This is a genomic window from Pseudomonas sp. P4_C1, assembly GCF_056402155.1.
The window spans coordinates 1-57,671 of record NZ_JBFUHY010000007.1 but is presented as its reverse complement, the minus strand read 5'-3'; the positions used below and the strand labels follow the sequence as shown (position 1 = coordinate 57,671).

Below are 57,671 nucleotides of genomic sequence, written 5' to 3'. Positions count from 1 at the left end.
AAATTAATGCTATAAATCAATAGTTTAGTTAGTGGATTCAAATTACCCCGGCCCACCACTTCATCATCTAAAGACGTCCACGGACGTCTTTTTTTGTGCCTGAAATCCAGTGAAATCAAGGGTTTCCAGCGCTTCTGAGGTGCACAATGGTTTTTTGAGTTCCAGGCGCTTTGGTATTCCAGGTGGTATCCCGGCTACCTGGAGCTATTTTCAGGGTACCAAAACGGTGCCAGAGGTAGCTCACATGCCTACTCAAGCAACCCGCCTCTCCGATCGCCAGCTCAAGGCGGTCAAGGCAACCGGCAAGGATTTCGTCCTCAGCGATGGCGGTGGCCTTCAGCTCCGAGTCAGGGCCAGCGGCTCGATGATGTGGAACTTCAATTACCGCGAGCCGGTGACCAAAAACCGCATCAGTATGGCCTTGGGCCCGTATCCTGAACTCTCTCTGGCAAACGCCAGAAAGAAAGCGGTTGAAGCCCGCGAGCTGCTTGCACAAGGCACAGCAAATTTGAGGCATGGCCAAGTGATGAACGCCTGACCCTGCTGTCATCCGAGCACCACCCACCTGGTTTTGCGATGCCGGATAACTGATGACGTGAACGGCTAACCGGCCTGACGACACCCCTGGGCTCCTACACGGCCGAAAGGCCGTTTTAATAATCAGGATCGTCGGGCATCGATTCTCATCGAGGCGCGGGATCACAACCCCACTCAGACGCCGGATAGATGAAAGCAAGCCAAACACGCATCAAAAACAGTATTGCAGAAAAGGGGGTAACCATAGATGTTGGGAGCGAGAAGGATCGCAGCCCGCGGCGACTCAGTAGTAACGTCGCGGGTCAGAATCGATCAGGCTGGTCAGCTTGGTCAGGGCGAAGCGCAATTCGTCCTGGCTGGTGGGCGACATCAGTACCAGCCGCACGCAGCGGGTAATCCCGGAGCGTTCGGCCTGGAACTGGGTGCCACTGAGCACCAGCACGCCATTGGCACGGGCCAGCATGGTGAATTCGTCGCTGGTCCAGGGCTCGGGCAGGGTCAGCCAGATGTGGTAGGAATACGGTTGGGTCTTGAGCTCGAAATTGGCAAAGATTTCCCGGGCAATCGCCTGCCGCCCGGCGGCTTCGTTGCGCTGAATGCGGATCAGCTTTTTATCCAGCCCCTCAGTGATCACATTGCTGGCCAGTTGCGCCGTCAACGGCGACGGCATCCAGACACTGCTGCGCACCATCGAGGTCAGGCGCGACAATAGTTTTGGCGGACTGTAGAGATAGCCGATTCGCAACGCCGGCATGACCGCTTTCGACAGACTGGTCAGGTACACCGAGCGATCCGGGGCGAAGGCCGACAGCGGTTTGATCGACGGGTCGGTGGCGAGAAAGCCATAGATGTCGTCGTCCAGAATGATGAAGTCGAACTCCTCGGCCAATGCGGCGATTTGCGCCCGGCGTTTTTGCGACATGATCGCAGCCGTCGGATTCTGGCAGGTTGCCACGCAAACCAGCATTGCTGGTTTCTCCCGCAGGCACAGCTCGCGCAGCGCCTCGGGAATGATCCCTTCATCGTCCATGGCTACGCCCCGCAGGCGTCGCTCAAGACCGTGGGCCAGGGAAATGATGCCGGGGTAGCAAAGCTCTTCACACAGCACGAGGTCGCCAGCGTTGGTCAGCGCACTCATCGCCACCATCAAGCCATGCTGCGCACCCGCGGTGATCACCACCTGCTGCCATTGGGCATCGGGCAACGAATGACGCAACCACTGCGCCCCTGCCTCGCGGTGCGCCGGATGGCCGCCGTCCGGCGCGTAATCCAGGGCGCGAGCGAAATCGGTGCTCTTGGCCATGCCTACCAGCGCCCCGCGCAACCAGTATTCCAGGGTTTCGCTGTAAGGCTTGATGATCGAAAGATCCAATAATTCGGACTGCCCCAGATTCAGCGGGGCGGCACTGTTGCTGGCCGGCAGTTCAAGCTGTTTCTGGTTGAGCACATAAGTGCCCCGCCCTACCTCTCCCTGCACCAGACGCCGCCGATGGGCTTCGCTATAGGCCCGGCTGATAGTGCCCGGTGTGACATTCAACGTGGTCGCCAGCTCCCGCAGGGTCGGCAGGCGATCACCTTCGTTCAACACGCCGTTGCTGATATCGCGCGCCAACGCGTCGGCAATCGACAAATACATCGGCTGGCTGAACTCGCTTAGCTGAGGAACCCACATGAATGATCACTACCCATCGTAGAAATGATGAATATCCGAGCATATCACATGGAGGTTAGGCAACTAATAAATCAACTCAATCGATGAATTGATTCGATTGAAGCGGTGATTGAATCGGTAAGCATCTTTACTGGACGATATTTTTAAACAATATTATTTATTTTGAAATCAATAAGTTACCTAAAAAACCGGCGAAAAATAAGCAGTAATAGCAAAAAAACATCTCGCAACAACCTCTCGACCTATTGAATCAACTCAATTCATTCAAATACACTCATCACGAATCGAAGCAATCGACTCAATCTCAATCCGAATCACCGCGTGCCTGCCGCGCCCAGTCGAGACATCATGGACACACTCAGAAAGGATCTATCCCTGTCAGCGGTCATCGCAGGCTTCATCGCGGTGATCATTTCCTATGCCGGCCCGCTGATCATCGTGTTTCAGGCGGCCCGGGAAGCGCACCTGCCCAACGACGAGGTGTCTTCCTGGATCTGGGCCATTTCCATCGGCAGCGGCATTACCGGCCTGTTGCTGAGCTGGTGCTTGCGGGTTCCGGTGATTACGGCCTGGTCCACGCCGGGCGCGGCGCTGCTGGTGTCGATGCTGCCCACGGTCTCCCTGCCCCAGGCCATCGGCGCGTATGTGGTGGCGTCGGTGATTATCGCGGTGGTCGGTTTGTCCGGCGCGTTCGACAAATTGATGAGTCGCCTGCCCAAAGCCATCGCCGCTGCCATGCTCGCCGGCATCCTGTTTCGTTTCGGCGCCGAACTCTTCACCTCGATCAAGCTGCAGCCGGTCCTGGTGCTGTCGATGATCGCGGCGTACCTGATCTTCAAGCGCTTTTCACCGCGCTACGCGATTCTGTCGGTATTGATTGTCGGTTGCGCCGTGGCCGCTTCGTTCGGCGAACTCAACAGCGGATCGATCACCATCGACGTCGCCCACCCGATCTTCATCGCCCCGGAGTGGAGCTGGCACGCGATCATCAATATCGGCCTGCCGCTGGCCCTGGTGACCCTGACCGGGCAATACGTGCCGGGCATGGCAGTGTTGCGTACCTCGGGCTACAACACCCCGGCGCGCTCGATCATTTCGGTCACGGCAATCGGTTCGATCCTGATGGCGCCCTTCGGCTCCCACGGTTTCAACCTCGCGGCCATTACCGCCGCCATCTGCACCGGTCGCGAAGCCCATGAAGATCGCGACAAGCGCTATATCGCCGGGATCGCCTGCGGGGTGTTCTACATCCTGATGGGTACCTTCGGCGCGACCCTGGCCTCGGTGTTTTCCGCCTTGCCCAAAGAGTTGATTGCCTCCCTCGCCGGCCTGGCCCTGTTCGGGGCGATCAGCGCCGGGCTGACCGGCGCCATGGCTGACGAGAAACAACGTGAAGCGGCGCTGATCACCTTCCTGGTCACGGCATCGGGCATGAGTTTCCTCGGGCTGGCCGCTGCATTCTGGGGGCTGATCTTCGGGCTTGTAGCGCATTTCGTACTGACCTATACCCGGGAACGCAAAGCCACCTCCGTCACCGAGGGCAGCCGACCATGATCGCTCGTTACGACTCCATTGTGGTCGGCGGCGGACTGTTACACGCATCACCGCATCTCGCGCCAGCCTCCGTGGCCGAAGCACTTATCCAAGGAATGATTCCATGAGCCTGCAGAATTTCGACCCCGTCATCGCCCGCCTGATCGGCCGTGAACGCAACCGCCAGGAAACTCATCTGGAGCTGATCGCTTCGGAAAACTACGTCAGCGAAGAAGTGCTGGAAGCCCAGGGTTCGGTGCTGACCAACAAGTACGCCGAAGGTTACCCGGGCAAGCGGTATTACGGCGGTTGCAAGGTGGTCGACGAAATTGAAACCCTCGCCATCGAACGCGCCTGCAAACTGTTTGGTTGCGACTATGCCAACGTCCAGCCGCACTCCGGCTCGCAAGCCAATCAGGCGGTATTTCTCGCGGTGCTCAACCCCGGCGATACCATACTGGGCATGTCCCTGGCCCATGGCGGGCACCTGACCCATGGCGCCTCGGTGAACTTCTCCGGCAAGCTCTACACCGCGTTCTCCTACGGCCTGGAGCCATACAGCGAAACCCTCGACTATGCCGAGATGGAAGCCCTGGCCCGGGAACACCGGCCGAAAATGATCATTGCCGGCGCCTCGGCATACTCCAGAACCATCGACTTCCAGCGTTTTCGCAACATCTGCGATGAGATCGGGGCTTACCTGATGGTCGATATGGCGCACTACGCCGGGCTGATTGCGGCCGGCCTCTACCCCTCGCCGGTCGGCATTGCCGACTTCGTCACCTCCACCACCCACAAAACCTTGCGCGGCCCACGGGGCGGCTTGATCCTGGCCAAGCGCGAGTACGCCGCGCTGCTCGACAAGACGATTTTCCCGGTTTACCAGGGTGGGCCGCTGATGCACGTCATCGCGGCCAAAGCCGTGGCATTCAACGAAGCCCTCGGGGATGAGTTCAAGCACTATCAGCAACGGGTGATCAACAATGCCAGGACCATGGCGAACGTCCTCACCCGGCGCGGCCTGCGGGTGGTGTCGGGCGGCACCGACTGCCACATGTTCCTGCTCGATCTGCGCTCGATGAACATCACCGGCAAAGACGCCGAGGCACTGCTGGAAAGCGCCCACATCACACTAAACAAAAACGCGATTCCCGAGGACCCGCAGAAACCGGCGATCACCAGCGGCATCCGCATTGGCACGCCAGCACTGACGACCCGTGGCTTTGGCGAAGCGGAGTGCGCTGAAGTGGCGAACCTGATCGCCGACCTGCTGGAACAACCGAATAACGCGGCGCTGCTGGATAACACCCGGCGTCGGGTGATGCACTTGTGTGAATGTTTTCCGGTGTATCTGCTGAGTTGATTGCTGGAGGAACATACCGGATAACGATCAAGCACCTGGCTGACGTACTGACTGAGCGTGGCTTGCTGGCGACTGGCTTCGTAACGACGGTCATCCGCCTTGCGCTTGTACCTCTTGCTGCTGATCAGCTGACGAATCCGAGCAACCAGTACGCTCATGGAATGATGGAAATCCAGATAGGCCGTCCCTTGCTCGTTCAGGCAGTTCACACCTGCGGGACAGTTCCCGCAACCAAACCAATCTATACACTACTGCTTGGGTGATCCTTCGAAAAACGGTATTCCAAATGGTATTCAACAATAAAGTTACAACCGATAATATTGTTTAAAATCAATATTTTATCGTACAAATTCAGATTACCAAGGCCACACTTCATCATCTAAAGACGTCCACCGACGTCTTTTTTTTGTGCCTGAAATCCACCCGCCTCTCAGACAGCCAACTCAAGGTTGTCAAACCAAAAGACAAGGATTAAATCCTCATCGATGGTGAGCCGCTCCAGACCGCGTACTGGCGGCGGCCGAGGATGAGGTGCCGGCGTTGCTCATGGTTAATCAACCGTTTTCGCCAGGCCCCGACACCGATGCATCCAACGTGGCGACTACTTGCAGTAACCGAGGGTCGCTACGCTGCGCAGGATCAACCGCACCAGCATGGTCTGGCGGGTCACCCCGGTCTTGGAGAAAGTCGAGCGCAGGTGTGCCCGTGAGGTGTTGCGGCTAATGCCCAGTTCTTCGGAGGCTTCATCCAGGGTCAGGCCGTTGGCCAGCAGCATGGCCAGCTGGGTTTCGGCCGGGGTAAAGTCGAACAGGGCGCGGACAATCTCTTGCGGTGCACAGGATTGCTGTTCCGGGTCGCTGATGAAGATCACCACCGCTGGGCACTGTTTGCCTTCGCTCCAGTCTGACAACGGTACCGAGCGCACGATGATGCCCAGGTCCGCGCGGCCCGAAGGCCGTTGCACGCGCAGGGCTTCGACCACCGAGGGGTTGCTGCTTTTTTGCGAGAGCAGCGACTGTTTCACCAGGCGGCGGAACTCCTGGGTGTCCCGCGCGGTGCCGATCTGCAGGCCATCGTTGACCAGCTTGATACCGTCTTTTTCCTGGATCAGGCGGTCGGCCACCTGGTTGGTCCGCAGCACTTTGCCGGCTTCGTCGAGAATGATCGTGCCAACCGCCATCTGATCTACCGCGCCGGCATAGAGGTTGCGCTCGGTTTCGATGCGGTTCAAGCGCATATGGATCTCGATCGAGCGTTCCAGGTGCGGAATGAACTGTGCCAACAGGGCCTTTTCATCATTGTTGAAGGCCCTGTCGTCTCGACCRCGGCTGATGCGGATGCGGCACTGAGCGCCGTCGGCAGTGTTGATGTCGGCGCCGAGGACATGGAACACGTCCTGTGGTTCGAGGAAATTCTTGCAGAACTCGGAGTTTTGCCAATCATCGTCGGAGACGAATTCGGCCAGGGTGACGACTTGGCGGTTGGGCAGGTCGACAAAAGGGTCGAGGGTGAAAAAGTGCTGGTTATAGGAGGCCGTGGTTTCGGCTGAGGAACCCGTGGTGTGGATCATCAGGCCAGTGTCGTGTTGACTCGGTGGGCGCAGGATGAAGGTGACGAACTTGCTTTGCAGATACACATTGAGCCGGTTGAGGAAGGTCGTCCAGGGGATGTTCTCCAGCGGTCCTTGATAGAGGTTGCCGACGAACTCGCTGAACGTCTCGAGGCTGAGGCTCTGCATGGACAATCCTTTTATATTTATTAGTGTTGGAGATGGTCGAGAATAGGTGCCGCCGTCGATTGAGCGCAACACCCGGATCTATAGTCTGAAAGGAGGTGGGCCTACCTGCCAGATCGTGTAACTTTGCGTCCTGCGAAGCGCGCCGGCCGGCCGGTGAGTTTACTTGTACGATCCACCCTATGGCCGATGTTAAACTGCGACTCGTTTCGTACCATTGGTCGACTCAAAAGATTGGTGTGATGACCCAGCAAGTCAGGAAAATAGAACGCTTGACGCTTAAAAGCGTCGTCACGCGAGCAAAGCTCGTGTCAATTGCCGAACGCCTGTTCGCCGAGCGCGGTATCGAAGGGGTGTCGTTAAGCGACATCAACAAAGCCGCCGGGCAACGGAACAAGAACGCCACGAATTACCACTTCGGCAGCAAGGATGGCTTGCTGCAGGCCATCCTCGACAAGCATGAACCTGGTATTGCCGCTCGGCGCAACGGGTTGCTCGATGAACTTGAGCGGCGAGGTAATCCTTCGGTGAGAGACGTGGTCCGCGCGCTGATGTATCCGGTGGCCGACAAGATGTTCGATCCCAACGGTGGGAAGGACTTTATCCGTCTGGATGCCCAACTGGTGGTGGTGCATACGCTCTCCGTACAGAACCTGCGCGCTTCCACGCTCAATCTGGGTCAGGTGGATCGGTTGAGGCGGGCGCTGCTCGGGGTCCTCCAGGACCTGCCCGAGTCCGTGGCCCAGCAGCGCCTGCACTTGGCGGCAGTATTGCTCCTCCATGGACTCGCCGATCACTCTCGCATGCTTGATGCGAGCGATAAGAAGACCTTGGTGATGGACACCGAGTTGTTCATCAAGAACATCGAAGACTGCCTGGTGGCACTGCTGGCGAGCCCCATGTCGCCCGAAACTGCCTCCCTTCTTTCCCGCCTTGACGTACCCGAACAGGTTCCAACCCACGTTTACAGCTTGCCCTCATGAGGCAGCTGTAAACATTGCATAGGTAATGGCTGCTACCTGGAGAGGCTCCTTTCGAACTCGCGCGTAAAGCGGTCGACTTCCGATTCGGGCAGATGATTGATACCTCCCGCCAGTTTCCTGCCACCGCCGCTGTCAAAGGTGCGGCAGAAGTCAGCCGCAGCCACCGGACTATGTCCGGGAGTGCGCACGCTTACCGTGAATCCACCTTGCCTTTTAGGCGACAGGATACCGAGCGCGCGATCTGGCTGTGCCTGCATGAGCTCGTTGGCCAGGGTTCCGATGGCCCGCCGTGCCCATGGCGCGTCAGGCAACATCAGCAGCATCGCGCCGGGTATCTGGCGTGTCGGCGTAAGCCGGCGAGCCAGATCCATGTCCTCCTCATAGCCTGCCGCCAGCCGTGCGTAGGCATCCGAGCCTGTGACGAACTCCAGCGGATCGGCGAACGGCTGCATCAGGGTCGACAGCTCGGCCGGATCGAAATGCAGATCGGCAACGGTCTCGCCATAAGCGTTGTAGTTGAGATAGAGGCCGAGCCGCTCCAGGGTCCTGACCGCTCCAGCATCTATGCCTTGCGCCTTGGCCATGGCGCAGCCCACCTCAGGCAGGCTGTCGCCGTATGCCGCGGCAATCGCCCATGCACGATGGCGACCGCCAAGATAGCGGTCGACCAGGATGCTGGTACAGACATCGGCAGCCTCGTCGATATAGGGCTCGAAGCGCCCATGCCGAGGCATCTCCCCCGCGTGATGATGATCGAAGTAACGCACCGAAGCGCCCGCCTCAAGCAGGCGAAGCAGATCGGTACGATTCTGATCGAGGGAGATGTCGAGTGCGGTGATGGCATCCCCCTCGCACGCTTCGATACGCCGCAGTAACTGAATGTCGCGTTTGACACCAGTCAGCAGCCTCGCGTTGGCGAACTCGCCAGGCGCGGCAAGCCGCAGTTGTTGCAACGCACACAACCCATCGGCATCCCCATTGAATGCAACGTAGAGATTCATAGGGCCTCACGAGCGACAAGATGGCTGACGATCAGTTCGGCTGCTTCCTCGGGAGAGCAAGCGGTGGTGTCGATGCGAATTTCCGGGTTTTCCGGCGGCTCGTAGGGGGAATCAATACCGGTGAAATTCGTCAGTTCGCCACGGCGAGCCTTCTTGTAGAGGCCTTTGGGATCCCTCTGTTCAGCCACGCTGATCGGCGTGTCGACAAACACCTCGAAGAACTCGCCCTGCTCCACCAGCTCGCGCGACATTCTGCGTTCAGAACGGAATGGAGAGATGAAGGACACCAGAACGATTTGCCCCGCATCGACCATCAGCTTGGCGACTTCGCCTACGCGCCTGATGTTCTCGACCCGGTCGGCTTCGGAGAAACCGAGATCCTTGTTGAGACCGTGGCGCACGTTGTCACCATCAAGCAGATAGGTATGTTTGCCCAATGCATGCAGTTTCTTCTCGACGAGGTTCGCGATCGTGGACTTGCCGGCACCCGACAGCCCTGTGAACCAGAGTACGCAAGGCTTCTGCCCCTTGAGGGTGGCGTGCGCCTGCTTGTTAACGTCAATCGCCTGCCAGTGGATGTTCTGCGAGCGACGCAAGGCAAAGTGCAGGAGTCCGGCGCCGACCGTATTGTTGGTCAGACGGTCAATCATGATGAAACCGCCGGTATCGCGATTTTCCTTGTAGGGATCAAATGCGATTGGCTGGTCAAAGCTCAGGTTACAGACGCCGATTTCATTCAGGTCCAGTGTCTTGGCGGCGAGATGCTCGAGCGTATTGACGTTGACCTTGTATTTCGGTGTCGCGCTGGTGGCCGTCACGGTCTTGGTGCCGATCTTCAACAGATAAGGGCGGCCCGGCAGCATCGGTTCATCGCTCATCCAGACGATCGTTGCCTCGAACTGGTCTGCCACCCTGGCCGGTGCATCGATCGTCGCGAGAATATCGCCCCGGCTGATATCGATCTCGTCCTCGAGCGTAATCGTGATCGACTGGCCAGAGACGGCTTCCTCCAGGTCACCCTCGCGCGTCACGATTCGCGCGACCCGGCTTTCCTTCCCCGACGGCAGGACACGGAGGCGATTGCCGCGCTTGACGCTGCCGCCGACAACGATCCCGGCATAGCCGCGAAAGTCGAGGTTCGGTCGGTTGACCCACTGCACCGGCATGCGAAACGGCCCGGACTGATCCGCAGCATCCTCGACCTGCACCGTCTCAAGGTACCCCATCAGTGTCGGCCCCTGGTACCAGGGGGTGTTCGCGCTCGGCTCGGTGATATTGTCGCCCTTCAGGGCTGACATCGGGATGGTGACGATATTCTGCAGGCCAATCTGGCTGGCGAAAGCGCGATAGTCCGCGTCTATCTTGTCGTAGACATCTTTCGAGTAACCCACCATATCCAGTTTGTTGATCGCCAGCACGACATGGCGAATGCCGATCAGCGACACCAGATAGCTGTGTCGCCGCGTCTGGGTCAGCACCCCTTTGCGCCCGTCGATCAGAATGATGGCGACATCTGCTGTCGAGGCTCCGGTGACCATGTTGCGCGTATATTGCTCGTGGCCCGGTGTATCGGCCACGATGAACTTGCGCTTGTCGGTTGAGAAGAAGCGATAGGCAACATCGATGGTGATGCCTTGTTCACGCTCGGCGGAAAGTCCGTCGACCAGTAGTGCGAAATCCAGGTCGCCACCTTGCGTTCCCACCCTCTTTGAATCCGCTTCCAGCTGGCTCAACTGGTCTTCGAAGAGCATCTTCGATTCGTAGAGCAGGCGCCCGATGAGCGTGCTTTTTCCATCGTCGACGCTGCCGCAGGTGATGAAACGCAGCAGGCTCTTGTTCTCGTGGGATTTCAAATATTGCTCGATGTCTTCGGCAATCAAATCGGATACGTGTGCCATTAGAAATACCCCTCCTGTTTCTTTTTCTCCATCGAGCCCGCGGAGTCGTGATCAATCAGGCGACCCTGGCGCTCGGACGTCCTGGCCAGAAGCATTTCCTGAATTATGGCCGTCAAGGAGTCGGCCTCGCTCTCGATTGCGCCGGTCAGCGGGTAGCAACCCAGCGTGCGGAAACGCACTTTCCTGATCTCGGGAACCTCGCCGTCGTTCAGTGGCATGCGCTCGTCATCGACCATGATGAGCGTGCCGTCGCGCTCCACCACCGGTCGCTCTTTCGCCAGGTAGAGCGGCACGATCGGAATGTCGTTCAGATAGATGTATTGCCAGATGTCGAGCTCGGTCCAGTTGGACAGGGGAAACACCCGGATGCTTTCGCCCTTGTGCTTGCGGGCGTTATACATCCGCCACAGTTCGGGACGTTGTAGCTTGGGGTCCCAGCGGTGCTGCTCGGAGCGGATCGAGAATATCCGCTCCTTGGCCCGCGACTTCTCTTCGTCCCGCCGTGCGCCGCCAAAGGCCGCATCGAAGCCGTGCTTGTCCAGCGCTTGCTTCAATCCCTCGGTTTTCCAGATGTCGGTGTGTATGGCCGAACCATGGGAAAAGGGGCTGATGCCCTTTTCCAGCCCCTCGGGATTGATATGGACGAGCAGGTCGAAGTCGTGCTTTTTCGCCATGGCGTCGCGGAACTGAATCATCTCGCGGAACTTCCAGGTCGTGTCGACGTGGAGCAATGGGAACGGCAGTTTTCCTGGATGGAACGCCTTCAGGGCCAGGTGCAGCATCACTGCACTGTCCTTACCGACGGAGTAGAGCATTACCGGATTCTCACACTCAGCGACCACTTCTCGCATGATGTGAATGCTCTCGGCCTCAAGACGCTGCAAGTGCGTCAGCATGTGTTTCCTCCTTCCTCTGCACTGGATCGTGATGCCACCGAGAATCCGATGCCCGGCCCAGTCACTCGAGGTGCGATTGCGTGTGGACGTTTATCGCCCACCTCTTTTTTAAGCCTTGTTACTTAAACTGGCTTTAAAGGTAGATCTCGCAATTGCATGGATCATCGTCCGTTTAGACTATTCGCAGTTCGAATGCTTTTAATACTATCGCCTTATCTTGAACCGCCAGTTGGCTGGGGCGATAGCGGTAGCTCCTGATCGACTGGCCCATTGCGCCGCAGCAATCAGGTGTACCTATTGGAGGCAACGCCCCATGAACACTCAACAGGCCGACTGGCCGAACCTTCAGTTTGACTACGACAATTGCCATGTCCTGGTGACCGGTGGCACCAGCGGCATCGGGGCCGGCATCGCCGCAGCGTACCGAGCAGCAGGTGCGCAAGTGACGATCACCGGCACCCGGCCCTGCGCCGCCGATTACGACATTGACCTCGACGGCTACCGCTACTTGCAGCTCGACATCGAGAACGCAGACAACATCTCTGCCGTCGCGGCAGCGCTGCCGCGCCTGGACATCCTCGTCAACAACGCCGGCTTTGCACTGCCAAGCTGTGGCCTGGACGAGTACGAACCGGACGTTTTCGAACGCGCGGTGCGCATGCACCTGGTCGGTGGCTATCGCATGGCGCATGGCTGCGCAGACAAACTCCTGAAAAGCACGCTGCCAGGCGGACCTTCGATCATCGGCATTGCATCAATGAGCTCGTTCTTCGGGATCGATGTGGTGCCCGGCTATGGCGCGGCAAAGACTGGCGTCGTCGGGCTGACCCGGGCACTGGCGGTCCATTGGGGCGGGCGCATTCGCGTCAACGCAGTCGCGGCGGGGCTTACCGCAAGCCGCATGACGGCGACGACTGTCGCCAATCCGCAGTGGTCCGCGCCCACGCTTGCGCGTACGCCGGCAGCACGGCTTGGGGTGCCGCAGGACATCGCCGGTCCAGTCCTTTTCCTGACGAGCGCGGCCGCCGGCTGGATCACGGGACAGACACTGCCTGTCGATGGCGGCTTCACTGTCGCCGGCTGAGTCCGGCGTCGGCCCTTCCAGTACTGCCTGTCGCCAACACCTCTCCTCACACTTATGGAGCAGCGCATGAAACCTGACATCATCCGTATCACAGACCTGGGCGCCCCCGAGCTGACCGAGCGACAGCGTCGAGCGATCGCGGGCGTCCCCCCCGTGGAAATGCGCGAGGAGGCCGTCCTGGCAGCCGCATGCCAGCGCACGGGGCTTTCCGACTTCGGTTCGGAGGACTTCCGCGAACGGCTGCGAATCTGGCTGAAGAGTTTTGACGAGGATACGGAGCTCAGCCCCCTGGGGCGCGCGGGGATGTTCGGCGATGCCGTGCGCTACGCATCTTCGCGCCTGCGCTTCGAAGATCTGGTGAAGCGACACCCGGAAATCAACGACGTCGCGATTGATCGGCCGATCATCGTCGCCGGGCTTCCCCGCTCAGGCACGACTCACCTGGTCAACATCCTGGCAGCCGATCCGCGACTGCGTTCGATGCCGCTATGGGAAGCGATGGAGCCGATTCCTGCGCCGCAAGACCAAACATCAGACGGGGAAGATCCGCGTATCGTTCGCACCCGCCAGGCCTGGGGCGAATTCGAAGCCATATTGCCGTTCATGCCGGCGATGCACGAAATGTCCCCCACCCACGTGCATGAAGACATCGAACTGCAAGGCCTGGACTTCTCGTCCTATCTGCCGGAATGGCAGTCTCGCCCGTGTCGCTGGCGCGATTACTACTACAGCCACGATCAGACGCCGCACTACCGTTATGGTCGCCGAGTCCTGCAGGCGCTCACCTGGCTCCAGGGCCCGAACCGATGGGTGATGAAATCGCCGCCGCACATGGAGAACCTGCGGCCGCTGATGACGACCTATCCCGACGCCACGCTCGTCATCACCCACCGCGACCCCGTTGCCGTGCTCCAGTCCGCCATCACCATGATCGCCTATGGCGACCGCATCCGCCGCCATACCGTCGACGTAAAGGCGTTGGCGCGCTATTGGACAGATCGAGTGGAACATCTGCTGCGCGCCTGCGTTCGGGACCGGGACAGTGTTCCCGCCGGCCAATCGCTCGATGTGCTCTTCGACGACTACATGGCCGACCAACAGACGGTGATCGAACGCATCTATGCCATGGCCGGCCTGCCACTGACCGCCGATGCCAAGACGCGGATCCAGGCCTATCTGAACGCCAATCCACGGGGCAAGCATGGTCGCGTCGTCTATGACCTGAAAGGCGATTTCGGGGTTGATATTGCCGCTTTGCGCGAACGATTCGGCTTTTACTATGAGCGCTTCTCGGTCAGGCCAGAGCGCATCGAAGGAGAGCGGCCATGACCGATCAAGCTACGGAACGCCTGTTGTCCGGCCGCGCGTGGGACGACTTCTGCGAAACCGTTCGCCAGGCCGGCCACAGGGTCGATGCTTTCGGCGCCGAGGCCGATATCCTCGACCGCGCCGAATGGTATCGATTCATGACCCGGCTCATGCGCAACGGTTTCGAACGCTACCTGGAGAACTGCGAGCCAGAACGGCCGCGCCTGCGCGATGCGCCCTGGCGCCAGTCCATCAATTTCCAGTCTCCCGATCAGGATCATCTGCTTGCCGAGTTCGTCGACGGTAGTCATGACTATGTCATTCGTGGCCATCGTGGCGGGCTGCCGTACTTCGTCATTGCCTCATGGCGCGCGCCACAACCGCGCCATCCCGGCGCTCAGGACTGGGCAACGCGAGGTGTATCCGGTCTTGACGAATTCGATCCCGCTGCGCTGCAGACCACCGGTTTCATCTCCTCACGCCAGGTGAAGTTCGATGCGCAGGGCAACTTCGAGATCGTGGTCAGCCAGAACAAACCCGCAGACGGGCGCGACTGGCTGTCGATCTCACCGGACTGCGTCGGTCTCCTGGTGCGCACGCTCTACCATGATCGCGCGAATACCGCGCCGCCTCACTTCACCATCGAACGGATCGATGGCCCGCAACCGCGCCCCGTCACCGCCGCCGAAATAAGCGATGCGCTCGCCAAGGCGGGCCAGATGGTACTTGGCTATTGCGAGCTGGTGCGCAGCTGGTGGCAGGACAATCTCAGCCAGCGGCCAAACCGCATCCGCTTCGACCGCGCGGTGTACCTGTCCAATGGCGGCGTGCCGGACCGACACCACGGCTTCGGTACCTGGGAGTGTGCTGGCGACGAGGCGCTGGTTATCGATTTCCTGCCTTCAGCTTGTGATTACTGGATATTCCAGCTCTGTTCGATTTGGCAAGAGAACCTCGACAACTACGAGGACGGCGGCGGTTGCGTGCAGAAGTACAAGGCCAGCTATCGCCACGACGGCTCGGTGCGCGTCATCGTTGCGCAAGGCCAGCCCGGCATCGCCGGCAATTGGGTCCAGTCCTTCGGCCATGTCCATGGCGGCATGAGTTTGCGCCTGATTGGCACACAGGGCGAGCCGCCGCAGGTAACGCTGCGCCGTATTGCGCTGGCCGTGCTGCAAGAACGTGGTGAAGAGGCACTTGAAGACATCGTGCCGATCATCAGTGGCGAGGTGGCGCGATGAGTACGCCGTCGCGATCCATAGCTGCGGCGGTGGTCGGCACCGGCTTCGGTCTTTTTACCCATGTTCGTGCGCTGCGCGAGGCCGGGTTCGAAGTGCGTGCGATCGTCGGCCGAGACCGTGCCCGCACCATCGCGCGCGCTGCACCTCTCGGCATCCCGCTGGCAACCGATAGTCTTGCCGAGGCGCTTGCCGATCCAGCGATACAGCTCGTTACGGTGGCAACGCCCCCGCACGCACACTATGCACCGGTGATGGCCGCGATCGCCGCCGGGCGGCATGTCGTGTGCGAAAAGCCCTTTGCCCGCGACGCCGCCGAAGCGGCGCAGATGCGCGAAGCCGCGACAAAGGCCGGTGTTCATCACCTGCTCGGTGCCGAATTCCGCTTCGACAGCGCGCAGGCGCTGCTGCGGCGCGTCGTTCAGTCGGGGCTGATCGGCACGCCGCGCCATTTCCTGCGCATCTACCATCAACCGGGCCTGCAGGACTCGACAAGCAAGCTCAGCGACTGGTGGGAGGACGCTGACCAGGGCGGCGGTTTCCTTGGCGCATTCGGCTCGCACATGATCGATCAGGTCGAATACATGTTCGGCCCCATCGCTCGTGTCAGCGGCATGCTGCAGACGCTGGCGCCCGGGCGCCCCACCATGACAGCCGACGATTGCTACAGCGTGCAGTTCGAAACGGACAGCGGTGTTGCCGGGTCAATCATCGCCGCGCTGGCCGCGCCGGGGCCGCTGGTGATGGCCACCAAAGTGGTGGGCAGCGCAGGCGGCGCGTGGATTCAGAGCGGCGCGACGTTTGGTGACCCCGAAGAAGTCTGGGTGAGCGACGCCGATGGCGTGCGGCGCATCGAGATGCCCGCAGATCTGGTCAACGCAATGCCGACAGCTTTTCCCGTCGCCGAGCTGATCCAGACCGAGCAGGACCGCTGGCACACCATGGGCTTCGATGTTGCGCCCTATGCGCGCCTGTTCGCCGAAATGCGCACGCGGATCGAGAATCGCGTACCCGCAATCCCCGAGCGTGCCGCCACATTCAACGACGCTGCGCGAGGCCAACAGGTGCTCGACGCCATTCGACTGTCGGCGCGCAAGCGCGCCTGGATCACAATCTGAAATGAAGGAATCCACTATGACGAAATTGATGCTTCATGCAACGGTTCACGGACCTGACGATATTCGTGTCGAGCAGGTACAGCGCCCCAGTGCCGGGCCGGACGATATTGTGGTCAAGGTCGTGGTCTGCGGTATCTGCGGCTCTGACCTCGGTTATGCGCGCGCCGGCGGCCTGCCGATGGGGGGCGATGGTCCCTTATCGCTCGGGCATGAGTTCTCGGGCGTGATCGAGGAGGTGGGCGCGCGAGTGACGGCGCTGCATAAGGGCCAGCGCGTGGTGGTCAACCCGACGACGCCTGCGAACATGATCGGTTCCGGAGGCCCAGGGGCCTTCGCCTCGCATATTCTCGTGCGCAATGTCATGGCCGAGTCGTCGGTCTACCCCATTCCCGATACGCTGGACTTCGAAACCGCTGCACTGGTCGAACCGCTCGCCGTCGCGCTGCACGGCGTCAACCGGTCGCGTGCCGGCGCTGGCAGCAAAGTAGTCGTTTTCGGCGCGGGTCCCATCGGGCTCGGCGTTGTGGCAATGCTCCGTCTACGCGGCGTCGCGGACATCATCGCCGTCGATCGAGTGGACTCACGTCTGGAGCGTGCGCGCGCGCTCGGTGCAAACGCCACCTTCAATCCCGACAACTGCGATCTCTGGGCTGAAATCGGCCAGCGCCATGGCGCAAGCACGCTCTACGGGATGCCCGTGGTGGATACCGACGAATTCATCGAGGTGTCGGGCGCCGCTCCGGTTATTCCCCAAATCATCGCGCGCGCACGTTTCGGGGCGCATCTGACGGTGGTGGCGGTGCATCACGCACCGGTCGCCATGGATCTGGCGATGGCGCTGGGCAAGGAGATGGAAGTGACCACCGCCATGGCCTATCCCACCGAGTTTGGCGAAGTGCTGGAGATCCTCGCCGCAGGCCGGATCGACACCACCCCGCTGATCAGTCATCGCTACGCCTTCGAAGACTTCGAGCAAGCCTTCGCTACCGCCGCGCGTGCAGATGAATCGGCCAAGGTGTTGGTGACGTTCGGATGAGTCTCAAGCCAGAACATAGTGATGGTACGGCTGCATCATCGTTCTTATGGAGACGACCACCATGACTTCAGCGCATTTCGATGATGTCCGCTTTGGATCGAAGCGGACACCCAGCGACATCCACCATCGCTCGAAATCCCGAAGCGCTTGACCGGCCTGCTGGCAAGCGCAAACAGGACCCACGTTAACGATCAGTACTTGATGTCCCGGGCTGTGCGACGGGTATCTTGCTTGGTGCTGCGCTTGTCCTGGCGACAGTCTGCATTGCTCTTGTCATTGCCCTTTCTACAATCATCCTTGGTTTGCCGGGCAGTGGAGCGCCCTTCCTGCCTGGTATCGCGAGCTTCACGCCGTTGTTGACCCTGCTCGGTCGCGTAGGCGGGTAGCGTCACCCACTGCACGCCAGTGGCGATGAGCAGCGTCGCCAGGGCTTTCAAGTAGTGCTTGCGAATCATGATTTTTCTCCAAAGCCATATCGCTCAGTCGCTTCGTTCGCTCCCCCCAGGAATTCCGCGAAAACGTGAGTTACATCGTACGCTCACAACTCACAAAAGCACTTTGTGGCAGGTGAAATCTGACGATAGGGTTACATAGGCAGTCGCGCTAGGCTGTTATGTGCATGGTTGCAATATGGACATCGGTAACAACCAAGCTTTGCAGCTGGCCTGCCCGAGAAGCGGCCAGCTGTTTGATGCGGGTTTGCAGCCGACATTGATCACGGATCTGACGGAGGGGTCATCGCTGGACCGGACAGGCGGATTGGGGCTCAGGCTTTGGGAGCATCATTTCAAGCACACGGTGAGATCGAGTGACCTGTGACTTCACCGCGTCCTAGGACATTTCCCGCAAAACGCATCGCCTTTCATGAACTGGCGGGGGCTGCTTCTCGACGATAGCCTTCAGGGGTCGCTGTAAACCGGCGATCGGCTTTGACAGGCTGAAAAGTGTACTCTTCACACCTCCCAGATCAGGCAGCATGCATTCGCGCATGTAGTCACGATTATGGCGGCTGTGCGCGGGGCACCTTCGGGTGCACCGGGTTCTTACACTTCCGGTCTGTCAACCCGCGTATAGCTGCCACCCAATCCTGTTTGACAGCAGGGGATGGCAGCTTCTCTAAACAGTGTGAGGAATGCCATCTTGAAAAAGAACAGCCCCAATCCCCCGGAATCACCAGCCGATTCATCTGAAGATCCAATCGACTTGTCCAACCTCTCCAAAACCACCGAACCCGCTATCAGCGCCCGCCTCCGCAACCCCAGTCACCTCGACCCCATCAGCCACGTATTCACCCTGCGCCCCAACATCGACACACCCTCCCTGCTCACCCACGCCAGCGAAACCCTGGCCTCGCTCAACGTCATGAGCACTGACCTTGCCTGCGAGCTTGAGAGTTCGCGTCGCAACATCGCCCTGGCTATCCAGCAGTTGGCCGTGCTGGCGCAATTGCTGGTGAACCGGGCACTGGACAACATCGCGCCACTCGACGAAGTGGAGGCATGAAATGGATCGATACATGCCGATGACCGGCATCGATTGCACCATTGCGTCGCTGCTGATCGACACCGAGGCACCGCTGGATGTGCTGCACGAAACAGCCGTCTATCGCATTCGAACCGCGACGCAATTGCTGGAGAGCTTCGCGGCTGACGAGGGTGTTTACAGCGAACTGGCGCGGGTGCTGGTCACATCCCTGCGCGATGGTTGCGATTTGCTGGATGTGGTTGGACGACGGCTGCAAATGCAGGTTTGATCCCGAAAAAACAAAATGGGCGACTTCCCTGCAGTCGCCCATTTTCATTGATATTGAAACTACCCAAACGTCAGAGCGAAAGGTGCTGCCGCGTGCTGTATTGCCTTCACCACATGAGGCGCCTGCTCCTGAAGCTCAGGGTAGCGCTTGAGCACCAACTCAACTGCCGCAAGCAATCGCTGAATACGCAACTCAGGATGTTCCACCTCACACGTCTGTGCAAATTCCAACAACCCCTGACGGGAAGCAAACAACGACTTGTTACCCACAAGGTCTAGCGCCAAAACATCTTCAGGGATGTAGGCCGTCGTATTAACGATGTCGTATGCCGGAGCGAGGCGGGCATCTCGTTGGGTCGGCTCCGAATAGAGCAAGCCAAAGTTCTTTAAATGAGCATCGCCGTTCCCAACGATGCAGCTCAGCGCTACGTAATCGAAAAGTTGATCAAGCGAGGTTCGTTGATTGTTTGCCGGGCAAAACAGCCGAATCGCTTTGGCTATGGCTGCATAGCTTTTGCTGTATTTCTGATCGGCCGAGAGCCCCATCAGTGCTGCCATGTCCTCGAAACCAATCGGGTTAAGCTGGTCGTCCCGATCAAAGCGACGCATGACAAACAGCTTTGCATTGTCGGACAGGTAAAACTGCGGGACCGGAATGCCCGCCTCCTTGGCAATGGACATGCAAAGGAACTCATTGATGGCCAGTCCTGGAAACTCATCCCGGCCACTCTTGATAATCAAGTCAGAGGTTTTCGAGGTGGCTCGTCGCAATTCGAAATCTTGCTGCTCCGGCACCAATACCTTCGGCTGAACCCCCGATATACCTGCCCGCAAAATATAGCGGTCAAGAAGGTCGGCGAAGATATCTTCCGCGCCATCCCACGTGAGAATTTCTTCGAGTTTTTCCCCTGGGAACTGCTGCTCACCCAACAGGGCATCAACCGTTTCGGAATGCACCTGAATCCTGCCAATAGGCGAACTGCTGCCCGAAAGAGCAAGCAACAACATTGGATCGACGTTCACGGTTTTCGCCAGGCGATTACGCAACTGCTCCAACATGTAGCCTTCGGGAAGATTCATCTGAAATACAGGGTGCAGATCCCGCCGACGAAACTCGTCAGCCCGCACGGGCATCGACAGACTGATTGCCGTGTTGGGCAAAGCATCTTCTTGATAGCGGAAAATATAATCATCGCCGCTGGTGAGGATTCGGCCGCTATGGCCCTCTGGAGTATTGACTTTGAGGGAGGTCATTTTCATTCGAACAACTCCCCAAGCTCTTCGAGGGTCGGCATGGTCGCCGGAGTAACGGTGAGCTCGCTGTCCAAAGCGCTCAAGATTCTTGCATAAGCGTTCATGGCAACAGTATCGGTACCTTTCTCGACAGCAATGACTTTCTGCCGCGTCAAACCGGCGAGCTCAGCAAGTCGAGCTTGTGTCAGACCACGCCTGATACGCGTTTCACGTATTTGGCTACCGAGTCGAGATACCAGAAGGGCGTATTCCATGTTCAGTTACCGTGACATTTATATTTAAATGTATCGTATGCAGAACATTATTGCGAATTTGCCTTACTCACCCGCCTCACCCCAACCCCCACCAATATCCCCAACACAATCGACACCAACGGCACCGCCCCCACCCAGGTCAGCGTCGGAAACACCAACAAAATCTGCGAGTCATTCCCACCGAGCATCATCGACGCGCCGGTCCCCATCAACACGCCCGCGAGCAAATGCCTGGCCGCTGTCATCGCGGCAAACCGCTGATAGTTGAACGTGCGGCGGTGCAACGTGTAACAGAGCATGCCCAGCATCAGCATGGCGAACACCGTCACACGCGGGGTAGTCAATGATGTGTCGCCCGAGCCCCGGAACGGTTGCGATAGATCGTAGAAAAACACGCTGGGCGTCCACAGCGGTTCGAAGGTGTAGAGGGCACTGGTCAAAGCCCCCAGCAGCAGGCTCGACAGCACCAGGTGTCTGTCGCCGTGAATCCGCACCAGGAACAGCAAAATCAGCAGCACGATGCCAATGACCAGCCAGTAATGACGGCTGGTGATCATCGGCATTTGCAGCGCCCGGTGTTCGGTCAGCATGTTCAAGTGATGCCACAGCACGATGCCCAGCACCCAGCCGAGGATGGTGAAGACCTTGTTGAGGTTGCCGCTGGCGAGCTTGGTGAGGGTGCCGACGCTGCATCCGTCGTTGAGCACCGAGGCGAGGCCGAACAACAGCCCGCCACCGACCAGTGACAGATAGCCAACCTCAGGGATGAACAGCGGCTGACTGACGCCAGACAGGGCGTAGAGCGGTGCGAGCAACAGACCAAACAAACCGCAACTGACCAGCGACACGAACAGAGTCGGCCGACGTTTGAGCAGCAGCCCCATGGCATTGACCAGGCACATGCCCATGCGCTGGGACACCCAGCCAATGAGGAACGCCAGCAGCAGTGAAACCGGCAATGAAAACACGGGGCTCCTTGTTTCCGGGTGATGGCAGCGAGTCGATGCCTGACAGACAGATTAGTCGCTGGGCAAACACTTCGGATGAACCCGTAAAGCCCTTCTACACTCATTTCGCAATCGCCCTACAACCCCTGTCGAATAGGCCCCCATGACCACCCTCACCGACCGTTTGAAGCAAGGCAAGGATGCGCGCAAGAAGTGTTCCCGCAGTTCGCAAGCAGCCTTGGGCAATGTCGACCGCGACCCAATACCGCTGATCAAGGCGTCGAGTGAAGGACGCGTCAAATCCCTGGTGGAGTTGCGCTACGGACGCATGCTGGTGTCACCTTTCACCTTCTATCGCGGCAATGCGCTGCTGCAGGCCCACGATTTGGCGGGCACCTCGAACATGGGGCTGGTGTCGCCGATTTGCGGCGATTGCCACCTGATGAATTTCGGCGGTTTCGCAACGCCTGAGCGCAACCTGCTGTTCAGCGTCAACGACTTCGACGAAGCCCATCCCGGGCCGTGGGAGTGGGACTTGAAACGCCTGGTCGCGAGCTTCCTGGTGGCCGCACGCGACTTGCGCCATGGGGAATCCGTTGAGGAAACGATCTGCCACGAGGTGGTGCACGCCTATCAGCAGACCATGCAGGAGTGCGCCGAACAGAGCTCGCTGGAAACCTGGTACGAATCCATCAGCTATGACGACCTGCTGGCGCAGGCCAACAAGAGCACCCTGGACCATGTGGAACGCGCCATCGCCAAAGCCGAACGGCGCACCCATGCCGAACTGCTGCCAAAAATCAGCGAACGAGACGCCCATGGTCGTCTGATCATTCGCGATGACCTGCCGGAAATTTTCCACCTGCACAAAAACACCACGCTGCTGGACGCCGATGACGACTGGTTACGCCTCTCGGACTGGCGTCCGCTCTACGACACCTTCATGCGCGACTATCGCGGCACCCTGCAAGCGGACCGCCGTGATCTGCTATCGCGTTTTCACGTTCAGGACATGGCGTTCAAAGTGGTGGGCGTGGGCAGTGTCGGCACCCGTTGCCTGGTGGCGCTGCTGACCGACGATCAGCAGTTCCCGCTGTTCCTGCAATTCAAGGAAGCACGACGCTCGGTACTCGCCGGCTACGTGCAGACCAGGTCGCGGGTGCGGCATGAGGGGCAGCGGGTGGTCGACGGCCAGCGGTTGATGCAATCGGCCAGCGACCTGTTCCTCGGCTGGACCACCGGTCCCAGCGGGCGACATTTCTATGTGCGGCAATTGCGCGATATGAAAATCTCCGCCGAACTCGAGACCTTCGATGGCGACGCATTCGCCGCCTATGGCCGGCTCTGCGGCCGGGCCCTGGCTCGCGCCCATGCCAAGTCTTCCGGGCACGCGGCGATGATCAGCGGCTACATCGGCAAGAGCGACGCACTGGCCGACGCGCTCTATAAATATGCCCAGGGCTATACCGAGCACAACGAGCGTGATTTCGAGCGATTCCAGCAAGCCTGCCGCAAGGGCCGCTTGCGGGCACGGTCGGAGGCCGACTTTGCCGCGGATCATTTGCCGTAGCGGTGTCGCAAGCTCCGGTACGGGGCTTTGAGCGAGATGAATTTTTCTTCACCCCACCACCCCGCGCCAGCCTGTACATTTCGCTCGCTCATTCAAGAAACTACGGTTTGCCCGCTCTCCCGCGGGCTTTTTTTTGCCTGCGGGTTTGCGCCCATCACTGTGCCACCTGCGCGACGCTCCCTTGCGATGGCTCGGGTAGCAAACAGCCTTTGGCCATCCACTGGCAGTCTCTGACCCAGCGAAAGCCGGATTCCAGATCGCCGCGGTCGTTGTAATACCCCAGCCTGAGTTGTGTGGCACTCAGGTCGAGTTTGGCAAAACCAGCCCGGGAGTCAGTAAAAGTGCTATCCGGTGTTGGCGTTTGCAAGGCAGACAGCCTCTTGCCACCGGCCCCGGAAATCACCCAAGCGGGTTCGCCTGCACGCAACAGCAATTGCTGGTTGTGATCATGACCCGACAAAAGCAGATCGACGTGGTTGCGTTGCAACACTGGCAAGAGCCACGTGAGCAGATTCGACTCCTCGTCATGCTTGCCTTGATTGCGCACCGGGTGATGGGACGCGGCTATTCGCCATACCGGTGCCGGTCCGGGTGCCTGGTACGCCTGATCGATCAAATCGATTTGCTGCTGCAAACTCTCACGTGGCGCCGAGGTGTCGAGGAACACCATCCGCACCAATGGCCGCCCGTCGACGTCACCGAAATCCTTGACGTAGAAATTCGCCGGCATCTGCCAACGGCCCGATCCCTTGTGCTGTTGGCCGTACTCGATCTCGTATTTTTGCGACACCGGGTAATCGTGGTTGCCCAGCACCGCGTAGAACGGCACATGGCTGAGCCAATGGCCCCAATAGACACGCTCGAATCGAGTTTCCCAGCGCAGATCGCGGGTGCTGGTCAATGGCTTGCCATAGAAGTTGTCACCGAGGAAAACCACCATGTCCAGGCGCCCCTCTTTGGACGCAACCCGCTCCATGGCTTGCCCCACCCGCCACTGTTGCAGGTCACCGCTACCCTGATCGCCCACCGCGATCATCGACACTGATGCAGGGTCCAGACCACTCAACGGAACGTACGGCGATGGTGGCGTAAACAGCCAGTAACCACCGGCCGCCAGTAGAAGAGCGAAGGCAATGCCAGGGCCAAGCGCGATCCTTCGGAGCACCAAACGTTTTGCAAAAATCGAGGTGTAATTTTTGCGTTTCAATCAGGAACTCACTGGGCTTGGAAAGCCAGACAGGGTGGCGAAATCAAAGTCGATTTTCACCCTCAATAGATCACAGCAGTTGTTCACGATTTGTTAAGAAATCGTTCCCTATACTTTTTTTCCAGCCTGTATTTTCGGCCTTCCTTTTTTCCGGTAGCCAAAAGTCATGTCGCGTCCTGTCCCACTGCTGTTTGCACTGTGTTGCCTGTTGTTTTTCTTCGCCCTTGGCAACCACCAATTGCAAGGCTCCACCGAAGCGCGGGTTGCCGGAATTGCCATGCAAATGCACCTGGATAATGACTGGGTGACACCTCGCCTGTTCAGCGAACCGTTTCTGGAAAAACCACCCTTGAGCGTGTGGCTCAATGCCGGGGCAATTCGCGCATTTGGCGGTACGCCGTGGGCCGTTCGCCTGACGTCTGCATTCGCCGGGCTGTTCAGTGTGTTGCTGTTGTACGCCATGCTGCGCCGGTTCGGCCGGCCCGTCACTGTCGCGTGGACGGCCGCGATTCTGCTGGCGACCATGGCCAGCTACTGGAGCAACGTGCGCGGTGTCGGTGAAGATGCGTTGCTCGCCCTCGGGGTGAGCACCGCGTTGCTGGCGTTCCTTGCAGGGCAACGACAAGCAAGCGTTAGCAATGGATTGCTATTTGCTGTAGGGATCGCCATCGCGACCTTGAGCAAAGGCGTGCTGGGCCTGGCCATGCCGGGGGTGGTGATCTTCGCGTATCTGCTGGCCACCAGCCTGATGGACAAGCGCCTGAACGTCGTGGGCTGGCTGCGGCCAGGTCTGCTGACGCTGCTGGGGCTGGTACCGCTGATGATCTGGCTCGCGATGCTGTACCAGCGCGGCGGTGCCCAAGCCGTGACCGAGGTGTTATTGACCAATAGCGTCGGTCGCTTCAGCGGTTCCTTCGTCGAAGCGGGGCATCACGAGCCGTACTATTACTACCTGGTCAAACTACCTCAGGCATTCTTGCCCTGGAACATTCTGGTGTACCTGGGCCTGTGGCATTTTCGTAAAAGCCTGGCGGCTAACCGTTACTTGCTGTTCTTTACCCTGTGGTTGCTGGCGCAATTTGTGATGCTGACGCTGGCGTCGAGCAAACGTACGGTGTACCTGATGTCGCTGACACCCGCTGCAGCGGTGGTCGCGGCCGAGTACGCGAGCGTCCTTTTCGAGCGCTTGAAGTCCCGTGAAGGTTCCTCGAGCTGGATCGGCCACATGGCCGGGTATCGTAACGGTCTGGCAGTTGGCACCCTGGCCGTGGTCATTTGCGGCTACTTCACCGCTGCACAATGGGCGATGCCCCGTGCCGACCGTACGCTGTCCTTCCTGCCGCTGACCGAACAGATCCAGTCGATGCAGGCCAACGGGCAGCAAGTTGCTCTGTACCAGGCCAGTGAAAGATTGGGCGGCGCCAGCGTGTTCTATACCCGCAGCGTGCTCAAAGGGCTGGATACCGAGTCGCAGCTTCATGAGTTTCTGGGTGCATCACCCGATCATGTCGCTGTGATCTCCGGCGGCACTGAGCCTGTTGCACCGTTGAAGGTACTCAAGACAATGAGGGTGGGGCGTCAGGCCTACTACTTCGTTGCCCAGTGAGGTACCCGCCACTTGTAGGAGCAGCCGGTCGACGTTCGATTGCTCGCGATGGCGGTAGAGCAACCAATGATGATTCTGACTGACCTACCGCTATCGCGAGCAATCGAACGTCGACCGGCTGCTCCTACAGTGGATCTTTGCTGCGCCCAACCCATGACTCACTGACATTTCCCCGGGCAACAAAAAACCCGCAGCCCTTTCAGGGTGCGGGTTTTTCAGTTCTACGCCAACTCAATTCACAGGTTGAGTCTGAGTCGCCGGCACCGCTGGTTGCGCTTTGGCGAGCACCGGCTGTTCCAGCCTCGCTCGCCCGTAAAACGCCAGCGCCGTCAGCAAACACGCCAGCCACACAAAGATCCCGGCCCAGAGGGTGTGGGACATGTAGTGCCAGCCTTGCAGCACCCGCGTTGTGCCGTAGATGAAACCGAGGGTCAATGAGCCGTACATGATCGCTTTGGAATAGCGCCAACGATAACGGCGAGCCACGAAGTACAAGGCCAGCATGGTGAAACCGCCCGACGCATGTCCGCCCGGCCAGCAGCGCCCCTCACCGGCGACTTTCAGCAGATCGAAGTTTTCATACCACTCAACGTGCTCCTGTTTGCCGCCGTACTGGGTGGTCTCGATCGGGCAATACACGCTGGTGTGGCCCTTGAGGTAGTGAATGACCCCGGTGCTGATGGAAAACGCGAACACCACGTAGAGAAAGTCGCGACGGTGCCGGGTGGCGAAGCGCAACACCGGTGCGACTTTGATTTTTTCCAGGAATGCGATGATTTTCGAGTGCTTTTCAGCCTTCAGGCGCGGCCAGAGAAATGACAGCAAGGCACCGATAATCGCAATTTCACCGGTCCAGTTGGGAATGATCCGTGCCCACTTGTGGGTGATTTTTTCGAACAGATGGATATGGTCCAACGGGTACGTCTGCGTCACCGGATCAAAAAAGTAATTGTTGAAAGCGATGTCGATGCTGGTCATGTCGAACATCAGAAACACCACGACCGCGCAGGCCAGCGGAATACCGAAATTCACCCAGTAAAAGCGGTAGCGAGAAGCGGTCAGCATTGTGAATCCTGATTCAGAAAGATGAAGGAAAAGCTCAACGAGTGGTCACCGAGCTCCAGTCGGAAGCTTCGATGAAGCCAAGCATGCGCGGAGTCTGCGGGGTTTCGGCGGAAATAAACAGAGAGGCGCCGTAACCCAGCGTCGATGCCGGCAAATTGAGGTCATTTTCCAGTTGCTCCATGCACTCGCTGTGAGTGACAAGAATCAGGTTGCGCCCGGCCACTTTGTGCGCCAGGGAGTCGCGCAGCATGGTGCCCTTGCAAATGATTAGCCAGTCTTCCCCCGTGCCAACCTTGTTGAACATGAAGTTGGCAGTCTGTGCCGTGCGCAGGATCGGGCTGTTGTAGATATCGGCCTTGTCCAGGCCAAGGTGTTTGAACTGTGCCCCGAGGCTCTCGGCAACGCTGCGAGAGCGCTCGGTAATGCCATCGTTGCCGACCAGGCAAGGTGCCGAGGAGTGATCGCAGCGCTCGACGTGACGCACCAGCACGATCATGTCGCCCTTGGCCCATCCCGTCATCAAAGCCTGTGCACCGGCTAAATTGCCGTGGGCCAGGTCCGGTGCGGTGGCCGGACGCAACAAAAATACGGTCAGCGGGATGACCAGCAGCGCCGAGGCCAGCACCACCGCCGCGTTGCGATAGCGGGTGAAGCGGTTCAGATCGATCGAGCGTTTTATCCCGAAAAGACTCAGTCTCAATTCCACATCAAGCCGCCTCGCCGGCACGCAACACCTCATTAGATCCCGAAAGACTAAAGAAACGTGCGTTGCCGGTGGGTGAAAGACATGTGAAAAAAAGCTTAAAGCATTGCAAATACCTTGTTACAGAATCCGCCGAACAAAAACCTTTAAGCTCCCGGGATTGCTGCCGATACATCCTGCTTACACAGCTTGGCGGCCCCAAAAAAAAACAATCTTCCAGCCAACCGACGATAGAGAAGTACCAAGTTCCTGGAGGAATGTGATGAATAGCTGGTTCGGCAACATCAGCGTGAACCTGAAACTGGGCCTGGGGTTTGGCCTGGTCCTGGCACTGACCTGCGTCCTCGCCCTGACCGGCTGGACCAGCCTGGGCGGGTTGATCGACCGCAGTAACTGGATGAGCGACATCACCCAGCTCAACGCCGGCCTGACCAAGTTACGCGTCGTTCGCCTGCAATACATGCTGACCAATGGCGACGAAACCGCCGCGCAGAGTGTGCAGACCACCCTCGACGCCTTCTCGGCCCAGCAGCAAGCCCTGCAGGAGAAGTTCAAGAGCCCGGAAAACCTCAAACTGCTCAGAGAACAGGGCGCCGTCATCGACACCTACAAGACGTCCCTGGGCAAGATGCGCAACGCCTATCGCGCCGGCAACAGCGCCCGTGATGCCATGAGCACCAGCGCCGAAACCGCCAACACGCTGATCAATGACATCAACACCCGCGTGCAGCAAATGCCGCTGAGCGACCAGCGCTTCGAACAGTTCCAGGCCATCACTGCGGCCAAGGAAGCGTTCCTGCTGGCTCGCTACGAAGTGCGCGGCTACACCGCCAGTACCAATGTCGAGACCGAGCAAAAAGCCGTCGGCCAACTGGACGCCGCCATTGCCAGCCTGAAACCGCTGAATGCGCATTTCGCCGATTCCCAACAAGACGCCCTGCGTCAGCTGGAAACTGCGCTGGGCAACTACCGAAGCGCCTTGCGGGCCTACAAGGCCGCCAGCAAAGACGCGGTGCAGGCGCGCAAGGAAATGACCGACCAGGGTGCCGCCATCGTGGCCCAGAGCGATCAGCTGTATCAGATCCAGCTCGACCGCCGGGACGCCGAAAGCGCCCAGGCACGTACCCTGCAACTGATCAGCACATTGCTGGCGTTGCTGGTGGGCATCATTGCCGCCGTGGTCATCACTCGCCAGATTACCCGTCCACTGCGCGAAACCCTGGCGGTGGTCGATCGCATCGCCAGCGGTGACCTGTCCCAGAACGTTCTGGTTACCCGCCGCGACGAACTCGGCGTGTTGCAGCAAGGCATTGCGCGCATGGGCGTGACCCTGCGCGACCTGATCAGCGGCATCCGCGACGGCGTGACCCAGATCGCCAGCGCCGCCGAAGAGCTGTCAGCCGTGACAGAGCAGACCAGTGCCGGGGTTAACAGCCAGAAGGTCGAGACCGATCAGGTCGCGACCGCCATGCACGAGATGACCGCCACCGTGCAGGAAGTCGCGCGCAACGCCGAAGAAGCCTCGCAAGCCGCTGCGGCGGCGGATGGCGAAGCCCGTGAAGGTGACAGAGTGGTCAACGAAGCCATCGCCCAGATCGAGCGTCTGGCCAGCGAAGTGGTACGTTCCACCGAGGCCATGAGCGTGCTGCAACGGGAAAGTGACAAGATCGGCAGCGTCATGGACGTGATCAAGGCCGTGGCGGAGCAGACCAACCTGCTGGCGCTCAACGCCGCCATCGAAGCGGCCCGCGCCGGTGAAGCCGGTCGTGGTTTTGCCGTGGTGGCCGACGAGGTCCGCGGTCTGGCCCAGCGCACGCAGAAATCCACCGAGGAAATCGAAGGTCTGGTGGCCGGCCTGCAGAACGGCACGCAACAAGTGTCGGCGGTGATGAACAACAGCCGCACCCTCACCGACAGCAGCGTGGCCCTGACCCGCAAGGCCGGCGAGTCGCTGGAGAACATCACCCGCACGGTGTCCAGCATACAGTCGATGAACCAGCAGATCGCCGCCGCTGCCGAACAGCAAAGCGCCGTGGCCGAAGAGATCAGTCGCAGCATCATCAATGTGCGCGACGTGTCCGAACAGACTGCTGCTGCGAGTGATGAAACGGCTGCGTCGAGTGTTGAACTGGCGCGGCTGGGGAATCAGTTGCAGATGATGGTCAGTCACTTCCGCGTCTGACGTTCAGTCAGCGCTAAATGATAGATCCAATCGCGAGCAGGCTCGCTCCCACAATGAATCTGTGTCGTCCACAAAGACTGTACACAGCATCCAGACCCTGTGGGAGCAGGCTGCTGGCACATCATGCCGGGGTAGCCCTGAGCGACTGGCGAACGGTTTTAAACACAAATCGCATTGGTAAACACCAACCGATTGCCAAACGGATCGCTGATGATCATGTCCTGGCTACCCCAGGGCATGGCCTGGATCTGTGGAGGTGCAAACGCATACGCCTTGGCCAGCAATTGCTGCTGGAAGGCTTCCAGTTCGTCGGTCTCGATGCGCAAGGCCGAGCCGGGCGTGCTGTCGCCGTTGTGTTCGGACAGGTGCAGCACACACTCACCCCGTGAGACTTGCAGGTACAACGGGAAGCTGGCTTCTAAACGGTGCTGCCAATCGATCTTGAAGCCCAGGAAGTCGACGTAGAACCCCACTGCCTCGGCTTCGTTGAAAATGCGCAGGACCGGAGTGGTTTTGCCGAAGCTCATCGGGTTGCTCCCTGTAGGAGCGAGCCGGCTCCGGGCGGCGCTCCGACGATGGTCGTTAACGATAACGCGTTTTGACTGGCTAAACGCGGCGCCTTCGACTCCATCGCGAGCAGGCTCGCTCCTACATGATTGAACAGCATTAGGTTGTCGGGTTTGATATCAGTCCTTCGGCCTGGAAATGCCATTCTTTAATCTCAATATGCCATCACTGTGGCGAAATCCTCGAAACTCACTGAAACCCCGTACGCAAATCCCCTTCCCGAGCCAGGAACCGCCCTTCCCTGCGCCCGTTGGTCTGACCATCGCGGTAACTCAACGCACCGTTGACCCATACGCCCTCGATGCCTTGCGCCGCCCGCTGCGGATCGTTGAAATCGGCGACATCACGGATGGTCGCCGGATCGAACAACACCAGGTCGGCCCAATAACCTTCGCGGATTTCACCGCGTTCCTTCAAACCGAAACGCGCCGCCGACAACCCGGTCATTTTGTGCACGGCGGTGTGCAACGGGAACAATCCGACGTCGCGACTGAAATGTCCGAGCACCCGGGGGAATGCGCCCCACAAGCGTGGGTGCGGAAACGGGTCTTCCGGCAAGCCGTCGGAGCCGACCATCGACAGCGGATGCGCGAGGATTCTGCGCACATCCGCTTCATCCATTCCGTAGTACACCGCACCGGCCGGTTGCAGTTGGCGAGCGGCATCCAGCAACGGCAAACTCCATTCGGCGGCGATGTCCATCAGGTCGCGGCCGCCCATTTCCGGGTGCGGGGTCGACCAGGTGATGGTAATGCGGTGGGCATCGGTCACCTGCTTGAGGTCCAGGGTCGATGAGCTCGCCGCATATGGATAGCAATCGCAGCCCACCGGGTGGGTTTTCGCGGCCTGTTCGAGTGACGCCAACAGTTGCGGACTACGCCCCCAGTTGCCGGCACCGGCACATTTGAGGTGGGAAATGATCACCGGGCTTTGTGCATGGCGACCGATCTGGAAGGCCTCGTCCATGGCCTCCAGCACCGGTTCGAATTCGCTGCGCAAATGGGTGGTGTAGACCGCCCCGAACGCCGTCAATTCTTCGGTCAGTTGCATCACTTCATCGGTGGATGCCGAGAACGCGCTGGCATAGGCGAGTCCGGTGGACAGGCCCAACGCGCCGGCCTCAAGGCTTTCGCGCAGTTGCTCGCGCATCGCGCTGATTTCGTCTGCCGTGGCGGTGCGGAGCAGGTCGTCGAGATGATTGCTGCGCAATGCCGTATGGCCGACCAGCGCCGCGACGTTCAGCGTGGTGTTCGCCGCTTCGACCGCCGCGCGGTAATCGCGGAAGGTCGGATAAACGAACGCCGTAGCCGTGCCGAGCAGGTTCATCGGGTCCGGCGGATCGCCGCGCACACTCACCGGCGAAGCACTGATCCCGCAGTTGCCGACGATCACCGTGGTCACGCCCTGGCTGAGCTTGGGCAGCATCTGCGGTTGGCGAATCACCACGGTGTCGTCATGGGTGTGCACGTCGATGAAACCTGGCGCCAGCACATGGCCCTGCGCGTCGATTTCATCGCTGGCGTGTGCATCGCGCAAGTCGCCGATACGCTCGATGCGCCCGTTGAGAATGGCCACGTCGGCGGGGTAACCGGGGCTGTTGCTGCCGTCGATGATCAGGGCGTTGCGAATCAGCGTGTCGTACAGCATGTCAGTCTCCCAGCGGTAACTGATCGTCGCCGCCGCGGTATTCGTCGAGGACGAGTTTATTACGCTCAGTCGTGTTGCATCCTGGCGCGCTTGAGCAATTTCTTGCAACGCTCGGACAAATGCAGCACCCGCAGATGCTTGCCGGCCTTGGCGTAGCGCTCGCGCAAGGTGCCCAGCGCAGCGATGGCCGAGTAGTCGACAAAACTCAGGTGCCGGCAATCCAGCGTCACTTGCACCGGGTCATTGGCCGTATCGAACTGATTGAGAAACGGTGTGGTCGAGGCGAAGAACAGCGTGCCATGCACCCGGTACAGCTTGCTGCCGTCGTTCTCCAGGTGGCTGTCGGCATACAGCTGACGGGCCTGCTGCCAGGCAAAGTTCAGCGCCGCAATGATGATGCCGCAGAGCACCGCAATGGCCAGATCGGTGAAAACGGTAATCACCGTCACCGCGATGATCACCAGCACGTCATTGAGCGGCACTTTGTTCAGCACCCGCAACGAGGCCCAGGCGAAGGTCTGTTGCGACACCACGAACATCACCCCGACCAGCGCGGCCAATGGAATGCGCTCGATCAGCGGCGACAGAAACAGAATGAACAGCAGGATCGACACCCCGGCCACCAACCCGGACAAGCGCCCGCGCCCGCCGGAACTGAGGTTGATCACGGTCTGGCCGATCATCGCGCACCCGCCCATGCCGCCGAACGCACCGGACACCAGATTCGCCGCCCCCAGCGCCACGCACTCGCGATCCGGGTAACCACGGCTCTCGGTGATTTCGTCGGTGAGGTTCAGGGTCAACAGGGTTTCCAGCAACCCGACCAGCGCCATCAGGATCGCATAGGGCGCGATGATCCGCAGGGTGTCCAGATTCCACGCGATGTCCGGCAGCGCCAGCGTCGGCAAGCCACCGGCAATGTGCGCCATGTCGCCCAGGGTGCGGGTCGGCAGGCCAAGCAGATACACCGCCAGGCCCACACCGAGAATCGCCACCAGCGCCGGCGGCACCGTACGGGTCAGGCGCGGCAGCACATAGACAATGGCCATGGTCACCGCGACTAGCCCGAGCATCATGTACAGCGGCGCACCGCTCAACCAGGCCTCACCACTCTTGAAGTGCTCCAGTTGCGCCAGCGCAATGATGATCGCCAGGCCGTTGACGAAGCCGAGCATCACCGGGTACGGCACCATGCGCACCAGCTTGCCGAGCTTGAGCAGCCCGAACGCCATCATGATCAACCCGCCCAGCAACACCGTGGCCAGCAGATACTGCACACCGTGCTGAACCACCAGCGCGACGATCACCACGGCCATCGAGCCGGCCGCGCCGGACACCATGCCGGGTCGCCCGCCAAACAGCGCGGTCAGGGTGCAGATGATGAATGCGCCATAAAGCCCCATCAGCGGATTGAGATGAGCCACCAGCGCGAAGGCGATGCATTCGGGCAACAGGGCGAAGGACGTGGTAAGTCCGGCCAGGACATCGGCGCGTAGACGTTTTGCTTTCATGAGGGATCGCACACAGGGAGAGACGAGAAAAGAGTGTGCGGATGTTACGGAATCGAGGGCGGCGCGGCCAGTTGCAGGGACTACGAAATCGCCATCGCGGGCAAGCCCGCTCCCACAGGTACTGTGTTGTTCGCCAACTTCGTGAACAACACAAAACCTGTGGGAGCGTGGCTTGCCCGCGATGAACGGTGACGCGGTCTAAAGCAAACTCACACCATCTCGTCGCGAATCCACTCCACTGCCGACGTGCGCTTCGGCACCCAGCCCAGCAACTCTCGTGCATGTTTACCGCGCACCCGGCTGTTGGAGCCCAAACCATAATTGGCCATTTCATAGCCCCACTCGGCCTCCGCGTCCTTGAGCGCCCAGTCTTGCGGTTCGCCCAGGTTCAGCGCCTGGGCCATGGCGGTGGTCATGTCGATGAATGATGCTTCACCGCTTTCAACAAAGTAGAAGGTGCCGGGTACGTTTTCAGTCAGCGCCAGCAGGTACAGCGCAACCACGTCCTCGATGTGCACATTGGACCAGATGTTACGGCCCGGGCCGACATGGCGCACCACACCGCTTTTGCGCGCCTGTTTGAGCAGGCGCGGCAACTGCACGCTGTCGCGATGGACGCCCAGGCTGTGACCGTAGATCAGGGTGTTGCAGATCACCGCCGAGTTCACCCCGTCCATGGCCGCCGCCAGGATCAGATTATCGATGGCCACGCGCGCGGCCTTGTCGACCGTCGGTTCCGGCAGGTTGTCTTCGAAGTAGATGACATCACTGGATTTACCGCCCGAGGCATCCCCGACGATGCTCGAACCGCTGGTGTGCAGGAACACTTTGCCAGAACCGCGCAGGGCATCGAGCAAGGCTTCCACAGCGCCACGATGGTCGCTGCTGGCCGCGTTGATCACCGCGTCGGCAGCCAGCGCCTGATCGGCCAACAGGTCGCTGTCGTCCAGACTGCCCACCACCGGAGAAATGCCCAGTGCGCACAGTTGATCGGCTTGTTCGGCGCTGCGTACCAGGCCGGTGACATTGTGGCCGGCCTGGACCAGGCCTGTAGCGATGGAACCGCCAATAAAACCGGCAGCGCCGGTAACGAATACGTTCATGGAGAAACTCCCTGCGTTGATAAGTGATGCAAGGAGTATCAAGGAGTGATCACTGTCGAAAAATGTCCTCTGACCCAATTCACTTTTGCGCAGGAGTCACGAATCAGCCCTTGAAGTCTGCGCTCGCATAATCCGCCAATTTGCCCTGGATAAAGTCCAGGAAGCATTGAATCCGCAGGGCCAGCTGCGAATTTCGGTAGTACACCGCGTTGATCGGCTGGCGATAGCCGCTGTTGAATTCGGCCAACAACACTTTCAAGCGTCCGGCACGAATGTCTTCGATGGTCATGAAATGCGACAGGCTGGCGATGCCCTGGCCATCCAGTGCGAGATGGCGGATGGTTTCGCCGCTCGATGCGCTGATCGACGCCTGGATCGGCCAGCGATCGCCATGCACATAACGCAGCGGCCATTGGTTGAGACCTTCGTTCTGGGTGAACCCCAGCAATGTATGGTGGGTCAGGTCAGCCACGACTTGCGGCGAGCCGTGCTTTTCCAGATAGCCCGGGCTGGCGACGATGTGCAGCGGGCTGCAACCCAGGGAGCGGGCATGCAATGTCGAGTCGGTCAGGGTGCCGATGCGGATGGCAATGTCAGTGCTCTGCTCCAGCAGGTCGATGATCAAATCGTTGCTGTTGAGTTCGAGCTGGATGTCGGGGTAGAGCCTGCGGAATTCATCGATGTAGGGCACGATGGCGTGCAGCATGAAAGGTGACGCCGCGTTGATCCGCAGCCGCCCGGACGGCGTTTGCTGGCGTGAGGACAGGCGCTCTTCGAGCTCGTCCATCTGATCGAGAATCCGCTTGGCGTGTTCGAAGAAATACTTGCCCTCCTCGGTCAGATCCATGCGCCGCGTGGTGCGATTGATCAGCGTGGTGTCGAGCTTGGCCTCCAGCCGCGACAGCGTGCGACTGACCGCCGAAGGTGTTTGCCCGACCTGCTCGGCGGCCGCAGAAATCGACCCGCATTCAATCACGCAGACGAAAACCTGCAATTCATCGGATCTGGCTTTCACGTGTGTCCTCGTTTGCGAATCGGCGCTGCGATCTTCCTGGCCGTTGCATCGGATAGTAGCCGAGCGTCATGCCTTGAGGCCAAACACCTCAGCCAAATGCCGCTCATAGCGCGCCACGTCGCCTTCGATGTTCGGACGCTTCATCACGTCCACGCACAGGAACGTCGGCAAACCGGTCATACCCAGGAACTCGTTAGCCTTGTGGAACGGGAAGTACACCGCGTCCACGCCCTTGGCTTCGAAGAAGTCGGTCGGGTCGTCGAAGGCTTGCTGCGGGGCGTTCCAGGTCAGCGACAGCATGTACTGCTTGCCGTGAATCAGGCCGCCGCTGCCGTACTTCTGCGACGCATCCGAACGGGTACGACCGTCGCTGGCATAGAGGCTGCCATGACCTTCGGTAAAGACTTCGTCGATGTACTTCTTCACGGTCCACGGCGCGCCCATCCACCAGCCAGGCATCTGGTAGATGATCACGTCGGCCCAGAGGAACTTGGCCACTTCTTCGGCGACGTCATAACCCTCGTCGATGAAGGTGGTTTTGACATCCACGCCGCCGCGATCCAGCACGCTCAACGCGACTTCATGCAGGGTGGCGTTGTAGCGGCCGTCGGAGTGCGCAAATTTTTTGCCGCCATTGAGCAACAGGACTTTTTTCATGGGAGGTCTCGGGAAGGGTCGGGAATCGGATGGCGGTAGAGTACCGACCGGCCTCGCGCGGAATAAGCGCCGATTTGGCAAAATTCATTTGACCTACAAGCACGAATCAACAGTCGATTGTTGCCTTAGACTGGGCCAGTTCTGACTTGAGGAGAGATGTAGATGAGTGAAATCCAGGGCTTCATCCTGCACGCCAAGACCCGCCCGGAAAAATCCGACGCCTTCGAAGCATTTTTCAGCGGCTATGTGCAAGCCAGCCGCGCCGAGCCTGGCTGCATCGAATACCACATGCTGCGCGACAAACAGGACCCGACCCTGTTCATCTTCTACGAGATCTGGCAATCCCGGGCCCACCTCGACGTGCACTCGAACCTGCCGCACATGAAGCAGTTCCTCGAGCAGCGCGATGAATACCTGGAGCGGGACTTCGAGATCCGCGCCATCGACATGATCAGTCCGTCGTCCGCTAGCCGCTGATCAGCAAATGGCCGCCGAGCACACCCAGGCCAACGAAGAACACGCGCTTGAACCACAGGCCGCTGATCCGCTGGCGCAGCGATTGCCCCAGCCACATGCCGAGCATGGCCGGGATCAGCGCCAGCAGCGATGCGTTCAACTCGCCCCCGCCGAGCGCGCCACGCCATAGCAAGCCACCGGCCAGGGCCAGGGTCGAGACGGTGAACGACAGGCCCAGCGCCTGCACCAGCTCATCCTTGCTCAAGCCCAGCGCTTGCAGATAAGGCACCGCCGGAATCACRAACACGCCGGTGGCCGAAGTGATGACGCCGGTCAGCACGCCGCACAGCGGACCGAGCCAGCGTTCGCTGCGCCGACCCACGCGCAGAGTCGGCAGGAACAAACCGCTCAGCGCATACAGCAACAATGCCGCCCCCAACCCCCGCACCACCCAATGGCCACCGCTCATGCCGATCCATAGCGTGCCAGCCCCGGTGCCGATGAAAATCGCCAGCAGCATCGGCCACAGCCGTTTGACCAGCCCCGACAGATGCCCGCCGAATGCCAGTTGCCATACGTTGGTCAGGGTCGCCGGAATGATCAGCAGCGCCGTAGCCTGCGTCGGTGCCATAGCCAGACCGAGCAGACCCATGGCAACGGTGGGCAGTCCGAGACCGATCACGCCCTTGATCATGCCAGCCAGCACAAAGGTGCCGATAACCAAGAGTGAAAGGGCCAAACCAAGATTTTGATAAAACGCCGAGAGTGTATTCATGGGGCTATGGTGAGCCCGCGGAGGGTGATTGAAAATCTGCCATATACTGAGGTTGCCTCTCTCCGCACAAGAGGCTGAATAATCGGGTGCGGCATCTGTCGTCATCGCGAGCAGGCTCGCTCCCACAGTGGTTATGTGTCGTTCACAAATCCCCTGTGGGAGCGAGCCTGCTCGCGAAGACGCCCTTCCAGACAACATTCAACTTGAGATTGTTGTAATGCACTTCGACCTGACCGACCTGCGCCTGTACCTGAACATCCTCGACACCGGCAACATCACCGCCGGCGCCGCACGCAGTCATTTGTCCCTGGCAGCGGCCAGCGCGCGAATTCGCGCCATGGAGGCGTCGCTGGGCGTCGAGTTTCTTCAGCGCAATCGTCGTGGGGTCAGCCCGACGCCGGCCGGCAATGCCCTGGCCCGACACGCCCGGGTTCTGTTGCAACAGGCCGAACGCCTGCAACAGGAACTGGCCGAGTACGCCCAGGGCGTCAAAGGCCAGGTGCGGCTGCTGTGCAATACCACGGCGATCACCGAGTACCTGCCAGAGTTGCTCGCGGATTTCCTGCACAGCCATCCCAACCTCGACATCGACCTGCAGGAACTGCCCAGCACCCGCATCACCCATGCCTTGCGCCAGGGCGCGGCGGACCTCGGCATCGTTTCCGACGCGGTGGACACCGATGACTTGCAGACACGACCGTTCCGCGATGATCCGCTGGTGCTGATCATGCCCCGCGAACATCCCTTGGCACAGGCGACCTCAGTGAGCTTCAACGACACCCTGCATTACGACTACGTTGGCCTGAATGCCAACAGCGCGCTGGCGGTTTATCTGGAAGAGCAGGCGCTTCACGCCGGCCTGCGCATGCAGATTCGAATCCGCGCCGATGGCTTCGATGGCGTGATGCGCATGGTCGCCCGTGGGGCGGGCCTGGCAATCGTACCGCTGGCCGCGGTCGAACGCAGGTCAAGTGGACAGTCCTTCAAAAGCCTAGCCCTGCAAGAGCCCTGGGGTCAACGCAAACTGTTGCTCTGTGCCCGGGACTTCGCCGCATTACCCGGCTATGCCAAGGCCCTGCTGCACGCCTTGACTCTCCCCTGAGGGGCAGACTTTATCCTTGAGGTTTGATCTTCAAGGACAACGATGATGGGCAAACGAATACTGGTGATCCTCGGGCATCCATCAAGCAATAGCTTCTGCGCCGCCCTTGTCGAGCGTTACACACAGTCGGCAGTGCGTGCCGGGCATGAGGTGCGTCAATTGTTTCTGGGCAGCATGGATTTTGACCCGGTGCTGCGTGAAGGCTATCAGCAGGTCCAGCCGCTGGAAGCCGACTTGCGTAACGCCCAGGCCGATATCCTGTGGGCCGAACAACTGACGCTGGTTTATCCGATCTGGTGGGGTGGCGTACCGGCCTTGCTCAAGGGCTTTTTCGATCGGGTGTTCTTGCCGGGTTTCGCTTTCAAGTATCGCCAGGGCAAAGCCTTCCCCGACAAACTCCTGCGCGGCCGAACCGCCCATTTGCTGGTGACCATGGACACACCGCCCTGGTACTACCGATGGATCTACCGCATGCCCGGTTTGCATCAGGTCCGCAAAACCACGCTGGAATTCTGTGGCATCAAGCCAACCCGAACCCTCACCTTCGGGCCAATTCTCGGCGCCAGCGCAGACCGGCATGCGGCCTGGTTGCGGCAAGCCGAAGCTATCGCCAGCGCTTGAGTCGGTCGATAATGCACCGAGCTTTACCCTCGGAGAAAAGGACCTTCCCATGTACATCGGCCAAGCCGCGCAACGTTCCGGAACCACTGTCAAAAGCATCCGTCACTACGAGTCGATTGGCCTGCTGCCTGCCGCTCGCCGTCAGGGCAAGTACCGCATCTATGACCAGCACAGCGTCGACCTGCTGATGTTCATCAAATGTGCCCAGCAACTGGGGTTCAGGCTCAAGGAATTGCAGTCGGTCTTCGCCGGACATCAGGCCCCGCAGTTGCCATGGGAACGGGCACATCAGGTTCTTGCCAGCAAAAAACAGGAAATCGCCGAGCGGATAGCGGCATTGTCGCAACAGCACTCGCAATTGGTCGAGTTCGAGAACAGCCTCGAACAATCCAGGCGCGACTGCCCCCTGAACAGTCTTTGAGGACCGTGCGTTTCTGGACAGCTCAGTGTCGAGCACAGACAACTGATGATTGGACAAGCGCTATAGGGTGCGACTTCAGTTCTTGAGCCCACTGCCCGGAGTCATCATGACCGCACCGATTACCGTTCTTCGCGACACCCACCCGCTGCCCGTGCTCGACGCCTGCAAATGGGAAAAACTCGAAGGCGACCCGCACACCGTCAACCTCAATGCCTACACCAGTGAAGACGGCAGCAAGATCATGGGCACCTGGATCTGCACGCCGGGCAAGTGGTACGTGGAATATGTGAAGTGGGAGTACTGCCACTTCCAGGAAGGCTACTGCATCATCACCCCGGAAGGCATGGCGCCGATCCACCTGCGCGCCGGCGACATTTTCGTCATCGAGCCCGGGATGAAAGGCACCTGGGAAGTGGTGGAAACCGTGCGCAAGTATTTCGTGTTTGCCTGATACAAAAAAACCGGGGGATCACCCGACGTGATCTCCCGGTCAAAAGTCCATAGGTAAACGCCGTACCCTGTGGGAGCGAGCTTGCTCGCGATAGCGGTGGGTCAGTCACCATCAATGTCGACTGTAACGACCTCATCGCGAGCAAGCTCGCTCCCACAGTTTTTTGCCACAGCCTTGCTATTGCGGCTTGCGATAGCCGTTGATAATCGCCGAGAAGTCCTTGCCACCCTCCCCACGCAAACTCATCGCCTGATACAACTGCTGGGCCACCGCGCCGAGTACCACCGGCTGGTGCGCCTGACGCGCCGCTTCTGTGGCCAGCCCCAGATCCTTGAGCATCAGTTCGGCACCGAAACCACCGGTGTAACCGCGCGACGCTGGTGCCGTTTCAACGATGCCCGGCCACGGGTTGTACATCTCCGAACTCCAGCAACGCCCGGTGGAACTGTTGATGATGCCCGCCAGCACCTTGGTGTCGATGCCCAGGGCATCGCCAAGCGCCATGGCTTCGCTGACGCCGACCATGGAAATCCCCAGCAGCAGGTTGTTGCAGATTTTAGCGATTTGCCCGGTGCCGACCTCACCACAATGGACGATGTTGCGGCCCATCTGCGCCAGCACCGGTTGCAGGGTGGCGAACAGTTCAGGCGTGGCGCCGACCATGAAGGTCAGCGTCCCGGCGGCTGCACCACCGGTGCCGCCAGAGACCGGTGCATCGGCCATGGCCACACCCTGTTTGGCAGCGGCGGCGGCTACGTCCCGCGCGGTCTGCGGATCGATGGTGCTGCAATCCACGGCCGGCACGCCTTTGCCGATACCGGCGAGCACACCATCTTCACCCAGCCACACACTGCGTACATGCACCGCGGCAGGCAGCATGGTGATGACCAGCTCGGCGCCCTCTGCCGCTTCGCGGGCCGATGCACTGATGCTACCGCCCAGTTGTTCCAGCTCCGCCAGCACGGCTTTGTTCAGGTCCACCAGGCGCAGTGCATGGCCGGCCTTGATCAGGTTGCGCGCCATTGGCGCGCCCATGTTGCCCAGACCGATAAAAGCGATTTTCATGTCCGGCTCCTTATCGCAGGTTGATGGTGGTGTTCACACCGTCGTTGACGCTGTCGTCATCGAACCAACGACTGGTGACGGTCTTGGTCTGAGTGTAGAACTGCACCACTTGCTTGCCGTACGGGCCGAGGTCGCCGAGCTTGGAACCGCGCGAACCGGTGAAGCTGAAGAACGGCACCGGCACCGGAATCGGGATGTTGATGCCGACCTGGCCGACGTCGATTTCGTTCTGGAATTTACGTGCCGCCGCGCCGCTCTGGGTGAACAGGCCCGTGCCGTTGCCGAACGGGTTGGCGTTGACCAGGGCGATGGCCTCGTCGAGCGTATTAACCTCCAGTACCACCAGCACCGGGCCGAAGATTTCCTGGGTGTAGATCTGCATGTCGGTGGTCACGCCGGAGAACAGGGTCGGGCCGACAAAGTTGCCCTTCTCGTAACCGGGAACCGTGATCTCGCGACCGTCCAGCTCCAGTTTCGCGCCTTCCTTGATGCCGCTTTCGATCAGGTCGAGAATCCGCGCCTTGGCCTTTTTCGAAATCACCGGGCCGACATCAGTGCCTGGCTCGCTGCCGGCATTGACCTTGAGCTTTTGCGCCAGCGCCTTCAGATCCGGCAACCACTGCTTGGCCGCGCCCACCAGCACCACCACCGAGGTGGCCATGCAGCGTTGACCGGCAGCGCCGAAGCCGGCACCCACCAGCGCATTCAGCGCTTGTTCGCGATTGGCGTCCGGCAGCACCACGGCGTGGTTCTTGGCGCCCATCATCGATTGCACGCGCTTGCCGTGTTTACCGGCCAGGTCGTAGACGTGAGTACCGACGGCGGTCGAACCGACGAAGGAAACCGCTTTGATGTCTTTATGGGTGCAGAGCCCGTCCACCACGTCCTTGCCACCGTGCACGACGTTGAGCACGCCGGCCGGAATGCCCGCTTCAATCGCCAGTTCCACCAGGAGCATGGTCGACATCGGGTCCTGTTCGGACGGCTTGAGCACGAAGGTGTTGCCGCAGGCGATGGCCATCGGGAACATCCACAGCGGGATCATCGCCGGGAAGTTGAACGGGGTAATGCCTGCGCACACGCCGATTGGCTGGCGCAGGGTGTAGGTGTCGACGCCACCGGCGACGTTTTCAGCGAACTCGCCCATTTGCAGGCTGCCGATGGAGCAGGCGTGCTCGACCACTTCCAGGCCACGGAAAATATCGCCTTCAGCGTCGGCAATGGTCTTGCCCTGCTCGGCGCTAAGGACCGCGGCGATACGCTTGGAGTGTTCGCGAATCAGCGCCTGGAGCTTGAGCATGATGCGCATGCGCGCACCGATCGGGGTCAGCTTCCAGGTCTGGAAGGCACGATGGGCTGCGCTGATGGCCGCGTCGACTTCTTCGGCGGTGGCAAACGGCACTTTGGCCAGCACTTGCTGGGTCGCCGGGTTGACGATGTCGTGCCATTCGGTGGACTTGGATTCGACCCACTGGCCGTCGATCAACAGCTTGACCTTCTGCACGGTGGTTTCGTTGGGCGTGAGCGATGCGTTCATGTGGGTCTCCAGATCTTTGCTTTTTTTATTGAGAGCTATCTTGGGAGCCGGGGCGAGATAGTCGCCCTGAGATGAGCCATGTGTCGCGAATTGGTTGTCGGACTGTTTTTGGAGTATAGATGTGCAAACTTCTAATAAGAACGCACATAAAAACCGGTCCAACATGCAAAAAAACATCACCTCCCTCGGCTCGTTGAACTGGGATGACCTCAAATTTTTCCTTGAAGTCGCCCGCACACGCAAAGCCAGCACCGCGGCCAAGCGCCTGGCGGTGGACTACACCACAGTGTCGCGACGCATCAGTTCCCTGGAAACGGCGCTGGGCACATTGCTGTTCGAAAAATCCCRGACCAACGGCTTTGTCCTGACCGCCGAAGGCCAGCGGTTGATGGGGTATGCCGAGTCGATCGAAAGTACCCTGCACATGGCGTGCGAACAGGTTTCCGGGTCCGGCGTGGCACTGTCCGGTCATGTGCGCATGGGCTGCACCGAAGGCTTCGGCAGCTTTTTCATCACGCCGCAGCTGAGCCACTTCGTCGACACCTACCCGGCGATCTCGGTGGATATCCTGCCGCTGCCGCACTTCATCAGCCTGTCCAAGCGCGAGGCCGACATCGTCATTGCCCTGGAGCGTCCGGAGCATGGCCCGTATGTCTGCTGCAAACTGTGCGACTACCGGCTGCAGCTGTACGCGACCCAGGATTATCTGGACAACCACCCGCCGATCCGCCGCCCGGCAGACTTGGCGAAACATTCATTTATCAGTTACGTCGACGACCTGGCGTTCAGCTCGGAGCTGTTGTACCTGGCCAACGTATTGCCCGGCGCCAGCGCCAATCTGCGCAGCACCAGCGTGATCGCGCAGTTCGTGGCGGCGCAGCAAGGACGCTCACTGGCGATCCTGCCGTGCTTCCTCGCCACTCAGGACCCGCGCCTGCTGCCGGTGTTGCCGCAGGAAATCAATATCACCCGACAATTCTGGATGTACTGCCGCGAAGACCTGCGCAAGCTCAAGCGGATCACCCTGTTGTGGGATTACATCCGCCAGGTGACCGAGCAGAATCAGGGCCTGCTGATGGGAGAAAGCCGGGAGATGCTGTTTGCGGAGGCATGAAACTTCAAGGAATTAGGTAGGGGCATCGTAACGAGGCCAACAGTCCTTTGCCAACGGTTTGTAACAGAGGTTGGTACGCAACTTGTAACACCTCGCCGCCGTGGGTCCACAGAATGTGTGGAGCCTTTTAATCGGCATCGAGGTCGCGTAAAGCCCCCATACAGGCACGCCCCACAGGCCTCAGGCACGAGGGGACAACGGGAGACTTTGGGACCATAGAACCACTGAGGTGGTCATCCAGTTTTTCTACCAGATTCTCAAAGAGGCTCTCAAAGCAGGATCGTGCCGCTAAGCTGAGTGTTCATATCAGTGACTCGGAAGTCATCAATGGAACTCACACTGAACCAGAAGATTGAGCTGAAATACTTTGACTCTTTTCGCCAACATTACGCACTGCCACACGGGACCATTGAACACAGTGACAAACCAGATGTGCTCGTCCTTGGTGAAGACGAGCAAAGAATCCTTGGTATAGAGATCGCTCGCCTCTACAAGACGGACGGCCAACTCGAAGAGAGTGGCCAGCGGCAAATCCCTAAGCGACTCATAGTGGTTGAATTGGCCGAACAGATGTACAGGGCGCGTGGAGGTCGAAAGATTGAGCTAAGTGTAAGTTTCGACCCCAAGCATCCGATTGGGCGAAAGCCGCATATGCAGAAAATTGCGAATGACCTCGCCTCGTTTGCTTTGGAAATTTCATCACAACAAGATGGCCATCAGAGCTATAGCCCGCTCGAAGACACGCCAGAACTGAGCTGGATTTTTCACAATGGAAAGGAGTATCCGAACAGTGCTTGGCTTCCCGTGCAGAGCTACGACGTTCCTGAGTTATTAGTCCCACGAGTAAAAGATCTGGTTGCAAGGAAGATCCGCAAGACTCAGGGGTACGAGGCGTGTGGGGTAATGTGGTTATTGCTCATTGTCGACTTTTGGGAACCATCGCAGGATCAGGAAATTCACTGGCCAGCAGAAGAGAACGTCGGGAAGACCCCGTTCGAGCGGATTCTCATCTATAAGACTTGCTTCAATGAGGTCGTTGAGGTGAGTCAGCGCGGGGCGGACATCTGAAGAGCGTCGTTTAATAATGCGGGGTTTGCCTCGTAGACTGCTATCTCAGCATTCACACTCTTTTCGACCTCTCGGATAAGCTCTTCTATCTGAGGTAGCTTTCTGAGTAGTGCTGCATAGTCGTACCCCTTGAAGGTCATCCCATAGGCCCCGGATGGAACGAAGCTAATCCCCACGGCTCTTGGTTTGTAGTAAGTCAGGTCGGTGTGCGCGAACTGCTGCATTCGAAGCCTTACGAGCTCCTTGTGCAGCGGCATCAGATGCTTAGGGACACGTTTCTTCGTGGTAAGCATATGATTGCGCTGTTTGCCCTGATCTCCTGTGTTCCCAGAGAAAGGCCGCACATATGTGATCGTTAAGTCTCGTAGCAAGGCGTATCGGACGTCAGGTCGCTTGTAGCGCCGAAGGACTTTGATCGAGTGCAGCGCCGTGTCAAGGTCAATCGAGTACATTCGAAGAAAGTAATAAGATTCTTGGATGTCCAATCGCAGTCAATCCCTGCCAGCCTTTCGGCCAGTCTATCAGAGGCCGCATCCGCAAGGACAACGGCAAGGTCACCCTTCACAGCCACCAAGTAGAACGCAGACGACATCCCTAAATTCTTCGACCAAAGGACCACCTTGAGCAGCTCCCAGAGTAACGAGGAGTAAACCAAGAAATCGGTAGCTGACACTAGGAGCTAAGGATTATCGCACTCTCGAAGTGGCGTAAGGTTCAAGCCCCTATCTCTCTGACTTACATAGAAAAGCCCAGTAATTCAGTGAGTTACGTGGCTTTTTGTTTTCAGATTGTACTACTCACTTGTACTACTCAGTTTGTCATCTCCGCATTTGGGCGATGCGCATTTTATCCCTCTCGCTGTCCAGCATTCCTGTGAGGCTAATTGTCATAGAACACTGCGACGCCTGACGAGTTTTGCAGCAGCTCGACCGAGTGTTGGCAATCCGAACGATTGACGTAGCTTTCACTGCTGCGGGCAATGGCTAGTCCGTTTACAGCATAGTAAATCCAGTACCAGTACCCTGAAGCGTCTTTCTTCTGCCAGTAGCAGGGGTAAGTAACCGTGGCCATGAAAACTCCTTTTCACATTTTGGTGGGATACCTGAGCGTAGAAGAGGAAAAGGCTCTGGCCACTATTGCTCGGATGAAATACGATAAATTCAACTGATACTCAATCAGCTTTGTAAGCAGCGCCACTGCCACTATTCCGAGCGTCTACCATCACAACGTCTTCACGCTAGAGTTCTGCTTCGCATCACCCTGCTGCGTTCTTCACCAAAGTCAGCAACTCGCTAGAGAAAGTGAACTACAGTTTGCGTAACCACAAAGTGGCGCTTTTAATTGGAGAGAATCATGCTCGCAAGCATTACCCATGGAGTATCACCATGAGAGCATTCATCGTACTGGTAATGTCGGTGTTAGGCAGCGCGATATCTTCCGCCGCCACATTCGATGGCTATCAATGCCAGGGTGACTGCTCAGGGCATCGGGCTGGGTATGACTGGGCAGAGCAGAACGACATTGATGACGAGGATTCTTGCGATACGTCGTCCCAATCATTCAATGAAGGTTGTCAGTCATTCGTTGAAGGTGGTAGCGGGATTGCCTCATCGGATGATGACGAAGAAGACGAATGAGCGACGCGATGGCAGTAGGCCATGGCGGCCGTTAACATGGCCGCTCATTCAAAAGGATTTCAGCATGAAGACATGGGACGGGGCGGTTGCACTAGTTGCACTAGTTGGGGTGCTGAGTGCGGTGAAGCAATGGCAGACGGAAATGAGTTACTCACGCAATGCCAAGGCGCAGTCAGATACATGGAAACAGGCGAATCAGATAGCCCTATGTCGGCGGGCTACTGCTTCGGGATAATTAACGGCGTGATGAATACCATGGTGACTATGAACGAACTAAACCCTAGCTACTGTGGTGCAAGAATCCTTTGTAGCATAGGGTTTAGGCAGGAGGGGGCTGTGCTGGAAAGACTCTCAGTTCTTTAACGAAACTTGTTTGGCTTCGATTTTTAGATCACTGAGGCGCTTGAGCATAGCAATGATGTTTACTCGAGCGGATCCCTCATTGGCCAAGCGTAGACGCTTGATTGCTATAACCGAATCGCCCATGCCAGCAGTGAAAGGGGTCCGAATAACTTCACGCAAAACAACCTTGTTAGTGCTTGACTCTATCAGGGTATATTCAACTTCGCTGGTCACTTCAAAATCCAGTCCAAATATAGGCTGGTCAATGCGTAGCAGGTTGGCACGCAGAGCGTAAGGGGCCGACTCGTCACCAAGCAAATTAGCATTGGCGAGCGATTGCTTGAGGGCCGCGCCGAAGTCCGGGGCGTCGATTTCCGAAGTCCACAGAGGATTGGTTTTATCTCCACCATTCACCTCAGAAAGCCGGACATTATTTCGCAGCTGAGAGTCATAGGTGTTTGCCTTGGCTTGATCAGCAGTTACTGACATGCCGGAAATTTGAGCGGGCGAGGCACAGCCAGTGCAAAGAGCAATTAGGGCTGAAGCTAAAAGCAAGCGAAGGTACGTCATTCGACAAGTCCTTTTGATTGTAAAAGTACCGCAGGGATCGCAGATAGTAGCACTATGCCACTCCTTCGGCTAGTTATCGCGACATCTGATACGGTGTATCGAAATTTTCTGGCTTAGTCCTTCGGGGCGCGATTTTCAATTCAGTCCATACCCAATTTTTCAAAATCGACACTTGCCCAAAGCAAATTTCAGTCCGTGAATCTGTAGCCGAATATCGGTGGGGCAGTTCTGGAAGCTCGGCCATCTCTGCCCAGTGTAGCGGCCTCCCTAACCCTTAGAGGCTTACAGAAGCTGGGTAGGCTAGGAATCGGCGAATATCGGGTGACATAGGCCACCCATATAACGTTGCAGTAACCGAGCAGAATCACGGCCTGCTGATGGGCGAAAACCGGGAGATGCTGTTTGCCGATTACTGACCTTTCAGCCTGTCGGCTCGCGGCCTTCCTTTAGCTCCAGCATCAGCCCGCTCAAGCGTTTGACCCGGCGTTTCACCGCCTCTTCAAACACGCCTGCACGCGACTCGATCAAGGTGAACCAGTCCTTGGCCCGGGTAATTCCGGTGTAGATCAGTTCCTTGGTGAGTACCGGATTCAAGGCATCCGGAAGAATCAACGCGGTATGCGCGAACTCCGAGCCCTGGGATTTATGCACGGTCATGGCGTACACGGTTTCGACATCGTTCAGGCGACTGGGCAGGACAAACCGCACGCCTCCCTGGCCATCATTGCGTGGGAATGCCACACGCAGAACCTGTTTTCCAGTCCCGTGGCCTTCCTGTTCCGGGAGCCTGAGGGCAATGCCGATATCGCCGTTCATCAAACCCAGCCCGTAATCGTTGCGGGTCATCAGTACAGGGCGACCCTCGTACCACTGCTGGTCGCTGTCGATCAGACGGGCCCTCAGCAACGCGTCCGTCACTCGCTGGTTCAAGCCTTCAACACCCCACGGCCCCTTGCGCACGGCGCATAACAACTGGAACGCGTCGAAAGCCTGCAGCACTTGTCGAGCCCAATCAATCCAGCACGAATCTTCCAGCGGGCTGTCCAGTGGCGGGCGCTGATTGCGCAGCACGCCCAGGTAATGTCGATAACCCTGCGGCCCCTCGCCATGGCCGTCGAGAAGCAAGCGTTCCAGGGCCCGATCCTGCTCCCCCTTGAGGGCCAGGCAATACACATCGTCATGGCTTCGCGCCGACAACAACTTGCGGGCTTCTTCGGGATGTTGCTGGTTGACCCAACGAGCCAGTTGGCCAATGCCGCTACCTTCACCGAATCGCCGGGAATGGCGCAACATCACGACCTGTTGAGCCAATGGATGAGTGCCCTGGGCGTCCTCCTGCAAGCCGCTGGCCTGCAGGTTTTCGCCACTGACGGCTTCCAGCCACTGGCGTGTCTGCGGGCTGTACCAGCCGGCCTCCGCATCGCGGCACAAATCCCCCAGTACCGCACCGGCTTCTACCGACGCCAATTGATCCTTGTCACCCAACAGCACGAGGCGCGCATGGGGCGGCAAGGCGTCGAGCAGGTTGGCCATCATTTCCAGGTCGATCATCGAGGCCTCGTCCACCACCAACACATCCAGCGGCAGGCGATTGCCAGCGTGATGGCGGAAATGACGAGTCCCGGGCCGGCTGCCGAGCAGGCGGTGAACGGTGGTGACGTCGGAGGGGATCTTTTCCCGTATTTCTTCAGTGACCTTCAAGGTCCGGACTTGTTGGCTGATGGATTCGGTCAAACGCGCCGCGGCCTTGCCGGTAGGCGCGGCGAGACGAATGCGCAGGGGCATGCCGGCCTCGACCGCCGGCGCCTGGAGCAACGCCAGCAAGCGCACGACAGTGGTGGTCTTGCCGGTTCCCGGTCCTCCCGTGACGATGCTGAAGGCGCTGCGGGTCGCCAGGGCACAGGCGAGCTTCTGCCAGTCGATCACTTCACCGGAACGGGCAGGACCAAACAGACCGGTGAGGCGCTGGAGCAAGTCATTCGGCGTGGATTCGTGTTGCGTCAAACGCTTGCGCAACGAGAGGTCGATCCGCCGCTCGTAGGCCCAATAACGGCGCAGGTACAAGCGTTTGCCCGATAAAACCAAAGGCCGGTCGCGCACGTTGTCACGACTGTCAGCGGCCAGTGCGACCAGGTCGCTTGCGGCCAGTACCTTGCACCAATGGGCCCCGTCCAATGATCCCAGCAATTGCGAGGGCAACAGCATCGCACCGCCTTGCACGTCACCTTCGGGTGGTAATGACAGGGCGAAGTCCGGTTCTTTCAGCGTCTCGAACAGGTCGAGGCAGACATGCCCATGGCCCAACTGGTGGCTGGTCAGCGCGGCTGCCAGCAACACCAGTGGATCATCCTCCGGTGCCAGCTCATGCAGAAACGCCACAAAGGCTTTGTCCAGCGCGCGCAACCAGCCACGCTCGACCCAACGCGTGAGCAACAACAGCAAGTCGTCGGCACGACTCAGCGGCGCCAGATCGGCCAGGCTTTCGGCTGCCAGCGATGTGGGCAACAAATCGGCGAATGTACGATTCATAACAGTACTCCCTGTTCCCAGGCGGGCTCGGCCTTGGGTTCCGGCTTGCCCTGGAACAGCCTGTCCAGACGCTCGATCAGTTCTCTTGGCGGCCGGGCGAAAAACACACCCTGGCTGGCCGCACGCGTACCGCGCAAAAACAGGTACAACGCACCGCCGACATGCCGATCGTAGTCGTAATCGGCGAGCCGCGCCTTGAGCTGGCGGTGCAGGGCCAACAGGTACAACACGTATTGCAGGTCATAGCGGTTGTCGAGAATCGATTGTTCCATGGCCTGCGCGGTGTAGGCCGCATCATCGACGCCGAGCCAGTTGGATTTGTAGTCGGCCACGTAATAGCGGCCGTCATGTTCGAACGCAAGGTCGATGAAGCCCTTGAACATGCCGTTGAGCAACACCGGTTCCGCGGCCACCCGGGCCACGCCGTTATGGGTGTATTGGCACACCAGCGCATCGAGCTTGAGCACATCGACCTTATGGCTGGCGAACCAGAACTCCATCTCGACCTGATACTGCGTCAACTGGGCGAATATCACCGGGGTCTGATCGTTGCCCAGTTGCAACGGCGACTTGAGCAGATGCTGCAGCCAGTCACTCAAGGTGCTGATCCAGCCCTCCCAGCCTCGACGGTTGCAGCGACGGGCAATGGCGTCGATCACCTCTTGTGGTGCCGCTTCAAAACCCTCGCCCCCCGCCCATTCGAGCAAGCCATGGAGGAAGGTGCCGGGGTTCGGGCCGCGCGGGAAGCGATGGATATCGCCGCCACCGGCCGCCACTTCCCTGGGGGCCTGTGGGTCGAGGCGTTCGTCATCGAACAGTTTTTGCGCCTGTGGGCTCTCCGGCGCCTCGTCGGTGCCGACGCTCAGGGTGTCGCCAATGCGCAACGCGCTGTAGGAGGCGATCCACCAGTTTTCACTGGCCTTGCGTTTCGGAACCAGTGGAACGAGCAGCGCCGCGTCATTTTGCGGTGGCCGGTAATGCTCTGCAGTCGCTTCAGGCATCTCGGCATACGCCAACGCCGGGCAGTCCTGCTGCAGATCCCGCAGCCAAAGCTGCAACGCCTTGGACTCGGCCAATGGCGCACCGCCGCCCAGCAGATAACCCAATGCCGACAGATGCAGCACCGAGCCATTGTTGTTGCCGCGCTTGAGGTCGGCCACCCCCAGCCAGCAAGCGTGTTGCGCCCGGGTCAGGGCGACATAGAGCAAGCGCAGATCCTCGGCCAGACGCTCATCGTCAGCCAGGGCAATCAACTCTGTCGTCGGCTTCAACGTGACCTGGGCATTGCCTGATTCATCGTGGTAGTGCAACGGCAGGCGGCTGCCATCCACCGGTTTCGCCGAGCAAATGAACGGCAGGAACACCAAGGGATATTCAAGGCCTTTGGACTTGTGAATGGTCACGACCTTGACCAACTGCTCATCACTTTCCAGACGCAGGATCTGCTCTTCGCCAGCTTGCCCGGACAACGCCAGATGCTCGGACAAATGCCGAATCAGGGCTTGCTCRCCATCGAGTTCGGCGGCGGCTTGTTGCAGCAGTTCGAAAAGGTGCAGAAGGTTGGTCAAGACGCGCTCGCCGTCACTGCGGGCGATCAACGCCTGGGGCAGACGGAAGTCGTGCAGCAAGCGTCGCAGCGTCGGCAGTACGCCCTGCTTGCGCCAGACTTCGCGATAACCACGGAACTGCATGACCCGGGCTTCCCAGGCCAACTCGTCCTGATTCAGCCGCTCCAGCTCCGTCAGCGACAGGTTCAACGTGATGCTGGCCAACGCGGCCCGCAGCGGGCGCTCGACATCCGGCTCAGCGCAGGCCTTGAGCCAGGTCAGCACGTCATGCGCCTCCTGGGCGGCGAACACCGAGTCCTTGTCCGACAGGTAAACACTGCGCACGCCACGAGCGGCCAATTGCGCACGAACCGCCTGCGCCTCCTTGCCATCGCGGACCAGGATGGCGATGTCCGCCGGCAGCAGGCCCCTGAAGGCCTTACCGTCCTGGGTGAACCCCGCTTGCCCCTGCTGCCCGCCGTTGAGCAATGCCGTGATTTCACTGGCGCAGGCCGCCGCCAGTTGTTGCCGGTACACCGCACCGGACAATGGTTGTTCGGCCGGCAAGTGCCAGATGTTCAAGGCCGGGATTGCCTGGTCATTGATGCGCAAGACTTCTTCGCGGCCCTGGGAGGCAACCGGCGTGAACGGAACCGGGTTGTCGCCATTCTTCTCACGGAAGAGGAAAGCGCCGCGTCCTGACTCCCGGGCTTCGGCGCGCTCGAATACATGGTTCACCGCGTTGACCATGCCATGGCTTGAGCGGAAGTTGGTGCCCAGGGTGTGCAGGCGGCCAGTGGTGGCCTGGCGGGCGCGCAGGTAGGTATGGATGTCGGCACCGCGAAAAGCGTAGATCGCCTGTTTCGGATCGCCGATCAGGAACAGACCGCACTCGGGGCTGTTCTCTTCAATGCGGTAGATGCTCTCGAAGATCCGGTATTGCACCGGGTCGGTGTCCTGGAACTCATCGATCAGGGCGACCGGAAACTGTTCACGAATCAGGGTTGCCAGTCGCTCGCCGCCATCGGACTGCAAGGCCGCATCAAGGCGCAGCAACATGTCGTCGAAACCCATTTCTGCACGGCGGCGCTTCTCTTCCTCGAATCGTGCCCCGACCCAGCGGGCCGCATGTTGCAGCACGGCGGCATCGGGTGTTGGCAACCCATCGAGACAGGCCTTGAGGCCAGCCATCGCATCGAGTCCCGGATGTCGAGGCGCTTCGCCCTTCCACGCTTCGGCCATGCCATCAGGGGTCAGGCGCGTGAAGCCAGTACCGATATCCAGTTGCTCAAGGGATTCGTCTTCGGCCCAGGCCTTGATCTTTTCGAACCAGGGCTCGAAGTAGCGTGCCTGCATCTTGCGACCGTCGACACTCTTGCTGGCAACGCCCTGGTGGCAGATGGAAAGCAACTCGTCAGCCCAACGGAGCCAGGGCTGCTTGAGTTCGATCAGGGCAACCCGTCGCTCTTGCAGGCATTGCGAAATCACTTGCGCGGGTTCTTTCCCTTCAAGCGTATCCCGCTCGCTGGCGAACAGTGCACGAATCCGCGGCAACAACGCCGCCGGTCCACCCCAATTGCTGCGCACCCAATTCAAGGCGTCACCTTGCATCGGGTAACAGAACAGCCGCCAGTAATCGCGCAGAACTTCCCCCAGCAAGTCGCTGTGGTCGGTTTCCAGGGTCTGGGTGAACAGGCTGCCGCTGTCGAATGCGTGTTCGCGCAACATGCGCTGGCACCAACTGTGGATGGTCGACACCGCCGCCTCGTCCATCCACTGAGCGGCGATATCCAGGCGGTTTGCGCACCCGGGCCATTGCTCGGGCGAGTACTGATCGCGCAACTCGGCAATCAGGCTGTCGGGGGCCGGTGTTTCATCGCGAAAATAGCGTGCGGCCTCGGCGAGCCGCGTGCGAATGCGTTCGCGCAGCTCTTTGGTAGCGGCGTCGGTGAAGGTCACGACGAGGATTTGCGGTGGCAACAACTCTCGCCCGAACCCCGAGCCCTCGTCACCATGGCCAAGGACCAGGCGCAGATACAGTGCGGAAATAGTGAACGTCTTACCGGTCCCGGCGCTGGCTTCGATCAATTGACTGCCACGCAGCGGGAATGCCAGGGCCAGAGGTGTCTTCGTGCTCATCAGCGCGACTCCTCGCTGGACAGTGAACGCCAGGGTGCTTCAAGAAGCGGGCGATAAAGCGCGTCACACCACTGGGGGAACGTCTCATCGGCGACCAAGGCATCGTAATCGGTGAATTGTCGGGCGAGTGCCGGGCTTTCGCGACGCTCCCCGTCCGTCGTCTGCCCATCACCTTCATAGGCCTTGCGCGCAGCGGAATCGGCCTTGATCGGGTCGGTTTGCCCCAGCCACGCAAAGGCTGTTTTGACCGCGATCGGCAGAGGCTGGCGCATACCCGACTGCCAGGCCATCAACAGGTCACCCAGAGTTTTCCGCGCTGTGGACTCATCCATCGGTTCGAGCAACAGACTGTCGTCGCTGGCCACCAGTGCGGTGGTCAGCGCCATGCCACTGGCACAAGCCACCAGATGGGTGAGCCACGGGCGTGTCAGTCGATGCCATTTGCGTGACTTGATCGAGCCAATACTGTTGGGGATTGTAGTGATAGACAGCAATCCGCCATCGGCGCGCTGATGCAGGCCGCTGAGCCAGCCCTCGATGTGCAGGCCTTGCAGTTCAAGATCGACGGGCAACGCACTGCTGAGCGGTGTTGGCCACAACGCCAGGAGCTGTTGGTGGCGTTGCAGCAAGTCAGGCAATGGCTCGATCAACTCGCGTTGCAGGCACTCACCGAATCCGGCCATGGGCAGCAGCCCGCTGTTTTGCAGACGTTTCGCCTGATCTTCCAGTGCCTGTCCGGTATTTCCAGGATCTGCCAGCGCCGCTTCGAGCAAACGGTCGCTGAGGCTGTAACGCTGCAACGCATCCAGGACAAAGGGTTCTTCATCGGCCAACGGCACTTCGGCCGCCTCGAAGAAGACCTTCAGTCGCTGGCTGAAAAAGTGCCGCACCGGGTTGCGCAGGAAATCCTGCAGTTGACCGAGGCTCAGTGGTTCGTCCTGAACGTGAGGCCCGAGCACTTCGGCGCTTGCCTGTTGCTCTGTCGCCTGATGAAGGACCTGCCATTCGGTGGCGTAGCTGAACGACTCATCCCCTTCGTGAAAGTAGCGGGCACTGAAAGGTTGCAACGGGTGTTCCCGGGTCATGGCCTCCAGCAGGTCATTGTCGCTTTGAGACAATCGCCAACCGCTGGCCAAGTGGTCGCGTAACTGGCCGATCAGCACCGACGCAGGCCTCTCGCTGTTATCGCGGATGCTGCGGCCCACCCAACTGATGTAGAGCTGGTCCCGTGCCGACAACAAGGCTTCCAGTAGCAGGTAGCGGTCATCTTCGCGCCGGGAGCGGTCACCGGGACGGTAATCGCTGCCCATCAGATCGAAATCCAGCGGCGGTTGCGCGCGCGGGTAATCGCCATCATTCATGCCCAACAGGCACACAAGTTTGAACGGGATGGCGCGCATGGGCATCAAGGTGCAGAAGTTGACCGCTCCGGCCAGAAAGCGTTGGGACAAACGGCCCTGATCCAGACCTGCCAGCCAGGCTTCGCGAACTACGGTCAGCGGCAATTCGTCCTGCAACCCGACGGATTCGCAGGTCTCGAGCCAGGTCTCACGCAGCTCTTCGAGCTGAGCCAGCAAGTAGTCATCGTGTTCGTTACTGGCAAGGAAGAACAACTGCACCAACGCCTGCAAGCGCAAGCCCCATTGCCCCGGCGATGCAGGCTGAGAAAGTTCGTGGTGAGCCACTTCCAGCGCATCCAGCAACGCAACCAATGGACCAATGAGCGCGGCGTCCAGACCACCGATTTCGTCGTAGGGTTCGATACCCTCATAAGCATCGGCGCTGCCAACGGCATAACCGAGCAACATCCGTCGCAAGCCGAAACGCCAGCTGTTTTGCTCCAACTCATTCGGTAGCCCGAGCCCGGCACGTTGCTCGGCATTCATGCCCCAGCGAATGCCGGCGCCTTCGATCCAGCGGTGCAGCGTCGGCAGGTCAGGCTCCTCGACACCAAAGCGTGCGCGCAATGCGGGGACGTCCAGCAGATCGAGAATCTCACTGACGGGGAATCGGCTGTCAGGCAGCTTTAGCAGGTGCTCGACAGCAATCAGCAATGGATCGCGACCACGCTGGCCCTGGTCAGCCAGGGTAAATGGAATGAAGCGCGGATCCTGGCGGTCAAGCTGACCAAACACGGCACGAATATGCGGTGCGTAGCTGTCGATGTCCGGCACCATCACGATGATGTCCCGGGGCCGTAATTTCGGGTCGGCGCTGAAGCGCGCGAGCAGTTGATCGTGGAGGATCTCGACTTCTCGCTGGGCGCTATGGGCGATGTGAAAACGGATCGATTCGTCCTGCTCAAGATCGATAGCCGGCCAACGCTCCCGAGTCTCGTTGAGAGGGCGCAGTTCGAGGATGTCATCCTGCAACTGGTTGAGCACGTTCAGCGGCTGACCGTCACTGAACAGGTCGATACGCCCGTCGCGGAATGCCGAACGATAGCTGTTGGGATCGTCATAACTGTCGAGCAGGTTGATATAGTCCCGCCCCTGCTTGCCCCACGCGGCCAGCAGCGGGTGAGCATGCTGATGCAGGGTTTGCGGATCGATCACTACCGGCATGCCGCTCTTGCGGGCCTGACGCTTGTATTGATGCCGCAATAGGTCTTTATCGGCGACGATGTCCGCCCAATGGTGACGACAGGGATTGTGTACGCACAGCAAAACCTGGCTGAATCGTGCCAGTCCCGCCAGTGCTTCCAGGGCTTGAGCAGGCAAGGAAGAAATCCCGAAAACGATCACTCGCGAGGGTAATCCCTTGGGGGCTGTTTCGAGATGGTTGATACGCTCGACAAATCGCTGATGGACGCCGGCACGGCTTTGCGCCATGCCTTCTGCCCCCACATCCAGCAAGAGTGCGCGCCATAACTCTGCCTGCCAGCAATTGGCCGGGGTCAAGGGTTTGGCTTCGCCCCTGGCGTTTCTTGTTTGATGTCGGCCTTCTGCCCAGTCTTCCAGCCAGTCGGCTCGGTACACCTGGTATTGGTCGAACAGATCCGCCAGACGCTCGGCCAATTGATAGCGTTTGCGCAGATCGGTGTCATGGGTCAGGAAACGCTGCAACGGCTCGAAGTGCGGTTGGTTGATCAATTGCGGCAGCAGGCGCATCAGACGCCAGGTCAGCGGGGCTTTATCGAGCAGGGACTTGACCGGAATTTCGTCGCGGCCAAGGACCATGCGATAGAGCTGCCACATGAAACTACCGGGCAACTGCACGTCAATGGCGGCAGCGATGCCGCAGCCTCCCATGTCGTCTTCTTCAGAATCTTCCGCCAGTGCCAGCTTCAGCCATTGGGCAATGCCATTGCTTTGCACCAACGCGATTTCATTCTCCAGGGGAGCCAGCGGGTAGCGCCGCATCCAGCTGACCACCAGGCTGCGCAACTCGTCCAGGCGGTTGCCGTGAACCACCATAAAACCAGCACTGAGGGACGTCGCGTCCGGCATAAAGGCTTCCTTGGAAATGCAAAATCGAGAAACGACTTTAACATCTGTAGGAGCGAGCTCGCTCGCGAAGGTCGTCAACGATGACGCGGGTGGTCTGGGGTAACGCCGTGTCCTGAAGTTCTTCGCGAGCAGGCTCGCTCCTACAGGAAACAAGGCGCAAAAACAAAACCCCAACTGCTTTCGCAATTGGGGTTTCGGAATTTAATCTTGACGATGACCTACTCTCACATGGGGAAACCCCACACTACCATCGGCGATGCATCGTTTCACTGCTGAGTTCGGGATGGGATCAGGTGGTTCCAATGCTCTATGGTCGTCAAGAAATTCGGGTACTGAACCGTTTTTCAACGTTTCAGCAAATTGGGTATGTGACAGCTTTCGGTGTTTTGTGAGCGTCGAACTTTCG

General features: G+C 59.3%; 48 protein-coding genes, 1 rRNA gene and 3 pseudogenes. 24 read left to right on the top strand and 28 right to left on the bottom strand.

Translation table 11 applies throughout. The features are described from left to right. Positions 1-244 precede the first annotated feature (244 nt). A pseudogene (locus tag AC1DU9_RS07240) lies at positions 245-499 on the top strand (Arm DNA-binding domain-containing protein); the annotation flags it as partial. A gap of 321 nt (positions 500-820) precedes the next feature. On the opposite strand, the gene AC1DU9_RS07235 reads toward AC1DU9_RS07240, so the two are convergent. After that, positions 821-2,209, bottom strand: a complete 1,389-nt coding sequence (locus tag AC1DU9_RS07235; protein WP_223458508.1) for an aminotransferase-like domain-containing protein — start codon at positions 2,207-2,209, stop codon at positions 821-823. A 348-nt stretch (positions 2,210-2,557) separates the two neighbouring features. Here AC1DU9_RS07235 and AC1DU9_RS07230 point away from each other — a divergent pair, with 348 nt between their 5' ends. Next, positions 2,558-3,763 (top strand): benzoate/H(+) symporter BenE family transporter, encoded by a 1,206-nt coding sequence (locus AC1DU9_RS07230; protein WP_477809963.1) that lies wholly within the window; start codon positions 2,558-2,560, stop codon positions 3,761-3,763. Positions 3,764-3,866: 103 nt separating this feature from the next. Next, complete coding sequence (glyA, locus tag AC1DU9_RS07225) at positions 3,867-5,105, top strand: serine hydroxymethyltransferase (RefSeq protein ID WP_477809962.1); 1,239 nt, start codon at positions 3,867-3,869, stop codon at positions 5,103-5,105. 601 nt (positions 5,106-5,706) lie between these two features. On the opposite strand, the gene AC1DU9_RS07220 is transcribed toward glyA, so the two are convergent. Continuing rightward, positions 5,707-6,843 carry a helix-turn-helix transcriptional regulator gene (locus AC1DU9_RS07220; RefSeq protein ID WP_223458501.1) on the bottom strand — a complete coding sequence of 379 codons (1,137 nt, stop codon included), beginning with the start codon at positions 6,841-6,843 and terminating at the stop codon, positions 5,707-5,709. 239 nt (positions 6,844-7,082) lie between these two features. Here AC1DU9_RS07220 and AC1DU9_RS07215 point away from each other — a divergent pair, with 239 nt between their 5' ends. After that, positions 7,083-7,823, top strand: coding sequence for a TetR/AcrR family transcriptional regulator (locus AC1DU9_RS07215; protein WP_477809961.1), 741 nt, complete (start codon positions 7,083-7,085; stop codon positions 7,821-7,823). Positions 7,824-7,855: 32 nt separating this feature from the next. Here the strand turns inward: AC1DU9_RS07215 and AC1DU9_RS07210 are convergent, their stop codons facing one another. The 3 genes from AC1DU9_RS07210 to cysD are packed head-to-tail and all read right to left on the bottom strand — an operon-like array spanning position 7,856 to position 11,645. Then, a complete protein-coding gene (locus tag AC1DU9_RS07210; protein ID WP_477809960.1) occupies positions 7,856-8,824 on the bottom strand; it encodes an acetyltransferase in 969 nt (322 codons plus the stop codon). Further along, positions 8,821-10,722 (bottom strand): sulfate adenylyltransferase subunit CysN, encoded by a 1,902-nt coding sequence (gene cysN, locus AC1DU9_RS07205; protein WP_477809959.1) that lies wholly within the window; start codon positions 10,720-10,722, stop codon positions 8,821-8,823. The genes AC1DU9_RS07210 and cysN overlap by 4 nt, the downstream gene beginning before the upstream one ends. Beyond that, the gene (gene cysD, locus AC1DU9_RS07200; protein ID WP_317851111.1) at positions 10,722-11,645 is read right to left on the bottom strand and encodes a sulfate adenylyltransferase subunit CysD; all 924 of its coding nucleotides are present in this window, start codon (positions 11,643-11,645) and stop codon (positions 10,722-10,724) included. The genes cysN and cysD overlap by 1 nt, the downstream gene beginning before the upstream one ends. Before the next feature lie 286 nt (positions 11,646-11,931). On the opposite strand from cysD, the gene AC1DU9_RS07195 reads away from it, so the two are divergent. From AC1DU9_RS07195 to AC1DU9_RS07175, 5 genes are all read left to right on the top strand, one after another. After that, positions 11,932-12,702: an SDR family NAD(P)-dependent oxidoreductase gene (locus AC1DU9_RS07195; RefSeq protein ID WP_223458493.1), complete on the top strand. Its 771-nt coding sequence runs from the start codon at positions 11,932-11,934 to the stop codon at positions 12,700-12,702. Between the two features lie 66 nt (positions 12,703-12,768). Continuing rightward, positions 12,769-14,031: a sulfotransferase family protein gene (locus AC1DU9_RS07190; protein WP_477809958.1), complete on the top strand. Its 1,263-nt coding sequence runs from the start codon at positions 12,769-12,771 to the stop codon at positions 14,029-14,031. Further along, entirely contained in the window at positions 14,028-15,251 is a 1,224-nt protein-coding gene (locus tag AC1DU9_RS07185) for a hypothetical protein (protein ID WP_477809957.1), read from the top strand. The genes AC1DU9_RS07190 and AC1DU9_RS07185 overlap by 4 nt, the downstream gene beginning before the upstream one ends. After that, the gene (locus tag AC1DU9_RS07180) at positions 15,248-16,366 is read left to right on the top strand and encodes a Gfo/Idh/MocA family oxidoreductase (protein ID WP_477809956.1); all 1,119 of its coding nucleotides are present in this window, start codon (positions 15,248-15,250) and stop codon (positions 16,364-16,366) included. Before AC1DU9_RS07185 ends, AC1DU9_RS07180 begins: the two co-directional genes overlap by 4 nt. A gap of 16 nt (positions 16,367-16,382) precedes the next feature. Further along, entirely contained in the window at positions 16,383-17,402 is a 1,020-nt protein-coding gene (locus AC1DU9_RS07175; RefSeq protein ID WP_223458485.1) for a zinc-dependent alcohol dehydrogenase, read from the top strand. Between the two features lie 191 nt (positions 17,403-17,593). Here AC1DU9_RS07175 and AC1DU9_RS07170 read toward each other — a convergent pair whose 3' ends face one another. After that, positions 17,594-17,857, bottom strand: a complete 264-nt coding sequence (locus tag AC1DU9_RS07170; RefSeq protein WP_223458483.1) for a hypothetical protein — start codon at positions 17,855-17,857, stop codon at positions 17,594-17,596. A gap of 229 nt (positions 17,858-18,086) precedes the next feature. Between AC1DU9_RS07170 and AC1DU9_RS07165 the strand changes: the two are divergent. The 3 genes and pseudogenes from AC1DU9_RS07165 to AC1DU9_RS07155 all read left to right on the top strand — a co-directional run. Next, a pseudogene (locus AC1DU9_RS07165) lies at positions 18,087-18,221 on the top strand (hydrolase); the annotation flags it as partial. Between the two features lie 321 nt (positions 18,222-18,542). Next, complete coding sequence (locus AC1DU9_RS07160; protein ID WP_477809955.1) at positions 18,543-18,905, top strand: DUF6124 family protein; 363 nt, start codon at positions 18,543-18,545, stop codon at positions 18,903-18,905. Between the two features lies 1 nt (position 18,906). Continuing rightward, positions 18,907-19,155: a hypothetical protein gene (locus tag AC1DU9_RS07155; protein ID WP_477809954.1), complete on the top strand. Its 249-nt coding sequence runs from the start codon at positions 18,907-18,909 to the stop codon at positions 19,153-19,155. A gap of 59 nt (positions 19,156-19,214) precedes the next feature. Here AC1DU9_RS07155 and AC1DU9_RS07150 read toward each other — a convergent pair whose 3' ends face one another. Genes AC1DU9_RS07150 through AC1DU9_RS07140 form a run of 3 tightly spaced genes read right to left on the bottom strand, consistent with a single transcriptional unit; the run spans position 19,215 to position 21,630 of the window. Then, positions 19,215-20,414: a type II toxin-antitoxin system HipA family toxin gene (locus tag AC1DU9_RS07150; protein ID WP_223458477.1), complete on the bottom strand. Its 1,200-nt coding sequence runs from the start codon at positions 20,412-20,414 to the stop codon at positions 19,215-19,217. Next, entirely contained in the window at positions 20,411-20,662 is a 252-nt protein-coding gene (locus tag AC1DU9_RS07145) for a helix-turn-helix domain-containing protein (protein WP_223458475.1), read from the bottom strand. The genes AC1DU9_RS07150 and AC1DU9_RS07145 overlap by 4 nt, the downstream gene beginning before the upstream one ends. 47 nt (positions 20,663-20,709) lie before the next feature. Continuing rightward, positions 20,710-21,630 carry a YeeE/YedE thiosulfate transporter family protein gene (locus AC1DU9_RS07140; RefSeq protein WP_477809953.1) on the bottom strand — a complete coding sequence of 307 codons (921 nt, stop codon included), beginning with the start codon at positions 21,628-21,630 and terminating at the stop codon, positions 20,710-20,712. Between the two features lie 142 nt (positions 21,631-21,772). On the opposite strand from AC1DU9_RS07140, the gene AC1DU9_RS07135 reads away from it, so the two are divergent. After that, the gene (locus tag AC1DU9_RS07135; protein ID WP_477809952.1) at positions 21,773-23,179 is read left to right on the top strand and encodes a DUF2252 domain-containing protein; all 1,407 of its coding nucleotides are present in this window, start codon (positions 21,773-21,775) and stop codon (positions 23,177-23,179) included. 154 nt (positions 23,180-23,333) lie between these two features. On the opposite strand, the gene AC1DU9_RS07130 is transcribed toward AC1DU9_RS07135, so the two are convergent. Next, positions 23,334-24,386 carry a metallophosphoesterase gene (locus tag AC1DU9_RS07130; RefSeq protein ID WP_477809951.1) on the bottom strand — a complete coding sequence of 351 codons (1,053 nt, stop codon included), beginning with the start codon at positions 24,384-24,386 and terminating at the stop codon, positions 23,334-23,336. Between the two features lie 166 nt (positions 24,387-24,552). On the opposite strand from AC1DU9_RS07130, the gene AC1DU9_RS07125 reads away from it, so the two are divergent. Continuing rightward, the gene (locus AC1DU9_RS07125; protein WP_223463570.1) at positions 24,553-25,992 is read left to right on the top strand and encodes an ArnT family glycosyltransferase; all 1,440 of its coding nucleotides are present in this window, start codon (positions 24,553-24,555) and stop codon (positions 25,990-25,992) included. A 231-nt stretch (positions 25,993-26,223) separates the two neighbouring features. Here the strand turns inward: AC1DU9_RS07125 and AC1DU9_RS07120 are convergent, their stop codons facing one another. Next, positions 26,224-27,057 (bottom strand): phosphatase PAP2 family protein, encoded by an 834-nt coding sequence (locus AC1DU9_RS07120; protein WP_223463571.1) that lies wholly within the window; start codon positions 27,055-27,057, stop codon positions 26,224-26,226. Positions 27,058-27,091: 34 nt separating this feature from the next. After that, positions 27,092-27,763 (bottom strand): lipopolysaccharide core heptose(II)-phosphate phosphatase PmrG, encoded by a 672-nt coding sequence (gene pmrG, locus AC1DU9_RS07115; RefSeq protein WP_477809950.1) that lies wholly within the window; start codon positions 27,761-27,763, stop codon positions 27,092-27,094. A 259-nt stretch (positions 27,764-28,022) separates the two neighbouring features. On the opposite strand from pmrG, the pseudogene AC1DU9_RS07110 reads away from it, so the two are divergent. Then, positions 28,023-29,084: pseudogene (locus AC1DU9_RS07110) on the top strand (methyl-accepting chemotaxis protein); the annotation flags it as partial. Beyond that, the gene (locus tag AC1DU9_RS07105; RefSeq protein WP_411740723.1) at positions 29,079-29,942 is read left to right on the top strand and encodes a methyl-accepting chemotaxis protein; all 864 of its coding nucleotides are present in this window, start codon (positions 29,079-29,081) and stop codon (positions 29,940-29,942) included. The pseudogene AC1DU9_RS07110 and the gene AC1DU9_RS07105, both read left to right, overlap by 6 nt. A gap of 158 nt (positions 29,943-30,100) precedes the next feature. On the opposite strand, the gene AC1DU9_RS07100 is transcribed toward AC1DU9_RS07105, so the two are convergent. From AC1DU9_RS07100 to mdaB, 6 genes are all read right to left on the bottom strand, one after another. Beyond that, complete coding sequence (locus AC1DU9_RS07100; RefSeq protein ID WP_223463574.1) at positions 30,101-30,469, bottom strand: glyoxalase superfamily protein; 369 nt, start codon at positions 30,467-30,469, stop codon at positions 30,101-30,103. 229 nt (positions 30,470-30,698) lie between these two features. Then, positions 30,699-32,156 (bottom strand): N-acyl-D-amino-acid deacylase family protein, encoded by a 1,458-nt coding sequence (locus AC1DU9_RS07095; RefSeq protein WP_477809949.1) that lies wholly within the window; start codon positions 32,154-32,156, stop codon positions 30,699-30,701. A gap of 65 nt (positions 32,157-32,221) precedes the next feature. Next, complete coding sequence (locus AC1DU9_RS07090; protein WP_477809948.1) at positions 32,222-33,667, bottom strand: SulP family inorganic anion transporter; 1,446 nt, start codon at positions 33,665-33,667, stop codon at positions 32,222-32,224. Between the two features lie 209 nt (positions 33,668-33,876). After that, on the bottom strand, positions 33,877-34,770 hold the full coding sequence (locus tag AC1DU9_RS07085; RefSeq protein WP_477809947.1) for an NAD-dependent epimerase/dehydratase family protein: 894 nt from the start codon (positions 34,768-34,770) through the stop codon (positions 33,877-33,879). Between the two features lie 103 nt (positions 34,771-34,873). Further along, the gene (locus AC1DU9_RS07080) at positions 34,874-35,785 is read right to left on the bottom strand and encodes a LysR family transcriptional regulator (protein WP_223463578.1); all 912 of its coding nucleotides are present in this window, start codon (positions 35,783-35,785) and stop codon (positions 34,874-34,876) included. A gap of 66 nt (positions 35,786-35,851) precedes the next feature. After that, positions 35,852-36,442 (bottom strand): NADPH:quinone oxidoreductase MdaB, encoded by a 591-nt coding sequence (gene mdaB / locus AC1DU9_RS07075; RefSeq protein WP_223463579.1) that lies wholly within the window; start codon positions 36,440-36,442, stop codon positions 35,852-35,854. 162 nt (positions 36,443-36,604) lie between these two features. Between mdaB and AC1DU9_RS07070 the strand changes: the two genes are divergently transcribed. After that, positions 36,605-36,919, top strand: coding sequence for a putative quinol monooxygenase (locus AC1DU9_RS07070; protein ID WP_223463580.1), 315 nt, complete (start codon positions 36,605-36,607; stop codon positions 36,917-36,919). On the opposite strand, the gene AC1DU9_RS07065 is transcribed toward AC1DU9_RS07070, so the two are convergent. Next, positions 36,909-37,673 (bottom strand): sulfite exporter TauE/SafE family protein, encoded by a 765-nt coding sequence (locus AC1DU9_RS07065; RefSeq protein ID WP_477809946.1) that lies wholly within the window; start codon positions 37,671-37,673, stop codon positions 36,909-36,911. The two genes, AC1DU9_RS07070 and AC1DU9_RS07065, sit on opposite strands and share 11 nt — an antisense overlap. 217 nt (positions 37,674-37,890) lie before the next feature. Here AC1DU9_RS07065 and AC1DU9_RS07060 point away from each other — a divergent pair, with 217 nt between their 5' ends. From AC1DU9_RS07060 to AC1DU9_RS07045, 4 genes are all read left to right on the top strand, one after another. After that, on the top strand, positions 37,891-38,775 hold the full coding sequence (locus AC1DU9_RS07060) for a LysR family transcriptional regulator (protein ID WP_477809945.1): 885 nt from the start codon (positions 37,891-37,893) through the stop codon (positions 38,773-38,775). A 42-nt stretch (positions 38,776-38,817) separates the two neighbouring features. Continuing rightward, the gene (locus AC1DU9_RS07055; protein ID WP_223463583.1) at positions 38,818-39,396 is read left to right on the top strand and encodes an NAD(P)H-dependent oxidoreductase; all 579 of its coding nucleotides are present in this window, start codon (positions 38,818-38,820) and stop codon (positions 39,394-39,396) included. 49 nt (positions 39,397-39,445) lie between these two features. Further along, the gene (locus AC1DU9_RS07050; protein ID WP_477809944.1) at positions 39,446-39,817 is read left to right on the top strand and encodes a MerR family transcriptional regulator; all 372 of its coding nucleotides are present in this window, start codon (positions 39,446-39,448) and stop codon (positions 39,815-39,817) included. A gap of 106 nt (positions 39,818-39,923) precedes the next feature. Continuing rightward, positions 39,924-40,268 (top strand): cupin domain-containing protein, encoded by a 345-nt coding sequence (locus tag AC1DU9_RS07045; RefSeq protein ID WP_007900627.1) that lies wholly within the window; start codon positions 39,924-39,926, stop codon positions 40,266-40,268. A gap of 177 nt (positions 40,269-40,445) precedes the next feature. On the opposite strand, the gene mmsB is transcribed toward AC1DU9_RS07045, so the two are convergent. Both mmsB and AC1DU9_RS07035 read right to left on the bottom strand, forming a co-directional pair. After that, positions 40,446-41,333: a 3-hydroxyisobutyrate dehydrogenase gene (gene mmsB / locus AC1DU9_RS07040; RefSeq protein WP_218429167.1), complete on the bottom strand. Its 888-nt coding sequence runs from the start codon at positions 41,331-41,333 to the stop codon at positions 40,446-40,448. A 10-nt stretch (positions 41,334-41,343) separates the two neighbouring features. Next, positions 41,344-42,870 carry a CoA-acylating methylmalonate-semialdehyde dehydrogenase gene (locus AC1DU9_RS07035; protein WP_477809943.1) on the bottom strand — a complete coding sequence of 509 codons (1,527 nt, stop codon included), beginning with the start codon at positions 42,868-42,870 and terminating at the stop codon, positions 41,344-41,346. Positions 42,871-43,033: 163 nt separating this feature from the next. Between AC1DU9_RS07035 and AC1DU9_RS07030 the strand changes: the two genes are divergently transcribed. Together AC1DU9_RS07030 and AC1DU9_RS07025 are read left to right on the top strand one after the other, a co-directional pair. Next, positions 43,034-43,984 carry a LysR family transcriptional regulator gene (locus AC1DU9_RS07030; protein WP_477809942.1) on the top strand — a complete coding sequence of 317 codons (951 nt, stop codon included), beginning with the start codon at positions 43,034-43,036 and terminating at the stop codon, positions 43,982-43,984. Between the two features lie 327 nt (positions 43,985-44,311). Continuing rightward, a complete protein-coding gene (locus tag AC1DU9_RS07025; protein WP_477809941.1) occupies positions 44,312-45,052 on the top strand; it encodes a hypothetical protein in 741 nt (246 codons plus the stop codon). On the opposite strand, the gene AC1DU9_RS07020 is transcribed toward AC1DU9_RS07025, so the two are convergent. Both AC1DU9_RS07020 and AC1DU9_RS07015 read right to left on the bottom strand, forming a co-directional pair. Then, positions 45,031-45,309, bottom strand: a complete 279-nt coding sequence (locus AC1DU9_RS07020) for a hypothetical protein (protein ID WP_477809940.1) — start codon at positions 45,307-45,309, stop codon at positions 45,031-45,033. The genes AC1DU9_RS07025 and AC1DU9_RS07020 overlap by 22 nt on opposite strands. Before the next feature lie 622 nt (positions 45,310-45,931). Continuing rightward, a complete protein-coding gene (locus AC1DU9_RS07015; protein ID WP_477809939.1) occupies positions 45,932-46,123 on the bottom strand; it encodes a DUF1508 domain-containing protein in 192 nt (63 codons plus the stop codon). Positions 46,124-46,437: 314 nt separating this feature from the next. Between AC1DU9_RS07015 and AC1DU9_RS07010 the strand changes: the two genes are divergently transcribed. Further along, positions 46,438-46,689: a hypothetical protein gene (locus AC1DU9_RS07010; protein ID WP_477809938.1), complete on the top strand. Its 252-nt coding sequence runs from the start codon at positions 46,438-46,440 to the stop codon at positions 46,687-46,689. A gap of 351 nt (positions 46,690-47,040) precedes the next feature. Here the strand turns inward: AC1DU9_RS07010 and AC1DU9_RS07005 are convergent, their stop codons facing one another. From AC1DU9_RS07005 to rrf, 5 genes are all read right to left on the bottom strand, one after another. Next, positions 47,041-47,601, bottom strand: coding sequence for a hypothetical protein (locus AC1DU9_RS07005; RefSeq protein WP_477809937.1), 561 nt, complete (start codon positions 47,599-47,601; stop codon positions 47,041-47,043). Positions 47,602-48,021: 420 nt separating this feature from the next. Beyond that, a complete protein-coding gene (gene recD / locus AC1DU9_RS07000) occupies positions 48,022-50,130 on the bottom strand; it encodes an exodeoxyribonuclease V subunit alpha (protein ID WP_477809936.1) in 2,109 nt (702 codons plus the stop codon). Beyond that, positions 50,127-53,816 carry an exodeoxyribonuclease V subunit beta gene (gene recB / locus AC1DU9_RS06995; protein ID WP_477809935.1) on the bottom strand — a complete coding sequence of 1,230 codons (3,690 nt, stop codon included), beginning with the start codon at positions 53,814-53,816 and terminating at the stop codon, positions 50,127-50,129. The genes recD and recB overlap by 4 nt, the downstream gene beginning before the upstream one ends. Further along, on the bottom strand, positions 53,816-57,265 hold the full coding sequence (gene recC, locus AC1DU9_RS06990) for an exodeoxyribonuclease V subunit gamma (RefSeq protein ID WP_223463589.1): 3,450 nt from the start codon (positions 57,263-57,265) through the stop codon (positions 53,816-53,818). The genes recB and recC overlap by 1 nt, the downstream gene beginning before the upstream one ends. Before the next feature lie 205 nt (positions 57,266-57,470). Then, a 5S ribosomal RNA gene (gene rrf / locus AC1DU9_RS06985) occupies positions 57,471-57,586 on the bottom strand. Positions 57,587-57,671: the final 85 nt, after the last annotated feature.

Coding starts and splice junctions, on each gene's coding strand:
- AC1DU9_RS07235 (WP_223458508.1), bottom strand. CDS start 2,209: ATGTGGGTTCCTCAGCTAAGCGAGTTCAGCCAGCCGATGTATTTGTCG.
- AC1DU9_RS07230 (WP_477809963.1), top strand. CDS start 2,558: ATGGACACACTCAGAAAGGATCTATCCCTGTCAGCGGTCATCGCAGGC.
- glyA (WP_477809962.1), top strand. CDS start 3,867: ATGAGCCTGCAGAATTTCGACCCCGTCATCGCCCGCCTGATCGGCCGT.
- AC1DU9_RS07215 (WP_477809961.1), top strand. CDS start 7,083: ATGACCCAGCAAGTCAGGAAAATAGAACGCTTGACGCTTAAAAGCGTC.
- AC1DU9_RS07210 (WP_477809960.1), bottom strand. CDS start 8,824: ATGAATCTCTACGTTGCATTCAATGGGGATGCCGATGGGTTGTGTGCG.
- cysN (WP_477809959.1), bottom strand. CDS start 10,722: ATGGCACACGTATCCGATTTGATTGCCGAAGACATCGAGCAATATTTG.
- AC1DU9_RS07195 (WP_223458493.1), top strand. CDS start 11,932: ATGAACACTCAACAGGCCGACTGGCCGAACCTTCAGTTTGACTACGAC.
- AC1DU9_RS07190 (WP_477809958.1), top strand. CDS start 12,769: ATGAAACCTGACATCATCCGTATCACAGACCTGGGCGCCCCCGAGCTG.
- AC1DU9_RS07185 (WP_477809957.1), top strand. CDS start 14,028: ATGACCGATCAAGCTACGGAACGCCTGTTGTCCGGCCGCGCGTGGGAC.
- AC1DU9_RS07180 (WP_477809956.1), top strand. CDS start 15,248: ATGAGTACGCCGTCGCGATCCATAGCTGCGGCGGTGGTCGGCACCGGC.
- AC1DU9_RS07175 (WP_223458485.1), top strand. CDS start 16,383: ATGACGAAATTGATGCTTCATGCAACGGTTCACGGACCTGACGATATT.
- AC1DU9_RS07170 (WP_223458483.1), bottom strand. CDS start 17,857: ATGATTCGCAAGCACTACTTGAAAGCCCTGGCGACGCTGCTCATCGCC.
- AC1DU9_RS07155 (WP_477809954.1), top strand. CDS start 18,907: ATGGATCGATACATGCCGATGACCGGCATCGATTGCACCATTGCGTCG.
- AC1DU9_RS07150 (WP_223458477.1), bottom strand. CDS start 20,414: ATGAAAATGACCTCCCTCAAAGTCAATACTCCAGAGGGCCATAGCGGC.
- AC1DU9_RS07145 (WP_223458475.1), bottom strand. CDS start 20,662: ATGGAATACGCCCTTCTGGTATCTCGACTCGGTAGCCAAATACGTGAA.
- AC1DU9_RS07135 (WP_477809952.1), top strand. CDS start 21,773: ATGACCACCCTCACCGACCGTTTGAAGCAAGGCAAGGATGCGCGCAAG.
- AC1DU9_RS07125 (WP_223463570.1), top strand. CDS start 24,553: ATGTCGCGTCCTGTCCCACTGCTGTTTGCACTGTGTTGCCTGTTGTTT.
- AC1DU9_RS07120 (WP_223463571.1), bottom strand. CDS start 27,057: ATGCTGACCGCTTCTCGCTACCGCTTTTACTGGGTGAATTTCGGTATT.
- AC1DU9_RS07105 (WP_411740723.1), top strand. CDS start 29,079: ATGGGCGTGACCCTGCGCGACCTGATCAGCGGCATCCGCGACGGCGTG.
- AC1DU9_RS07100 (WP_223463574.1), bottom strand. CDS start 30,469: ATGAGCTTCGGCAAAACCACTCCGGTCCTGCGCATTTTCAACGAAGCC.
- AC1DU9_RS07095 (WP_477809949.1), bottom strand. CDS start 32,156: ATGCTGTACGACACGCTGATTCGCAACGCCCTGATCATCGACGGCAGC.
- AC1DU9_RS07090 (WP_477809948.1), bottom strand. CDS start 33,667: ATGAAAGCAAAACGTCTACGCGCCGATGTCCTGGCCGGACTTACCACG.
- AC1DU9_RS07085 (WP_477809947.1), bottom strand. CDS start 34,770: ATGAACGTATTCGTTACCGGCGCTGCCGGTTTTATTGGCGGTTCCATC.
- mdaB (WP_223463579.1), bottom strand. CDS start 36,442: ATGAAAAAAGTCCTGTTGCTCAATGGCGGCAAAAAATTTGCGCACTCC.
- AC1DU9_RS07070 (WP_223463580.1), top strand. CDS start 36,605: ATGAGTGAAATCCAGGGCTTCATCCTGCACGCCAAGACCCGCCCGGAA.
- AC1DU9_RS07060 (WP_477809945.1), top strand. CDS start 37,891: ATGCACTTCGACCTGACCGACCTGCGCCTGTACCTGAACATCCTCGAC.
- AC1DU9_RS07055 (WP_223463583.1), top strand. CDS start 38,818: ATGATGGGCAAACGAATACTGGTGATCCTCGGGCATCCATCAAGCAAT.
- AC1DU9_RS07050 (WP_477809944.1), top strand. CDS start 39,446: ATGTACATCGGCCAAGCCGCGCAACGTTCCGGAACCACTGTCAAAAGC.
- AC1DU9_RS07045 (WP_007900627.1), top strand. CDS start 39,924: ATGACCGCACCGATTACCGTTCTTCGCGACACCCACCCGCTGCCCGTG.
- mmsB (WP_218429167.1), bottom strand. CDS start 41,333: ATGAAAATCGCTTTTATCGGTCTGGGCAACATGGGCGCGCCAATGGCG.
- AC1DU9_RS07035 (WP_477809943.1), bottom strand. CDS start 42,870: ATGAACGCATCGCTCACGCCCAACGAAACCACCGTGCAGAAGGTCAAG.
- AC1DU9_RS07025 (WP_477809941.1), top strand. CDS start 44,312: ATGGAACTCACACTGAACCAGAAGATTGAGCTGAAATACTTTGACTCT.
- AC1DU9_RS07020 (WP_477809940.1), bottom strand. CDS start 45,309: ATGCCGCTGCACAAGGAGCTCGTAAGGCTTCGAATGCAGCAGTTCGCG.
- AC1DU9_RS07015 (WP_477809939.1), bottom strand. CDS start 46,123: ATGGCCACGGTTACTTACCCCTGCTACTGGCAGAAGAAAGACGCTTCA.
- AC1DU9_RS07010 (WP_477809938.1), top strand. CDS start 46,438: ATGAGAGCATTCATCGTACTGGTAATGTCGGTGTTAGGCAGCGCGATA.
- AC1DU9_RS07005 (WP_477809937.1), bottom strand. CDS start 47,601: ATGACGTACCTTCGCTTGCTTTTAGCTTCAGCCCTAATTGCTCTTTGC.
- recD (WP_477809936.1), bottom strand. CDS start 50,130: ATGAATCGTACATTCGCCGATTTGTTGCCCACATCGCTGGCAGCCGAA.
- recC (WP_223463589.1), bottom strand. CDS start 57,265: ATGCCGGACGCGACGTCCCTCAGTGCTGGTTTTATGGTGGTTCACGGC.